General features: G+C 34.2%; 61 protein-coding genes and 1 other RNA gene. 29 read left to right on the top strand and 33 right to left on the bottom strand.

The genetic code is table 11. The features are described 5' to 3' along the window. Nucleotides 1–30 precede the first annotated feature (30 nt). Both ACFPH8_RS10940 and trhA read left to right on the top strand, forming a co-directional pair. On the top strand, nt 31–708 hold the full coding sequence (locus tag ACFPH8_RS10940) for a DUF4294 domain-containing protein (RefSeq protein WP_376860904.1): 678 nt from the start codon (nt 31–33) through the stop codon (nt 706–708). Next, a complete protein-coding gene (gene trhA / locus ACFPH8_RS10935) occupies nt 708–1334 on the top strand; it encodes a PAQR family membrane homeostasis protein TrhA (protein WP_376860902.1) in 627 nt (208 codons plus the stop codon). The genes ACFPH8_RS10940 and trhA overlap by 1 nt, the downstream gene beginning before the upstream one ends. A gap of 12 nt (nt 1335–1346) precedes the next feature. On the opposite strand, the gene ACFPH8_RS10930 is transcribed toward trhA, so the two are convergent. The 4 genes from ACFPH8_RS10930 to ACFPH8_RS10915 all read right to left on the bottom strand — a co-directional run bounded on the left by ACFPH8_RS10930 (nt 1347) and on the right by ACFPH8_RS10915 (nt 4014). Continuing rightward, nucleotides 1347–1961: a MarC family protein gene (locus ACFPH8_RS10930; RefSeq protein WP_376860901.1), complete on the bottom strand. Its 615-nt coding sequence runs from the start codon at nt 1959–1961 to the stop codon at nt 1347–1349. Between the two features lie 213 nt (nt 1962–2174). Next, nucleotides 2175–2603 (bottom strand): DUF4268 domain-containing protein, encoded by a 429-nt coding sequence (locus ACFPH8_RS10925; RefSeq protein ID WP_248399103.1) that lies wholly within the window; start codon nt 2601–2603, stop codon nt 2175–2177. An 8-nt stretch (nt 2604–2611) separates the two neighbouring features. Further along, nucleotides 2612–3286, bottom strand: a complete 675-nt coding sequence (locus tag ACFPH8_RS10920) for a ZIP family metal transporter (protein WP_376860898.1) — start codon at nt 3284–3286, stop codon at nt 2612–2614. Then, nucleotides 3286–4014 carry a class I SAM-dependent methyltransferase gene (locus ACFPH8_RS10915; protein WP_376860896.1) on the bottom strand — a complete coding sequence of 243 codons (729 nt, stop codon included), beginning with the start codon at nt 4012–4014 and terminating at the stop codon, nt 3286–3288. Before ACFPH8_RS10915 ends, ACFPH8_RS10920 begins: the two co-directional genes overlap by 1 nt. Nucleotides 4015–4145: 131 nt before the next feature. Here ACFPH8_RS10915 and ACFPH8_RS10910 point away from each other — a divergent pair, with 131 nt between their 5' ends. Beyond that, a complete protein-coding gene (locus ACFPH8_RS10910) occupies nt 4146–5309 on the top strand; it encodes a THUMP domain-containing class I SAM-dependent RNA methyltransferase (protein WP_376860894.1) in 1164 nt (387 codons plus the stop codon). Nucleotides 5310–5578: 269 nt separating this feature from the next. Here ACFPH8_RS10910 and ACFPH8_RS10905 read toward each other — a convergent pair whose 3' ends face one another. Genes ACFPH8_RS10905 through rlmD form a run of 3 tightly spaced genes read right to left on the bottom strand, consistent with a single transcriptional unit; the run spans nt 5579 to nt 8242 of the window. Further along, nucleotides 5579–6316, bottom strand: coding sequence for a DUF6048 family protein (locus ACFPH8_RS10905; RefSeq protein WP_376860892.1), 738 nt, complete (start codon nt 6314–6316; stop codon nt 5579–5581). After that, a complete protein-coding gene (locus ACFPH8_RS10900; protein ID WP_376860890.1) occupies nt 6282–6824 on the bottom strand; it encodes a DUF6452 family protein in 543 nt (180 codons plus the stop codon). The genes ACFPH8_RS10905 and ACFPH8_RS10900 overlap by 35 nt, the downstream gene beginning before the upstream one ends. 5 nt (nt 6825–6829) lie before the next feature. After that, nucleotides 6830–8242 (bottom strand): 23S rRNA (uracil(1939)-C(5))-methyltransferase RlmD, encoded by a 1413-nt coding sequence (gene rlmD / locus ACFPH8_RS10895; protein WP_376860888.1) that lies wholly within the window; start codon nt 8240–8242, stop codon nt 6830–6832. A gap of 199 nt (nt 8243–8441) precedes the next feature. Between rlmD and rocD the strand changes: the two genes are divergently transcribed. Beyond that, nucleotides 8442–9725, top strand: a complete 1284-nt coding sequence (rocD, locus tag ACFPH8_RS10890) for an ornithine--oxo-acid transaminase (protein WP_376860886.1) — start codon at nt 8442–8444, stop codon at nt 9723–9725. Between the two features lie 75 nt (nt 9726–9800). On the opposite strand, the gene ACFPH8_RS10885 is transcribed toward rocD, so the two are convergent. The 5 genes from ACFPH8_RS10885 to ACFPH8_RS10865 form a co-directional block, all read right to left on the bottom strand. Beyond that, complete coding sequence (locus ACFPH8_RS10885; protein ID WP_248399119.1) at nt 9801–10139, bottom strand: CCC motif membrane protein; 339 nt, start codon at nt 10137–10139, stop codon at nt 9801–9803. 9 nt (nt 10140–10148) lie between these two features. Continuing rightward, a complete protein-coding gene (locus tag ACFPH8_RS10880) occupies nt 10149–10433 on the bottom strand; it encodes a DUF2752 domain-containing protein (RefSeq protein ID WP_376860884.1) in 285 nt (94 codons plus the stop codon). 49 nt (nt 10434–10482) lie between these two features. After that, a complete protein-coding gene (locus ACFPH8_RS10875; protein WP_376860882.1) occupies nt 10483–12309 on the bottom strand; it encodes a T9SS type A sorting domain-containing protein in 1827 nt (608 codons plus the stop codon). 9 nt (nt 12310–12318) lie between these two features. Then, nucleotides 12319–12663 (bottom strand): hypothetical protein, encoded by a 345-nt coding sequence (locus tag ACFPH8_RS10870; RefSeq protein ID WP_376860880.1) that lies wholly within the window; start codon nt 12661–12663, stop codon nt 12319–12321. A gap of 90 nt (nt 12664–12753) precedes the next feature. Then, on the bottom strand, nt 12754–13488 hold the full coding sequence (locus ACFPH8_RS10865) for a hypothetical protein (RefSeq protein WP_248399126.1): 735 nt from the start codon (nt 13486–13488) through the stop codon (nt 12754–12756). A gap of 121 nt (nt 13489–13609) precedes the next feature. On the opposite strand from ACFPH8_RS10865, the gene ACFPH8_RS10860 reads away from it, so the two are divergent. After that, the gene (locus ACFPH8_RS10860) at nt 13610–13819 is read left to right on the top strand and encodes a hypothetical protein (protein WP_248399128.1); all 210 of its coding nucleotides are present in this window, start codon (nt 13610–13612) and stop codon (nt 13817–13819) included. Next, nucleotides 13806–14354: a Smr/MutS family protein gene (locus ACFPH8_RS10855; protein ID WP_376860879.1), complete on the top strand. Its 549-nt coding sequence runs from the start codon at nt 13806–13808 to the stop codon at nt 14352–14354. The genes ACFPH8_RS10860 and ACFPH8_RS10855 overlap by 14 nt, the downstream gene beginning before the upstream one ends. 4 nt (nt 14355–14358) lie before the next feature. Here the strand turns inward: ACFPH8_RS10855 and ACFPH8_RS10850 are convergent, their stop codons facing one another. Beyond that, nucleotides 14359–15297, bottom strand: a complete 939-nt coding sequence (locus tag ACFPH8_RS10850; protein WP_376860878.1) for a hypothetical protein — start codon at nt 15295–15297, stop codon at nt 14359–14361. Between the two features lie 115 nt (nt 15298–15412). Between ACFPH8_RS10850 and ACFPH8_RS10845 the strand changes: the two genes are divergently transcribed. After that, complete coding sequence (locus ACFPH8_RS10845) at nt 15413–16558, top strand: cysteine desulfurase family protein (RefSeq protein ID WP_376860877.1); 1146 nt, start codon at nt 15413–15415, stop codon at nt 16556–16558. 92 nt (nt 16559–16650) lie between these two features. Here ACFPH8_RS10845 and ACFPH8_RS10840 read toward each other — a convergent pair whose 3' ends face one another. From ACFPH8_RS10840 to ACFPH8_RS10825, 4 genes are all read right to left on the bottom strand, one after another. Continuing rightward, on the bottom strand, nt 16651–17148 hold the full coding sequence (locus ACFPH8_RS10840; RefSeq protein WP_376860876.1) for a hypothetical protein: 498 nt from the start codon (nt 17146–17148) through the stop codon (nt 16651–16653). A gap of 93 nt (nt 17149–17241) precedes the next feature. Further along, entirely contained in the window at nt 17242–17616 is a 375-nt protein-coding gene (locus ACFPH8_RS10835) for a hypothetical protein (protein ID WP_376860875.1), read from the bottom strand. A gap of 87 nt (nt 17617–17703) precedes the next feature. Then, nucleotides 17704–20169: a TonB-dependent receptor gene (locus ACFPH8_RS10830; RefSeq protein ID WP_376860874.1), complete on the bottom strand. Its 2466-nt coding sequence runs from the start codon at nt 20167–20169 to the stop codon at nt 17704–17706. 12 nt (nt 20170–20181) lie between these two features. Then, a complete protein-coding gene (locus tag ACFPH8_RS10825; protein WP_376860873.1) occupies nt 20182–21873 on the bottom strand; it encodes a M23 family metallopeptidase in 1692 nt (563 codons plus the stop codon). Between the two features lie 177 nt (nt 21874–22050). Between ACFPH8_RS10825 and ACFPH8_RS10820 the strand changes: the two genes are divergently transcribed. The 4 genes from ACFPH8_RS10820 (at nt 22051) to rny (ending at nt 24461) form a co-directional block, all read left to right on the top strand. Then, nucleotides 22051–22341 carry a hypothetical protein gene (locus ACFPH8_RS10820; RefSeq protein ID WP_248399144.1) on the top strand — a complete coding sequence of 97 codons (291 nt, stop codon included), beginning with the start codon at nt 22051–22053 and terminating at the stop codon, nt 22339–22341. A 16-nt stretch (nt 22342–22357) separates the two neighbouring features. Continuing rightward, nucleotides 22358–22651 carry a cell division protein ZapA gene (locus tag ACFPH8_RS10815; protein WP_248399145.1) on the top strand — a complete coding sequence of 98 codons (294 nt, stop codon included), beginning with the start codon at nt 22358–22360 and terminating at the stop codon, nt 22649–22651. 55 nt (nt 22652–22706) lie between these two features. Next, nucleotides 22707–22834, top strand: a non-coding RNA gene (gene ssrS, locus ACFPH8_RS10810) — 6S RNA. Nucleotides 22835–22889: 55 nt separating this feature from the next. Then, nucleotides 22890–24461, top strand: coding sequence for a ribonuclease Y (rny, locus tag ACFPH8_RS10805; RefSeq protein ID WP_248399147.1), 1572 nt, complete (start codon nt 22890–22892; stop codon nt 24459–24461). A 63-nt stretch (nt 24462–24524) separates the two neighbouring features. On the opposite strand, the gene xerD is transcribed toward rny, so the two are convergent. Then, entirely contained in the window at nt 24525–25436 is a 912-nt protein-coding gene (gene xerD, locus ACFPH8_RS10800; protein ID WP_248399149.1) for a site-specific tyrosine recombinase XerD, read from the bottom strand. Between the two features lie 215 nt (nt 25437–25651). Here xerD and ACFPH8_RS10795 point away from each other — a divergent pair, with 215 nt between their 5' ends. The 5 genes from ACFPH8_RS10795 (at nt 25652) to aroQ (ending at nt 29103) form a co-directional block, all read left to right on the top strand. Next, on the top strand, nt 25652–26323 hold the full coding sequence (locus tag ACFPH8_RS10795; protein ID WP_248399151.1) for a porin family protein: 672 nt from the start codon (nt 25652–25654) through the stop codon (nt 26321–26323). Nucleotides 26324–26433: 110 nt separating this feature from the next. Continuing rightward, nucleotides 26434–27024, top strand: coding sequence for a hypothetical protein (locus ACFPH8_RS10790; RefSeq protein ID WP_376860869.1), 591 nt, complete (start codon nt 26434–26436; stop codon nt 27022–27024). A 93-nt stretch (nt 27025–27117) separates the two neighbouring features. Then, nucleotides 27118–27711 carry an outer membrane beta-barrel protein gene (locus ACFPH8_RS10785; RefSeq protein ID WP_376860867.1) on the top strand — a complete coding sequence of 198 codons (594 nt, stop codon included), beginning with the start codon at nt 27118–27120 and terminating at the stop codon, nt 27709–27711. A gap of 267 nt (nt 27712–27978) precedes the next feature. Beyond that, nucleotides 27979–28617 carry a porin family protein gene (locus ACFPH8_RS10780; RefSeq protein ID WP_248399157.1) on the top strand — a complete coding sequence of 213 codons (639 nt, stop codon included), beginning with the start codon at nt 27979–27981 and terminating at the stop codon, nt 28615–28617. A 63-nt stretch (nt 28618–28680) separates the two neighbouring features. After that, nucleotides 28681–29103: a type II 3-dehydroquinate dehydratase gene (gene aroQ, locus ACFPH8_RS10775; RefSeq protein WP_248399159.1), complete on the top strand. Its 423-nt coding sequence runs from the start codon at nt 28681–28683 to the stop codon at nt 29101–29103. A 158-nt stretch (nt 29104–29261) separates the two neighbouring features. Here aroQ and lpdA read toward each other — a convergent pair whose 3' ends face one another. The 3 genes from lpdA to msrB form a co-directional block, all read right to left on the bottom strand. Beyond that, nucleotides 29262–30638, bottom strand: coding sequence for a dihydrolipoyl dehydrogenase (lpdA, locus tag ACFPH8_RS10770; protein WP_376860864.1), 1377 nt, complete (start codon nt 30636–30638; stop codon nt 29262–29264). Nucleotides 30639–30886: 248 nt separating this feature from the next. Then, the gene (locus ACFPH8_RS10765) at nt 30887–31423 is read right to left on the bottom strand and encodes a DUF1572 family protein (protein ID WP_376860862.1); all 537 of its coding nucleotides are present in this window, start codon (nt 31421–31423) and stop codon (nt 30887–30889) included. Between the two features lie 67 nt (nt 31424–31490). Continuing rightward, complete coding sequence (msrB, locus tag ACFPH8_RS10760; RefSeq protein ID WP_376860860.1) at nt 31491–31973, bottom strand: peptide-methionine (R)-S-oxide reductase MsrB; 483 nt, start codon at nt 31971–31973, stop codon at nt 31491–31493. 151 nt (nt 31974–32124) lie between these two features. Between msrB and ACFPH8_RS10755 the strand changes: the two genes are divergently transcribed. The 3 genes from ACFPH8_RS10755 to ACFPH8_RS10745 are packed head-to-tail and all read left to right on the top strand — an operon-like array spanning nt 32125 to nt 35126. Beyond that, nucleotides 32125–32955: a M48 family metallopeptidase gene (locus tag ACFPH8_RS10755; protein WP_248399166.1), complete on the top strand. Its 831-nt coding sequence runs from the start codon at nt 32125–32127 to the stop codon at nt 32953–32955. A 56-nt stretch (nt 32956–33011) separates the two neighbouring features. Then, on the top strand, nt 33012–34409 hold the full coding sequence (locus tag ACFPH8_RS10750) for an MFS transporter (RefSeq protein ID WP_376860857.1): 1398 nt from the start codon (nt 33012–33014) through the stop codon (nt 34407–34409). Nucleotides 34410–34424: 15 nt separating this feature from the next. Next, nucleotides 34425–35126, top strand: a complete 702-nt coding sequence (locus ACFPH8_RS10745; RefSeq protein ID WP_376860855.1) for a hypothetical protein — start codon at nt 34425–34427, stop codon at nt 35124–35126. An 85-nt stretch (nt 35127–35211) separates the two neighbouring features. On the opposite strand, the gene ACFPH8_RS10740 is transcribed toward ACFPH8_RS10745, so the two are convergent. The 7 genes from ACFPH8_RS10740 to ACFPH8_RS10710 form a co-directional block, all read right to left on the bottom strand. After that, a complete protein-coding gene (locus ACFPH8_RS10740) occupies nt 35212–35934 on the bottom strand; it encodes a head GIN domain-containing protein (protein WP_376860853.1) in 723 nt (240 codons plus the stop codon). A 37-nt stretch (nt 35935–35971) separates the two neighbouring features. Then, nucleotides 35972–37066 (bottom strand): DUF4097 family beta strand repeat-containing protein, encoded by a 1095-nt coding sequence (locus ACFPH8_RS10735; protein WP_376860851.1) that lies wholly within the window; start codon nt 37064–37066, stop codon nt 35972–35974. Nucleotides 37067–37076: 10 nt separating this feature from the next. Next, nucleotides 37077–37631: a hypothetical protein gene (locus ACFPH8_RS10730; protein ID WP_376860849.1), complete on the bottom strand. Its 555-nt coding sequence runs from the start codon at nt 37629–37631 to the stop codon at nt 37077–37079. 10 nt (nt 37632–37641) lie between these two features. After that, entirely contained in the window at nt 37642–38205 is a 564-nt protein-coding gene (locus tag ACFPH8_RS10725; RefSeq protein WP_376860847.1) for an RNA polymerase sigma factor, read from the bottom strand. 351 nt (nt 38206–38556) lie between these two features. Then, a complete protein-coding gene (locus ACFPH8_RS10720) occupies nt 38557–39288 on the bottom strand; it encodes a hypothetical protein (protein ID WP_376860845.1) in 732 nt (243 codons plus the stop codon). 9 nt (nt 39289–39297) lie between these two features. Further along, complete coding sequence (locus tag ACFPH8_RS10715) at nt 39298–39684, bottom strand: hypothetical protein (RefSeq protein WP_376860843.1); 387 nt, start codon at nt 39682–39684, stop codon at nt 39298–39300. Between the two features lie 591 nt (nt 39685–40275). Beyond that, entirely contained in the window at nt 40276–41127 is an 852-nt protein-coding gene (locus ACFPH8_RS10710; protein ID WP_376860841.1) for a hypothetical protein, read from the bottom strand. A 414-nt stretch (nt 41128–41541) separates the two neighbouring features. On the opposite strand from ACFPH8_RS10710, the gene lon reads away from it, so the two are divergent. The 8 genes from lon (at nt 41542) to ACFPH8_RS10670 (ending at nt 50988) form a co-directional block, all read left to right on the top strand. Then, complete coding sequence (lon, locus tag ACFPH8_RS10705; protein ID WP_248399182.1) at nt 41542–43992, top strand: endopeptidase La; 2451 nt, start codon at nt 41542–41544, stop codon at nt 43990–43992. A 116-nt stretch (nt 43993–44108) separates the two neighbouring features. Further along, nucleotides 44109–45128 (top strand): type IX secretion system protein PorQ, encoded by a 1020-nt coding sequence (gene porQ, locus ACFPH8_RS10700; protein ID WP_248399184.1) that lies wholly within the window; start codon nt 44109–44111, stop codon nt 45126–45128. Continuing rightward, entirely contained in the window at nt 45129–45824 is a 696-nt protein-coding gene (cmk, locus tag ACFPH8_RS10695) for a (d)CMP kinase (protein ID WP_248399186.1), read from the top strand. Between the two features lie 225 nt (nt 45825–46049). Continuing rightward, nucleotides 46050–47879: a 30S ribosomal protein S1 gene (rpsA, locus tag ACFPH8_RS10690; protein WP_248399188.1), complete on the top strand. Its 1830-nt coding sequence runs from the start codon at nt 46050–46052 to the stop codon at nt 47877–47879. Between the two features lie 299 nt (nt 47880–48178). After that, a complete protein-coding gene (gene pyrR, locus ACFPH8_RS10685) occupies nt 48179–48718 on the top strand; it encodes a bifunctional pyr operon transcriptional regulator/uracil phosphoribosyltransferase PyrR (protein ID WP_248399190.1) in 540 nt (179 codons plus the stop codon). A gap of 19 nt (nt 48719–48737) precedes the next feature. After that, nucleotides 48738–49667, top strand: coding sequence for an aspartate carbamoyltransferase catalytic subunit (locus tag ACFPH8_RS10680; protein ID WP_248399192.1), 930 nt, complete (start codon nt 48738–48740; stop codon nt 49665–49667). Nucleotides 49668–49671: 4 nt separating this feature from the next. Continuing rightward, nucleotides 49672–50004, top strand: a complete 333-nt coding sequence (locus ACFPH8_RS10675) for a ribonuclease Z (protein WP_376860837.1) — start codon at nt 49672–49674, stop codon at nt 50002–50004. Nucleotides 50005–50082: 78 nt separating this feature from the next. Further along, the gene (locus tag ACFPH8_RS10670; RefSeq protein ID WP_376860835.1) at nt 50083–50988 is read left to right on the top strand and encodes a ribonuclease Z; all 906 of its coding nucleotides are present in this window, start codon (nt 50083–50085) and stop codon (nt 50986–50988) included. Here the strand turns inward: ACFPH8_RS10670 and ACFPH8_RS10665 are convergent. Continuing rightward, entirely contained in the window at nt 50978–51394 is a 417-nt protein-coding gene (locus ACFPH8_RS10665; protein ID WP_376860833.1) for a hypothetical protein, read from the bottom strand. The two genes, ACFPH8_RS10670 and ACFPH8_RS10665, sit on opposite strands and share 11 nt — an antisense overlap. An 81-nt stretch (nt 51395–51475) precedes the next feature. Between ACFPH8_RS10665 and pdxH the strand changes: the two genes are divergently transcribed. Beyond that, a complete protein-coding gene (gene pdxH / locus ACFPH8_RS10660) occupies nt 51476–52123 on the top strand; it encodes a pyridoxamine 5'-phosphate oxidase (protein ID WP_376861218.1) in 648 nt (215 codons plus the stop codon). 164 nt (nt 52124–52287) lie between these two features. Further along, on the top strand, nt 52288–52785 hold the full coding sequence (locus ACFPH8_RS10655; protein ID WP_376860831.1) for a CAP domain-containing protein: 498 nt from the start codon (nt 52288–52290) through the stop codon (nt 52783–52785). 86 nt (nt 52786–52871) lie between these two features. Here ACFPH8_RS10655 and ACFPH8_RS10650 read toward each other — a convergent pair whose 3' ends face one another. The 4 genes from ACFPH8_RS10650 to ACFPH8_RS10635 all read right to left on the bottom strand — a co-directional run. Further along, nucleotides 52872–53450 (bottom strand): hypothetical protein, encoded by a 579-nt coding sequence (locus tag ACFPH8_RS10650; protein ID WP_376860829.1) that lies wholly within the window; start codon nt 53448–53450, stop codon nt 52872–52874. A gap of 215 nt (nt 53451–53665) precedes the next feature. After that, complete coding sequence (locus ACFPH8_RS10645) at nt 53666–55582, bottom strand: OmpA family protein (RefSeq protein ID WP_376860827.1); 1917 nt, start codon at nt 55580–55582, stop codon at nt 53666–53668. An 11-nt stretch (nt 55583–55593) separates the two neighbouring features. Beyond that, entirely contained in the window at nt 55594–56520 is a 927-nt protein-coding gene (locus tag ACFPH8_RS10640) for a PorP/SprF family type IX secretion system membrane protein (RefSeq protein ID WP_376860825.1), read from the bottom strand. Between the two features lie 11 nt (nt 56521–56531). After that, on the bottom strand, nt 56532–57671 hold a 1140-nt coding region (locus ACFPH8_RS10635; protein ID WP_376860823.1), incomplete at its 5' end, for a gliding motility-associated C-terminal domain-containing protein.

Below are 57671 nucleotides of genomic sequence, written 5' to 3'. Positions count from 1 at the left end.
TTTGGAACGATTTTGGATTCATTTTAAGCTATGAAAGTAATTGTCTACTTATTTTTAGTTTTTCCCATGATGCTTTTTGCTCAAATAGAGGAGGAGGTGCAGGACTCTACAGACGTTTTTTACATCTTGGTTGAAGGCGATTCTATTCCTAAAACCGCTATTAATTTAAATGAAGTCATGTTGCTTCATCGTTTAAAATTTAATAGTAATGAAGATCGGAAACGCTATTTAGTTATCAGACGAAAAACTGTTAAAGTCTATCCGTATGCTAAACTAGCAGCCGAACGTTTGGAGTCTTTAAACGAACGCTTAAATAGCTTGGAACGTGAAAGTGAAAAGCGACGCTATGCTAAATTAATTCAGAAATATATTGAAGATGAATTTTCAGCCGAATTGAAAAAACTTACCAAGACCGAAGGACAAATTCTTGTAAAATTAATTCATAGACAAACAGGGGTAACTACATTCGATTTAATAAAAGATTTACGCAGTGGTTGGCGCGCCTTTTGGTTTAATAATACGGCCTTACTTTTTAATATTTCTCTTAAAGAAGAATTTGATCCTTGGAATGTAAAAGAAGATTATTTAATTGAAGATGTTCTAGAGCGTAATTTCCAAAGTGGCCGTTTGGAACGTCAAGAATCTGCTTTAGATTTTGATTTTTTTGAATTAACCAACAAATGGCTCAAAACCAAAGAAATGCCCTAATGCGCGTACAAACTCCCTTTGAAGAACGTTTAAATAGTTTAACTCATGCGTTTGGCGCACTTACAGGTATTGCCGCTTTAGTGTTGTTAATACTGTTTAATTCCGGTAAAACGGACTACAGTTTATTTAGCGTTATAGTTTATGGGATAACCTTAATTTTATTGTTTAGTTCTTCTACTTTGTATCATTTTGTACAATCTGATAAGCCCAAACATTATTTCCGTATTCTAGACCATATAAGTATTTACTTTTTAATAGCCGGAACCTATACCCCTGTTGCCTTAATAACACTGGAAGCCAGCAAAGGTTGGCATTTATTTTGGACCGTATGGGGTATAACAGCACTTGGACTCGTTCTAAAAGTGTTTTTTACAGGACGATTTGAATTCTTTTCCGTTTTACTTTATTTGTTAATGGGATGGCTTGTTATTTTTGATTTCAGCTATTTATCCGAAAATTTAGGTACTACAGGACTTTTTTGGTTATTTGCAGGGGGCTTTGCTTATACAGCTGGTATTTTATTTTATGCTATTGATAAAATAAAATTCAACCACGTAATCTGGCATCTTTTTGTATTAGCTGGTGCCATTTGCCATTTTATAATGGTCTTTTTTTATGTGATTTAGGGCAAATTGTTACTACAAGTTAAAAGAAATTTTAATACCTTCAATAATCATGCTTGTACCAATTATGGCAATGATTAAACCCATGATTTTTCCGACAACAGAAATGACATTATGACCAATTTTCCGAACTATATAATCGCTTAAACGAAAAGTGATAAATGTTAATAAACACATTAATGCGAAAATTAATATTACCAAGCCTATTTTTAGATAGTTGGCATCAGATACAAAGTTCATAGCGGTAACAATAGTTCCAGGCCCAGCCAAAATAGGAATAGCTAAAGGTGAAATTGCTATGTTTTCATCAATATGGGTGTTTTTTAAATTCTTGATGCTTGATTTTTTCGATTGAAGCATATCAAATCCTACATAAAAAATTAAAATACCACCTGTAATTTTAAAGGCAGGAATAGTAATTCCAAATAACTCAAAAATGGTTTTACCAAGAATAACAAAAATAGCCACAATAATAAAAGCAATTAAAACGGCACGTTTACTAATACGTAACTTGGTTTCCTTATCGGCATTTCCAACCAGAGATAGAAAAATAGGTAAATTTGAAATTGGATTCATAATAGCAAAGAATCCTGTAAATACCGTTATTGAAAAAGTAACAAGGTGGTCCATTATCTGATAATAATTAAAAATTATTTCGTCTCTATAAATTTCATTTTGAGACTTGATTTTTTAAGGCTGCAAAGGTAGGAAATCAACGCGATATAATTGGCTGAATATCACGTTTTAAATTTTAATTTTCAGGATTCATTAAAAGGTGTCAATCCACCTTGTTTTATAATGGTTGGGGAAAGAGGCAGAATTTGAGTTTTGTAAAAAAAAAGATTAAGGCGTAATAACGTCTCTATAATCCTCAAAAAAGGATTCAAATTTACTCATGGTATCATTTAAAAAAACCATTACGTCTTGCCAGGTATTTTTGTTATGAATGGATACTTTTTGTTCTAAAGGCACATAAATTCGGGAGATTTCTTTGCCGTTTTCTAAATAGTATTCTTCTTCAAAAATAGCTAATGGTAAATAATCATCTTTTAATATGGTTTTTAACGCCTCTAATTTTTCCCAAATATTGATGCGGTTCTCTAAATCATCTTCCAAATCTATTGAAACCATGGCGTGTTTCGTATCAAAATGAAATTTAAAACTCATCCCTTTTATTTTTGTATCATACAAGATCCATTTTCTAGGAAAGGATTTCCCAAAACTGGTCCAGAATAATTGGCGGAGTTGTCTAGATTCTTCTTTTGAAAACATAAAAACTATTAAATCATGTAAGCTGCAGCAATACCTAAAACGATTGCTATTAACTTGGTGAGATTAAATTTATGACCTTCACCACTTTCAAATAAAATGGTTGTTGAAATGTGCAAAAAGATACCAATTACAATAGCATTAATAGCACTAATGTAATGCGTTGCAATATTGGCGTGATTCGAAATGTAAGTTCCCAAAGGTGTCATAGCAGCAAAAATTATTAAGAAGGCAATGACTTGGAATTTAGTAGCTTTTGAATGGATTAAAAAACCCGTAATAACCGTAGCAATTGGAATTTTATGAACAAGAACGCCATACACCATATCATTGTGTTCATGGATTGGAAAACCTTCTAAAAAGCTATGAATACATAAACTTATAAATAATGCCCAAGGAAACGAGTCATCATGCGTATGGACATGAACGTGACCATGTTCTGCACCTTTGGAAAAGAATTCTAAAATGATTTGAATCAGAATTCCAAACATTATATAGAGTCCAGTTTCCTTGGCATCTAGATGATGATATACTTCGGGTAATAATTCAAAAAGCGTTAGAGCTAATAAAAAGGCACCACTAAAAGCAAGTAGCAATTTAAAGTTAAAATAGGCTTTTTTGCGTGTTAAAATAACCAAGGCCGCTCCAATAATAACGGCTAATATGGGTAATAAATAGTGTAACATTACTTAAAAATCATAATTAAACGTTCAGACGTGTTTTTATTGAATTTATTTAATTTATAATCCCCAAAAATATCTAATAAATAAACACCTGCTTGATCAAATAATTCTTGAAAATCATCCAAAGTAAACGCCCGAACACGTTCTTGAAATTGATAATTTTCTCCCGCATCTTCAAACTGAATGTCTTTTATAATATAGCCATCTTGGACATAACGTTTTAAATGAAACTCAATTCCCTCAACTGTTTTTGTTTCTTCCGGAACTAAATTTTCAATAACAAAATCACAATTCATAAAATCTATAACTCCAAATCCGGTTTCATTTAAATCCGCTTGAATAGCTTTAATGGTTCTTAAGTTATCCGCTTCATTTTCAAAATATCCAAAACTAGTAAACAAATTAAAAACAGCATCAAACTGCTTTTTAAAAGGTTTACACATATCATGTACTTGAAAATTTAAGGTTTCATTTTCAAATTGTTTCGCGTGTTCTATGCTGTTTTCAGATAAATCGGCACCTGTAACACGATAACCTAATGAGTTTAAATATATAGCATGGCGGCCCTTTCCACATGCTAAATCTAAAATTTCACCATCTTCTGGCAGATTTAAATAATTGGTTAAGGTATCCATAAATAGCTGTGCTTCGCTATTATCTCTATCTTTATAGAGTATGTGATAATATGGTGTGTCAAACCATGAAGCAAACCATTGCGATGTGTTTTCCATAGAAGTTTTCCCAATGCTGGGATTTGATCTTTTAATCGTTATTTAGTCACCCAAAAATATGTCTTTGTTGAGTAAAGTCTGTTGTCTTGCCACAAAAATACTGTATTTTTGCAATCTATTTAATGTCTGCAATGGAGAATAATTATAAAATGGTTGCCAAAACCTTATTTGGCTTTGAAGATTTATTAGAAAAAGAACTACTGCAACTGGGAGCTACTGATATCCAGAAGGGGACTAGGATGGTTGGTTTTACTGGTGATAAAGGTTTTATGTACAAAGCTAATTTAGGTTTGCGTACGGCTATAAAAATATTAAAACCCATAAATAATTTTCGGATTAAAGATGAACAAGACCTGTATGACCAAGTTTATAAAATGGATTGGAGTCAGTATATGAAATCTAGTGGTACTTTAGCTATTAGTTCTACCGTTCATTCGGAACAATTTACCCATTCGCAATATATTTCTCTAAAAACTAAAGATGCCATTGTGGATAAATTTAGAGACACCACGAATGAACGACCAAATATTGATTTACGGTTTCCTGATTTAAAAGTGAATGTTCATATAGATAGAAATCAATGTACCATTTCGTTAGATTCTTCCGGCGAATCTTTACATAAACGTGGCTATAAAACGGCTACAAATATAGCGCCAATAAATGAGGTTTTGGCAGCAGGACTGGTTATGTTATCCGGTTGGGATGGTCAATCGGATTTTATGGACCCCATGTGTGGAAGTGGTACTATTTTGGCTGAAGCTGCTATGATAGCATGTAATATTCCACCAAATTTAATGCGAAAGGAATTTGCCTTTGAACGTTGGAACGATTGGGATGTGGAACTGTTTGAAAAAATTGAAGAATCACTTTTGAAAAAAACACGCGACTTTCATCATAAAATAATAGGTTATGATAAATCGCCTAGTGCCGTGGCAAAAGCCAAGGATAATTTGAAGAATGCCCATTTAGATGAATTTGTAAGTATCAAACATGAGGATTTCTTTAAAACTCAAAAAGCGGGTGATGCCAAACTCCATATGGTTTTCAACCCACCTTATGGAGAACGATTGGATATTGATATGGAAAATTTTTATGCTGCAATTGGAGACACCTTAAAACAAAACTATCCAGGAACTGATGCGTGGTTTATTACATCTAATTTAGATGCTTTAAAACATGTGGGATTACGACCATCCCGGAAAATACATTTAATGAATGCAAAATTAGAATCGCGTTTAGTTAAATATGTCATGTATGAAGGGAGTAAAAAAGCGAAGTATCAAGATCGGGATTAAGTTTGCCTTCTGTTGTTAGGACGTATGACTTTTAACTTAAGTTGAATAAACTCTCGTTTTTCTAACTTTTAATTTGGATTCATAAACTTTGACCTTATATTTCTGGCAAAGTCAAGGAGAGAAAGCTATTGGGGTAATTACAGGAAGTTAATTGTAGAAATTCTGTAATTACGTTTTGGAATTTAGTATTTATTTTCGGGAATTTTTAATCTTTGGAACACTGAACACTGAACACTGAACACTGAACACTGAACACTGAACACTGAACACTATTTTGCTTTCTTGAAAATCGGAATTAAATACGAAATATTATAGCCATAGCCAAAGCCAAAACTCCCGCTATCATAGGTTTTATTGTACCCAGGAATATAGATGTTTTCAAAATTATCGGGTTCGCTTTGCGTAATTATATATTTAAATTGGGCATTAACACCTAAAAACAAGTTGGTAAGAACTTCTACTTTTAAGCCCACAATAAATTCAGCCCATACTGCATTTAGTCCACTAAATTTTTTAGATTCTGACGATGAAAATTGTGGTGCCCAATATTGATTTTGCGAGTACACACCAAAACTATTTAAATCTTGACTAAAATTACTGAATGCCACACGAAAACCACCATACAGTAAATTATTCATACCATACCAGTTTTCGTAAGCGTTATAATCGGCTCCAAGTTTTATGTAAGTTCCGGTGGCTGTAACATCAATATAATCTGTGGTCGTTGTTTTTTCTTCAACACCAAACTCTCCAGCTAAATACCATTTTTTTGTAAATCGGAAATCACTATTTACTTCAAAACCCTTATAGTCATCATCTAAAAATGAACGCAGTAATTTACTGGCATCTCCACCAACACGCAGTCCGTATTTCTCTAGCTGCTTACTACTGTCTTTTAATTTTTTGTTTGAAGGAATGCTATCGTTTTGTGCAAATGAAACTGAACAAAACAGCAAACCAATCAAACATGTTTTAATGATAGATGTTATAGTTTGTGGTGTATTCATTTTCTATTGTTTGATTATCATTTACAGACTGAATAATTTTTATCCATTTGTCTCCATCATCTTCAACGGTTATGGAAATGTTCTTAAAAACCGTTTTAAAACCACATGCTCGGGAAACGTAAACTTCTTCCGTAACGTACGAAATCGTTATTATATCCTCATTACCGGTAATAAAATCATCATCTGGATTATCAGGCGTATTATTATTATTTAACTTGTAATTTTTATATATACTATATGACGTACTGTTCTCTGTTGTTTTTAGTGGAAGTAAAATTACTTGCTTGTCTCGGGTACCATCTAAATCTGGAAGTGTTTCATCGTTACCAATTCCTTGAACACGACATTTAGCAACATTTCTAGGGTTTTGCTGTTCCGGGTTTTCTATGTTATAAAACGAAATCGTTAAACGTGGGGTTGTAACAGTATCTAAGGTACAGATATCATCACGTTCGCAACTCAAAGTGATACAACAAATCAGAACTATTAAGCCAAGTATTTTTTTCATAAGTGTTATCTTCTTTCCAAAAGTACAACATTTTCAACGTGATGCGTTTGGGGAAACATATCCACAGCTTGTGTACGTGTTACTTTATATTGTGCATCCATAAGTTGTAAATCGCGCGCTTGTGTTGCGCTGTTGCAACTAACATAAACTATTTTTTCCGGTGCAATATTTAATATTTGATTAACGACATCTTTATGCATGCCATCGCGTGGTGGATCGGTTATAATAACATCTGGATGACCGTGTGTATTAATAAAATCCTGATTAAAGACGTTTTTCATATCGCCCACATAAAAGTCAACGTTAGCAATGCCATTTAATTGTGCATTAGCTTTGGCAGCTAAAATAGCATCAGGAACAGCCTCAACCCCAACCACTTTATTCGCTTTTTTGGCAACAAATTGCGCAATGGTTCCGGTTCCGGTATATAAATCGTAAACCAATTCGTTTCCTGTTAATCCAGCCAAATCTCTGGTAATTTTATATAATTCATACGCTTGTTCCGAATTGGTTTGATAAAATGATTTGGCGTTGATTTTAAATCGTAAACCTTCCATTTCTTCAAAAATATGATCGTTGCCTTTATAACAAATCACGTCTTGATCGTAAATGGTATCATTGGCTTTTTCGTTCACGACATATTGCAGTGAGGTGATTTCAGGAAAGGTTTCCGCTAAATAATCTAATAGTAATTCACGCTTGATTTTATCTTCTTTAAAAAACTGAATCATCACCATAATATCTCCCGTAGATGATGTTCTAATCATCATAGTTCGCAATAAACCATGTTGATTTCTGGTGTTGAAAAACGCCAACTCATTTGCAATGGCAAACTCCCTAACCGCATTTCTAATGGCGTTGGATGGATCTGCTTGCAGGTGACATTTTTTTATATCTAAAATTTTATCCCACATGCCTGGAATATGGAAGCCTAAAGCATTCCTATCGCCTAAATCTCTATCTGATTGAATTTCTTCCAAGGTTAACCAACGGCTATCGCTAAACGAAAATTCCATTTTATTACGATAAAAGTAGGGGTCTTTACAACCTAAAATAGGGGTAACTTCAGGTAATTCTATATGTCCAATACGTGTTAAGTTATTGGTAACTTCTTTTTGCTTGTAAAATAATTGGTGTTCATAGCCCATATTTTGCCACTTACAGCCACCACAAACGCCAAAATGTTGGCATTCAGGCTCGGTACGTTTTTCGGATAGTTTATGAAAAATAGTTGCTTTACCTTCAAAATAGGCTTTACGCTTTTTAAAGGTTTGCACGTCAACCACATCACCAGGAACCGCATTTGGCATAAAAATGACTTTACCATCTGGTGCTTTCCCTATTACTTTTCCTTTTGCACCAGCATCAACTACTTCGACATTGGTGAATATTTGCTTTCTATTATTTTTTCTTGCCATGCTGCAAAAGTACTTTCTTTTTTCGTAGCAAAAAACATGTGGTAAATATTTTAAGAAACAGGAGATATTTAGTAATTTGCGAGCCCTAGGGATGATTTCTCTCCCACGCTGAATTTTCGTCTCGATTACCATCGGGATTTCGGAAGAATAAAGGTACAGTAGGAATGGTTATTTTATTCAACAACTTAAATTTATTAAAATGGCTATTTTAGACCAAGTAACAACATCGCAACAAGCAATTGATTTAGAAAACAAGTATGGCGCACACAATTACCACCCACTTCCTGTGGTTTTGGCTAAAGGTGAAGGCGTTTATGTTTGGGACGTAGAAGGGAAGAAGTATTATGATTTTCTATCGGCTTATTCCGCAGTAAACCAAGGGCATTGTCACCCTAAAATTGTTAATGCTATGCATAAGCAGGCATCTACATTGGCATTAACGTCCAGAGCATTTCATAATGATATGTTAGGTAAGTATGAGAAATTTGCTTGCGAATTTTTCGGATTCGATAAATTATTACCCATGAACACAGGAGCAGAAGCGGTGGAAACTGCTTTAAAAATCTGTAGAAAATGGGCATACGAAGTAAAAGGAATCGATGAAAATAAAGCAGAGATTATTGTTTGTGAAAATAATTTTCACGGTAGAACAACCACTATTATTTCGTTTTCAAACGACCCAGTTGCGCGTAAAAATTTCGGACCATATACAGACGGATTTATCAAAATTGCCTATGATGATTTAGACGCTTTGGAAAGTGCTTTAAAAGCCAACCCTAATGTTGGTGGATTTTTAGTTGAACCAATTCAAGGTGAAGCTGGTGTTTACGTGCCTGCAGCCGATTATTTAGCAAAAGCAAAAGCACTTTGTGAAAAATACAATGTTTTATTTATTGCAGATGAAGTTCAAACAGGAATTGCTAGAACTGGTCGTTTATTAGCAACTTGTGGAAATTGTAGCTGTGAAGATAAAAACTGTTCTAAAGAGCCAGAAGTAAAACCAGATGTTTTAATTTTAGGTAAAGCCTTGTCTGGTGGTGCCTATCCAGTATCTGCTGTTTTAGCTGATGATGCTATTATGCGTGTTATTCGTCCAGGAAACCACGGAAGTACTTTTGGAGGTAATCCAGTTGCTGCCGCCGTTGCTATTGCTGCTTTAGAAGTAGTGAGAGATGAAAAACTAGCAGAAAATGCTTATAAGCTTGGTGAATTATTCCGCAGTGAATTAAATAAGTTTATTGAAACAAGCTCCATTGTAAGTTTGGTTCGTGGTAAAGGCTTATTAAACGCTATTGTAATTAACGATGATGAAGATAGTGATACTGCCTGGAACATTTGTTTAGCAATGCGTGATAACGGTTTATTAGCGAAGCCTACGCATGGCAATATAATTCGTTTTGCACCACCTTTAGTGATGACAGAAGCGCAATTATTAGACTGTGTCGCTATTATTACCAAAACCCTAAAACAATTTGAAAAGTAAAATTAGTAAACAAACCTATTATTATAAATAAAAAAAAGCGACGTGAGTCGCTTTTTTTTATAGATAAATTAAACATTATTCAACTTGGGCTTGCTGAAACTGTTTCATAGCGTCATCAAATTGTTCCATATAAGCATCCCATCCACCCATTGAAATAATTTGATAGATTGACCAAAGTAAATATAGAATATTGATTATCAATATCACTAATGCAACCGTTTTTGCGGTATTCATGGCATTAACACTTTTTAAATCATAATCATCCGGATTTAATTGTGCTTTTTGAATTTGGCTATGCGCTATAAAAAAGGCAATTCCTGCTAAAATAAAGCCGAAACCGGCAACGCAACAGCATAATAATCCTAAAATAGCCAGCACATAAACTAGTGTTGGATTGAGTCTTTGTTTTTCCATGTGTAAAATTTAAGTAATTAGTTTTAAAGTAAAACTCCCAATTATAACGATTACGGTTGTAATGGCGAGTGTATTAATAATTTTGTTTGAATGTTGAAATTTAAAAAAAATATTGAAAGCTATGAAGATAAATAAGGCAATTAATGGAAAAACGGCTGGATACATTTTGAATGCAGACACTAATTCCCCATGATATAAAAGCGATATGGAACGCTGTAAACCACAGCCCATACAATCAAACCCAAAGATTTGTTTGTTTAAACAGGGTAGCATAAAATCTTCTGGTGAAGACATAACTATTTTAATTTGAATTTAGTCAAAGTTAAAAAAAGCCATGAATATTTTACTTTTTATTTGCAATGATTACTTTTTTATTCAGATGTATTCCAGATTTAAAAGCAACAGAAACCACATACATGCCATCACTAAATTGATTAGTGGAAATAGTGTGCTTTTCGGAAAGCGGCATGTTTTTAATGTCCAAAACCTGTTTTCCAGACACATCATAAACTATAAAATGTTTAATATCACGAAGGTTTGGATTTATTAAATGTATTCGGGATGTTTCATTATTTTGAAAGATGGTAAAATCAGTAAATGCAACATCAGGTATTCCCAATGTTTGAGTAGTAAACGTTATTTCAAAACGCTCTGAATACGTTCCAAGAGGTAAATTAATGTCGTAATTAGATTCTCTTAAATTCACATAAATATCATTTTCTATATCATGAATATAGATAGGTTGACTATCATCAAAATTTTGAATGTCATAAATTCTAAAACGCAAAGGCTGATTAGTTCGTGCTTTAACAATCAATGGAATTCGTAAAGCTTGATCATAACTGAAAGCCTGAATAACATAGGGTTCATTGTTTAATGTCCAATACGCATCCGATGCCAACGGCGTATCACCTTTTCCTTCTAAACCATAATCGAAACCAGGTGTTGCCGAATTGTGAAAATTCATAAGCAGCTGTCGTGTGTATAATTCGTTTTCTGTAAAATCGACATTAATTCGGAACCGTTTAAAATCTGCTGGTACGATATTGAAACCGTCTTCATTATAAGTAGTTTCCGCTATTGAATCGTCGTTATCATCATGCTGATTTCGATAAAAATAGCTATCAATACCAGATTGCTTATAAAACTCACGTTGTGCATTATTGAAAACAATGGTGCCTCCTATTCCGTTACCTTCAATAATAAAACCTTGACTAATTGGAATATAACGACGCGCTACTTTAGAGCCCGTTCCAAACGGCGCGTTTGTTGGTGTGCCATCTAGTAAATAAGTAGTAAATGGCGCATTGGTAAATGAGTCAACACCTCCTGCCGAAATGGTATAAATACCATAACCACCAACATAATCCGATAAATTATGGGAGCTAGCGCCAGGTGCTTGCTCCCAATATTTAAGAGTTCCAGTCATCCGTGTAGCATTGGTAGCGTTGTGAATAAAATCCCGTGCATCTAAAGCGGAAGGGTATGGGTTGCCAACTAATGTTTCTCTGTTGGCATTCAAGGTAACGGTTATATTTCCATTATTTGGTCGTCCTCTAAAATCATATTGTTGGCCTCCACTTGGATTCCCCTTCATAGTAAAACCGTAGCCTGAAGCTAGGGTCCCATTAGGATCGCCTCCAACGGGCAATGAACCACCACCTAAACCAATCCAATCTTCATAGGCGTTAGTCGTAGATGGTAATCCAATAAATGTATATAACCAATAACTCGCAATTTGTGTTGTTGTACCATTATAGCCCGCTACGTACCCAAAAGGTGTGCTGGTAATTGGCGCCGCGGTTTCACGATACATATTATTGTTTGGTCTGAAAGCTGTATTTCCAGCTGCACCAGCGTTAATACCTACAGGAGAACTCCAATAGTTGTAAGCATAGGTATTTGCAGTACCTGTTTGAAAAGCACTTAATCTACCAGCTCCAGAATTACCAACATTGTTGCCTTGTAATAATTGGGCTTCGTTACGTAAGTATATATGGCTGTTGGTGTTTAAGTTAATAGAATTGGTTACATATAATGGTGCATTTGTTCCACTTGTAAAAGCAGTACCATCAACATATACATAGCTACCATTGCTAACAAATAAGTCAGATTGTGAAAATGATAAACCACTAACCGCAAATAGAATTAATGTATATAAATATTTCATGGTAATATTTTAATTATTAATAATTATAGATTTTGTTGTTTTCGGTCTCCCTAAATATTCTTCTCTTGTTAATACTTCTTGATTTTTTAAAATAATTATATTTTTTACTTGGGTCTTTTTTTGTTCCGATTTAGAATTTTTAACCGAAATGACACTTTTTTCAGATTTAGGTTTATTTAGATAATCCGCGACACTATATGTTTTTTGATTTTCTAAATAAACAATCTTTTTAATTTGTTCTTCGCCATTAGATATAGATTCAATCGTTTTAACAGCATTTTTTTCTACTTTAGGTAATAAAATATATTCTTCAAATGAATAACTTTTTTGATTTTCTAAAGTGACTTGGTTCATTTTAACACCACTGTTTGTTTTTTGAGAAAAGGTTAAAAAACAGGATAAAAAAATACAGATATATAGATATTTCATCATAATTTAATTGAATTAATTTCTAACACTAATTACAAAGTCCATCCCAATATAGGTAGTGCCTGGACTACTATTCACTAAAACAAACCTAACTTCACCAGTTCTTGCTTCTACATGATGTATAGTTATATCCTCCCATGGTTGGTTCAAAACGCTCCAATCACCAAGTAAATTTACACTAACCGCAGATGTAGAAGTACAAGCAGCAATAGGATAGGTTAAATTATAAATTGTAAATGGTGCATAATCTGCTGGAGCAGTTACATAAATAGTTTCATCTGAAAGCTTGTTTTGAACTATCCATCTGTTTTGATTATCACTATACATTAATGTTACAGATGAATATCTTCCAGTTAACACTAGGTTTTTTTCACTTGGAACAAGAATCCGATTGTTTACATTGCCACCAGCATCATGTCTAATTATCATTACAGCATTAGTTGTATTTTGTAATGTAATTATTTGGCCGTCTGAAGATGCTATGGGAATTATACTATTTACAAAAAAGCTAGTAGTTGGACCAATAATTCTGTAGTTGGAGTATGGAACAGCTCCTAAATTTATATTGTTGTTATTTCCATTTGTTAAAGTCAAGGTACCACCATCTCGTAAGGAAATAGCGCCATTAACATCTAATGTTGTTGTTGGAGTAGTGGTCCCAATCCCAACCTGTGCAAACAAGCCGACGTGAAGGAAAAATGTTAAAATAAAGACATGAAGTATTCGGGTTACTGAAGTATTGTTTTTCATAATACGCTATCATTTAATGGATTAACTTGTTTGAATCTACGAAAAAAAAGAATGCAAATTATATGTGGTTTCAACATTTAATATTAAATTCGACAAACAGTAAAATTTTATCGACCACCTCATGAAAAAGCAGCAATATGTTTCCTATTTATTAATTTTAATTGGCAGTATTACAGCAATTTATGGTCAGTCTGGAGATGAGAAAAACGTCGCCATTTTAATAATAGGAATTATTATTTTAATGTATGGTATTTATAGAATCTCGAGTAAGATTCCGAGCAAATTTGATAAAGAGTCCAATGATAAAGAAAATGAACATGAAGACATTTAAAGTAGGAGATACCGTAGCTGTTTTAGATGATGACTTGTCAGGAATAGTTACTAAAGTAAAAAACAACGTGGTAACCATTGAAACTCCTGATGGTTTTGAGCTTGATTTTGAACCAAATGAATTGGTTGTTACCAAACCAATGAAAATAGATTTAAGAGCTGCAGAAGCCATTATAAGAGAGAAAGAACAACCTAAAAGAAAGCAGACAACTACCAAAAAGGCTAAAGAACGCTATCAGCCAACTATGGAAGTGGATTTGCATATTCATCATTTGACTGAAAACTCCAACAGGATGAGCAATCATGATATGTTAACCTTACAACTAGACACGGCACGCGGGCAATTGGAATTCGCCATCCGAAAACGCATTCAAAAAATGGTGTTTATCCACGGTGTGGGTGAAGGTGTTTTAAAAACAGAATTAGAATATCTATTTAGCAGATACGATGCTGTTAAGTTCTATGACGCCGACTTCCAGAAATATGGTGTTGGTGCTACAGAAGTCTATATCTATCAAAATGCCAATAACTCTTAATTCCTTAAAATTCTGGTGTTACCAAACGTGTATTAGTTAATCTAGAATCGGTTAATGAGCCCATATCGAAAACATCTTGTGTTATAGTAGGAAATTGCACGTCTTCAACCCGCAAGGTTATAGTAAACACTTGATTGATTGGGTGCGCACGATACGCTGTTGCTGGAAGTGTAGCACTTTCATTTGGATTTAAATAATCCGCTATACTAGGATCTGTGTAATCATTGGCAGGGTTTTGATCGGCTGGTGCATTTTCTTCATCAATCGTCAATGTGCCATCATTATCATCATCGGTATCTAAATAGTTTGGAATGCCATCTTCATCGGTATCTCTTGGGTTTGTTAAAGGATCATTGTCTCCATCCGCATTATCATCTTCAATCTCAACAGACGTTAAAACATTATCGCCATCATCATCCACATCTAAATAGTCTGGAATACCATCACCATCAGTATCGGTTGGGTTTGTTGCCGGATCAAAATCGCCGTCTAGATTAGCATCTTCCATTTCGGCTGGAATACCATCATTATCATCTTCAACTAAAAATACATTAATAATACCAGTGCCTGAAACACTTGATAAATCTTCATTAATTTGAATATCAGAAGGAGGTACGTCATTACAAAATAAAGGTGCTGGATTGTTATTATAGGAGCGGTAATTAAATTGATTAGCTGTTCCTTCTATTGCAATTTCAATAGGTTCGTCATTTACAAGCAGTCCTGTAATGGTATCTACTTCTATTAATTTTTCTAAAGTCCATGCAGGTTCAACTATCTGGAGTGATAACGATTCAAATGGGTTTTCTTTAACTTGATAGAAAACCAATTCGCCACAGGCTACAAATGTATCGCCAAATTCAAAATCAACGTTAATGATGTCACCATCATCACAAGATGAAACCATTGAAAATGTTAGAAGTACTAGAAGTAATTTTCGCATGACGAGTATATTTTGTACAAAATTAAAAGAATTGCTAAATATACAACGTCATCGGGAACAAATAATTTTATTTCTTGTAATTTTGTATGATTAATTTATGGAGACGAATAAGCTTATGAAACCAGTATATTTTGATAGTGCAGCAACCACAAAAGTAAGGGATGAAGTTATTGATGCTATGACAGCCGTTATGCGCAATGATTATGGTAATGCCTCATCCACACATAGTTTTGGACGCGCTTCCAAAGTTTTAATAGAACAAGCCAGAAAAACAATTGCGAAACAATTAAATGTTAGTGCTGGTGAAATTGTTTTCACGTCCGGTGGTACGGAAGCTGATAATTTAGCGTTGCAATGCGCCATTCGCGATTTAGGGGTTGAACATATTATAACCTCCAAAATTGAACATCATGCGGTTTTGCATACAGTTGAGCAACTGGAAAAAACATGTGATATACAAGTGAGCTATGTAAAATTAGATGCTGATGGTCAGGTAGATTTTGAACATTTAGAACAACTTCTTAAAACACATGGAAAGACTTTGGTAAGCCTCATGTATGTTAATAATGAAATAGGAAATATTTTGGATGTGAAACGTGTGAGCAATTTATGCCAAGCTAATAACGCTTTGTTTCATTGTGATGCTGTACAATGTATTGGACACTATAAACTGGACCTACAAGATGTTCACATTGATTTTCTAGCGGCAAGTGCCCATAAATTCCATGGACCAAAAGGTGTAGGTTTTGCTTTTATTCGAAAAAATTCAGGTTTAAAACCGTTAATTTTTGGTGGTCAGCAGGAGCGCGGCATTCGGGCAGGTACGGAAGCTGTTCATGATATTGTAGGTTTAGAAAAAGCCTTCATTATGGCCTATGCCAATTTGGAAACGGAAAGCGCGTATGTATTAGATTTAAAACGACATTTTATTGCTGAATTAAAGCTAGCATTTCCAGATGTTCGTTTTAATGGCATGTCTGGTAATTTAGAAAAAAGCACTTACACCCTAATTAATGTATGTTTACCTATTCCACCTGAAAAAGCATTGATTTTATTATTTCAAATGGATTTGAAAGGGATAGCTTGTTCTAAAGGAAGTGCCTGTCAAAGTGGAAGTACAAAAGGATCACATGTTTTGAGTGAAATTTTAAGTGAAGATGATTTAAAGAAACCATCTATTCGCTTTTCATTTAGTATTTATAACACGAAAGATGAAATTGATTATGTCATTTCTGTTTTAAAGGAATTTGTTAAGGCTTAAGTAATTACTTATTTTAATTAATAAGGTCCAAAAGTCAAGCATGATGAAACTTGAATTTTGAACCTTAAAACTTAACACTAAATATAAAATTTTTAAGCAGCAATTTTAGTTGTTACCAATTGCTTTGAAATACGTGCTTGCCATTTTTCTAGCAACACTTTTTCATTTGTCATTTCAAAGTTAATATCCACATTAAAAAACTCCAAAACATAATCTTCCTGACCTTTGGTGCGTAACACGAGATCAATCCGGTCTGTTTCAATTTTATTGGTCGTTTTGTTTTTTATGGTTCTATCTGTTTTATGAATGTAGCAGTCGGTTACGAGGTTTAAATCGGCTGTAATCCAAACGGTTTCTTCTTCTGTTTTTTTAGAATAGACCAGTTTATTTTCCGAAACATCTAAAGCAATCGCATAATAGGTTCCCCAGAAATCCATTTCGGAAACATGAATGTTTTTTGATTTGGCGTTCGCAATAAATGTGTTTTTCGCTTTTTTCTTTTGAATATTTTGAGACATTTGAATGTACACTAGTGGTACAATAATTACTGTTGTAATAACCAAACCGATGATAATGGTATTTAAATCCATGATTTTTATTTTTTTAGAATGTTTAAAATGCGCTTATTTAAAAGCATGAAATAGTGGCTGAAAATTCAGCGAAACAAAAACTAAAAAAGGATTTTAAATAAAATTGTGGAATGGGAAGATGCAGGTTTGCGTATTATAACTCGGTATAATATACTGTCCTGCTTTAAAATATTGATTATCTCGAGCTGTTTGCGAAGCATCTAAATATAGAATCGTATTATATGATGCAAAGCGCTCTGTAAAAACATTAGGAACATCAGAATCAATAGGATTATGGCCTAATATTTCAAGATCTTGATAGGCGTAAAAACGAGACGAATCATCTTTAGATTGTTTATCAGTCGTCTGTGTTTTAAACGTGCTTTCCGAAAACGAATCTACAAAAACATCATGAATAGCCGTTCCGAAGTTTAATACATAAACTAGGAGTAAGGAAATGGCTATATGTAGTTGAAATTTTGTTTTCACAACACAAAAGTAGTATAAAGTCAGATTGCTTGAATCAAAACTTTGTTAAATTTTTGATTACAAAATAATATACTTTTGGCTTATAATTTAAAACCGCATACTCGTTCGCACATTAAACACACGCGGTGTTAAGTAATTAGGAATCGCATATTGACGCTTGCTATACACATCACGAACCCAGGTGTTGGTAATCGAGTTTTGTACATCAAACACATTGAAAATTTCAATACCAATTGATAAATATTTAAAGGGCTTTCGCCAGCCACTTTGGTAATCATCTTTATCATCAACAATAACATATTGAAAACCTACATCGGCACGCTTATAATCTGGCAATCTGTTTTGATACTCATACGGATCGGCATAACTTGGTGATCCTCCTGGAAGACCTGTATTGTATACCAAATTTAAATACATTTTCATTTTTGGTAAACTGGGTACATAATCTTGAAACAACGCGGCAAATTTTAAACGCTGATCTGTTGGTCTGGCAATATAACCACGATCATCAATGTTTTCTTCGGTTTTTAAATACCCAAAACTAAACCAAGATTCGGTTCCTGGCACAAACTCGCCATTCAAGCGCATATCCAATCCGTATGCATAAGCTTCGGCATTATTTTTGGCTCTGTAGCGAATACGTACGTTTTCTAAAGTGTACGGATTTACATCCGTTATTTTTTTATAATAAGCTTCCGTGGTTAACTTAAAGGGTCGGTCCCACATTTTAAAGCTGTAATCGTTACCAAGAACCACGTGAAATGATTTTTGCGCTTTTACATCTGGCCTTACGGTTCCTGAAGAATCGCGTAATTCTCTATAAAATGGTGGTTGGTAATATAAACCAGTTCCAATCCGGAATAGCATATCTTTATCCCAATTGGGTTTAATAGCGAATTGTGCACGCGGACTAAATACGGTTTGACTAGTACTTTCAATGCCTTCGCCACTTACGGTCCAATTGTGAGCACGTGCACCAACATTTAACCACGCTTCATTATTGCCAATATCCATACGTCTGCTCCATTGTAAATAGGCTTGCAGTCGGTCAATTTGTGTTTTGTTCTTGGCACGTACGTTTTGAAAAGGTTCCAATGGTCCTGAATATGGGGAATAGGGTTGGTCATTAAAGGCATCTGAACTCGGTGGATTTATAGAAAAACCAGCAGAATCAATCACTTCCCATTCTACTAAACGATCCCTAATATCCTCATTGGTATATTTTATAGACCATTCAAAATCATTATCGTCTTTCTTATAACTTCCTTGGTGTTCAATAGTGGTAATTAAAGCATCTAAATCATTTCTTCCGTGGTTTAATTGACCACCAATGCCCTCGCTAAATTCCACTTCACCCAAATCTTCATCGCCAATATTGGTGTTGACTTCACCTAAACGGTATTGCGCCAAAATATCAAAATGTTCTTCTTCAACGGTGTGATAGCTGGAAGCAATAAGATTCAATGTTAAATCGTCATTAACTAAATAGGTTCCTTTTAAAGCACCAAAATAGGTTTCGTATTTATCACGTTCTTGACCTTCATAAAACACCAATAGTGCAAGTGGATTCTGAAGCGTTCCAAAATTAGTTTGGCGTGTTTCAGGTTCGTAGTTGTATTTATTGATGGAGGCGTTTCCTAAAAAGCTCAATTGAAATTTATCGGTAAATTTATAGGTTAAAAAGGTTTGCACATCGGCAAATTTCGGATCGTAATTGGTTTCCGTTTCCTTGGCATTCACCAATAAACTGTTATCACGATAACGCATGCCAACAATACCTGTAAATTTAGAATCTTTGCTTCGTCCTTCCACAGAAACGCTGGCACCCAATAAGCTTAAATCGGCACTCACACCAAATTGATAAGGTTTTCTGTAGGTAATATCTAAAACAGATGATAATTTATCGCCATACTTGGCTTGGAATCCACCAGCTGAAAAATCGACATTCTGAACTAAATCCGTATTAACGAAGCTTAAACCTTCCTGCTGTCCAGAACGAATAAGAAACGGACGATAGACCTCAATGCCATTTACGTAAACTAAATTTTCATCAAAATTTCCACCACGAACCGAGTATTGTGTACTCAATTCATTGTTACTGCTAACACCTGGTAAGGTTTTTAATAAATTTTCAACACCGGAATTGGCGCCTGGAATATTCCTAATGGTTTCAGGTTGCAGGGTTATAATTCCTTGAACATCTTTTCGTGTTTTTCCCGAAATAACTACGGTTGACATTTGCTCAACCGCTTCATCCATAACGGGATGAAACTCGACATCTTCACCATTTTTAAGATTGAATGTTGCTGTTATCGATTTAAACGTGATGTGTGTAAAAACAACGGTTATTTCTTGATTAGCAGGTATTTTTATACTGTAATACCCATTTTCATCGGTTGTAGTTCCTGAATTTCCTGCGGTAATATTAACATCTGAAATGGGTGTGTTGGTGCTGTTTAAAATAACACCCTTTAGGGTTCCTGTTTGAGCAATGGCTGTAAACGACACCAGTAGCAAAAGAACAACGAAAACTGAAAGTGATTTATATGTCAAGGTTTTAATTTTTTATTTTCGGAAAAAGGTTGTTTCAAAAGTAGAATTATTTCCCACATTATCTGTTACAATTATCTTTAAATTATTTTTTGTTTCGGTTGAAACATTATCGTTAAAATCATAAACCAGTAAATTTGTTTTATAATCATACTCCATTAAAATCCATTTGCCATTTATAGTAGCACGATAATTAGAAATTCCTGAACCTTCATCTTCAATCTTCACTTTTAAAAAGCGGTATTTACTCAACCATTTGCCTTCTGTAAAATTGATGGGTTTTATTGTGGGATTTATGTTATCTACGGTTAAAGCGTAAGTTCCTAACGTTTTATTATATGTTGTTAGCGTGTTTTCTTTTCTATAGGTTTTAGAATAAATAGTGTATTGTTTCCGCCAACCTACTAAACGTGCAATATATAATTTATCAGAATCTTGGTCTTTATAACTGCTAATGTCGTAGGTTATTGTAAAGTTCTCACGAAGTGGAATGGTATCTTCATGTAAGGTGATGGTATCATTGTTAACTTCAAAATTGATATAAAAATCATCAAAAAAAGCATCCTGCGGAAAATATACCGAGACATTTTTATTTATAAGTTCATTGGCTTTTTTTGAATATATATGAAACGGTGTTTCTATAATTTCTTTTGGTTTTACATCGGTTCCTACTAAACCTTCAATATTAATGGTAAGCCAAACATCATTATTATGAAAATCCTTAACGCGGACTTTATAAACTGATGATGTACTATCTTCTACTTGAATATAACCATTATCATCAATATTTTTCAACATGCTTAAGGTGTTGCCACTTTCTACAAATAATTTTTGAAGCCGTTCTTTTTTGTCTGTATAATGACCGTAATCAATATAGCGATTTAGGAGTCTGGATTCATCAAATGTAAAGCGTTTAAAATCCATTTCAAATTTCTGATTCCCATTATAAAAGGTTTGAATGTTCTCTACACCATTCTTATTAGAGGCTAGATCTTGTCTGTCATTTGCTTCAATAGCAAAGCCAATTTTTCCAAATGCTTGAATATTTTCAACGGTATAATCGCCATTTGGCGTATTAATTAAACGCAATTTTTGGCGTTCTTTAGTCCCATTTATATGGGAATCTTCAGAAATAGGGTAGGCATAAACTTCCGTTATAATGGGTTTGGTAGTATCGGTTATGTCTATTCCAAAAAGTAACGGATTTATTGGTCTTTCGGCATTATCACGAATTTCATAATGCAAATGTGGACCGCCTGAACCTCCTGTGTTTCCACTAAAAGCAATCAAATCGCCTTTTAAAACTGGTAATTCATCTATTTTTGGAAATACCTCAATCTCAAATGTTTCCTGTTCATATTGGAGCTTTTTTATATAAGCCTCTAAAGTTGGGGACAATTGCTGCAAATGTGCGTACACCGTGGTGTAGCCATTTGGATGTGTTATGTAAAGCGCTTTTCCGTAACCATAATGGGCAATTTTTATACGACTAATATACCCATTAGCCGTTGCAAATACTTTTAAACCTTCGCGTTGTTGGGTTTTAATATCCATTCCTGAATGAAAATGGTTGGAACGCAATTCGCCAAATGTACCAGATGGAATGATGGTAACATCTAATGGATGCCTAAAATAATCAGTAGGATAGGGGGTTTGGGCGTGGCCTATAAACGCGAATAGTAAAAAAAATGTGAGGAATTTTTGCATAAAATGGATGTTGTTGCTAAAATATCAATTTGATTCAAATTGGACAAGCAAAAACCGCAAGCATTAGCATAGGAAGCGATTTTAGGGAGAAACGTAAATTATTTAATTTTTATTGAAAAACTATTGTTATTTAAATCGAGGTATGTTAACTTTGTGAGATAAGTATGGATATGATAGATGAGTAAAATTGAAGAAACTGTAAATGCTTTAGAAAACAAAATCAACAAGGTTTTACATAAGCAGCGACTTTTAAAAGAAGCAAATTTAAAATTACAGCAAGAACTCCAATCTTCTCAACATATGCTTCAGTCTCATAAAATGCAAATTGCTGATTGGGAAGAAAAATATGAAGCGCTGAAAATGGCCAATTCCATGCTTGGCAGTGACGAAAATAAAAGAGAAACAAAACTCAAAATAAACGCATTAATTCGGGAAATTGATCATTGTATTGCGCAACTTTCCGAGTAATGAATCATAGTTTTCAATGTCAGAAAAACTAAAAATTAAATTATCAATAGCCAATCGTGTGTATCCGTTAACGATTACGCCGAGTCAGGAAGAAGGGTTGCGAAAAGCCGCCAAAAATATTGAAGCTATGATAAAGCAATTTGAGCAAAGTTATTCTGTTCAAGATAAGCAAGATGTATTAGCCATGTGCGCTTTGCAATTTGCTTCTCAAGTGGAACAGAAATCATTAGATAAAGACTATGCGAATGAAACAGTGGAATTAAAGTTAGATGCTTTAAACGACCTATTAGATTCGCATTTAAACTCTTAACGTTCTTATAAATAAAATAAAGGTTACTGCCTGCATTAGTTATTTTTTTTGATAAACTCAACACGAATTCTTTAAAAAGGGTGAGTTTAAGTTGTAAAAGCATGCTGTTAGTGCTGAATTTATTCAGTATCTCGAACAGACCCTTGATCAGCTTGGTATCCCTAAACTTGTTTTAAGGAGTTTATACAAAACTTTATTCTGATGCAGGCTTTTTTTATATAAATTAATCAACTAGAAAATGGATAATACAATTGTTATTGTAGGTGGAATATTATTAGGTATTATAATAGGTTTTATTGTTGCTAAAGTGCTAGAGCGCAACAACGCTTCTAAAGTTATTAAAAGCGCAAAAAAATCGGCTTCAGCTATTTTAAAAGAAGCTAAAAGTGAAGGCGAATCAATTAAGAAGGATAAAATACTTCAAGCAAAGGAAAAATTTATTGAGTTAAAATCAGAACATGAAAAAGTGATTAACTCACGTGACAAAAAGATGGCAGATGCCGAAAAGCGTACACGTGATAAAGAATCGCAATTGTCTGGAGAGCTTTCAAAAAGTAAAAAATTAAACGATGGACTGGAAGAAAAAGTTAAGGATTACAACCATCGCTTAGAAGTTATTGAAAAGAAACAAGAAGAAGTAGATAGGTTACATAGAAGTCAAATTGAACAACTAGAAGTTATTTCTAGCCTGTCTGCTGAAGATGCCAAAGCACAATTAGTAGAGTCTTTAAAAGGTGAAGCTAAAAATGATGCTATGGCGTATATCCAGAGCACGATTGAAGAATCTAAACTAACGGCGCAGCAAGAAGCTAAAAAAATTATTATTAATACCATTCAGCGTATTGGAACGGAAGAGGCGGTGGATAACTGTGTCTCTGTTTTCAATATCGAATCAGATGATGTTAAAGGTCGTATTATTGGTCGTGAAGGTCGTAATATTCGGGCTATTGAAGCAGCAACAGGTGTAGAGATTATTGTTGATGACACACCAGAAGCCATTATCTTATCTTGTTTTGATTCTGTACGTCGTGAAATTGCTAGATTATCCTTACACAAATTGGTAACAGATGGTCGTATTCACCCAGCACGTATTGAAGAGGTGGTTCAAAAAACAACCAAGCAAATTGAACAAGAGATTATTGAAGTAGGAAAACGAACTATAATCGATTTAGGAATTCATAACCTTCATCCTGAACTAATAAAGATGGTTGGACGTATGAAATACCGTTCGTCTTACGGTCAAAACTTATTACAACACTCGCGTGAAGTTGCTAAACTTTGTGGTATAATGGCGGCCGAATTAGGCTTAAATCCAAAAATGGCTAAACGTGCCGGATTATTACATGATATTGGTAAAGTGCCAGATGCGGAAGCAGATATGGAAACACCACATGCTATTTTAGGTATGCAATGGGCTGAAAAGTTTGGTGAGAAAGATGATGTTTGTAATGCCATAGGTGCTCACCACGATGAAATTGAAATGAAATCCTTATTAGCGCCAATAGTTCAAGTTTGTGATGCTATTTCAGGCGCAAGACCTGGCGCAAGACGTCAAGTTCTTGATAGTTATATTCAACGTTTAAAAGATTTGGAAGATATTGCTTTCGGGTTTGGAGGTGTTAAAAAAGCCTATGCTATTCAAGCAGGTCGTGAATTACGTGTTATTGTAGAAAGCGAAAAAGTGGATGATCAAAAAGCAGCTGATTTATCCTTTAGTATTTCTCAAAAAATTCAAACAGATATGACCTATCCAGGTCAAGTTAAAGTCACGGTAATTCGTGAGACACGTGCAGTAAATATTGCGAAATAAAATATTATATTTTAGATATATAAAAAGTCCTTCTTTAAAAAGAGGGACTTTTTTTTTGGCAGTTTATTTCCTAGGATGAAATGTTTGGATGGCTTTCTTCAATTGCTTTTTATCCAAATGCACATAAATTTCGGTGGTGGTGATGCTTTCGTGACCTAACATCATTTGAATAGCTCTTAAATCGGCACCATTTTCTAATAAATGTGTTGCAAAGGAATGCCTGAAGGTGTGTGGGGAAATGGTTTTATTGAGATTTATTTCTGTCGCTAATTTTTTAATAATGGTAAAAATCATGGCACGCGTTAGTTGCTTGCCACGATTGTTTAAAAATAAGGTGTCGTTATATTCTTTTTGAACATCTATAGCAGAACGAACATCGCGAATATAAATAGTTATATATTTTTGAGTTGTAGGACTAATAGGAACAAAACGCTGTTTATCGCCCTTTCCAGTAACGTTGATAAATCCTTCTTCAAAAAACAAATCTGAAATTTTCAGACTCACCAATTCACTAACGCGTAAACCGCATCCATAGAGGGTTTCCAACATGGTTCTATCGCGTTCACCAATCCGTACTTGATTGTATTCTTTGGTTAAATCAATAGCATTAATAATCCGGTCAATATCTTTTAAGCTTAAAGTGTCTGGAAGTTTCCGGCCAATTCTAGGGGATTCAATTAAATCAATTGGATTATCGGTTCTATAATCCTCAAAAACTAAATAACCAAAAAAACTGCGCAACCCGGATATAATGCGGGATTGTGAGCGTGGATTGATATCTTTTGCTATGTCGTAAATAAATTGCTGAACCGTTTCAGACGTGATTTGATTAGGAGAACTGTTCATGTTATGTTCCTCTAGAAAAGCTATCAATTTCTCTATATCAAAAGTATAACTGGCAATGGTATTTGGCGATAATCCACGTTCAATTTTTAGGTATAAATTAAAATCCGTTAAGGCTTGGTTCCAGGTCATTGTAACAAAGATAGGATAAAGTTTTAAATGTATGTAAATCTCCTTAAAAGCGGATATAGGTTTTGTAATTGTTAACAACTAAAGATATAAACATCTGAAAATCAATAGTTTGTTTTTTATTGTTAATTAGAATGTTAATAAGTTAGCTTCAAAACTTTAATTATTGCGAAAAAAGTGGTTAGTTTGTGATAATCAATTAATTAAAACTTAAAATTATGAAAAAATTATTAGTATGTGCAGCTGTTGCTGTGTTCAGTATGGGTGCACTATCAGCACAAGACGTCAGGTTTGGTGTTAAAGGTGGTGTTAACTTTGCAAATTTAGCTGGAGATTTTGGCGTTTCTGGTTTTGACGAGGATTTTCAAGACGCTGAAATGAAAGTTGGCTTTCATATTGGTGGTTTAGCTGAATTAAAGCTCACTGAAAAGTTTGCATTACAGCCTGAATTATTATTTTCTAACCAGGGTTTCAAATCGACTTATTTCGATATTGATGATCGTAAACAAGATTATAATGTAAATTTAAGCTATGTTAACATTCCAATTATGGCTAAATTCTTTCCTATTGATGGTTTAAGCATAGAAGCGGGACCTCAAATAGGTTTTTTAGTTTCGGCTAAAGATGAGCGAAATGATTATTATAATGATTATCTAGAAGAAGGCGATGTTAAAATTGATACAAAGGATTTATACAAGTCACTTGACTTTGGATTAAATTTTGGAGCGAGTTATGAAATGGAAAGTGGACTTTTCTTTACGGCTCGTTATAATTTAGGATTATCTAAAGTGGATGATGAAGATTTTTACGGAGATTTTGCTGATTTTGGATTATTTTCTTTTTCACGTAAAAACCGTGTAATTCAATTATCCGCAGGTTTTATGTTTTAAACATTACAACCTAATGATATTAAAAAGCCAAAACACTGTTTTGGCTTTTTTTTGTTTATGTTATTTGTTTATCTTTAAGTATATCAATCTATTAACTAAAACTAACAATTATGAAAAAAACAATTTTATTGGCTGCTATAGCAGTGTTCGGGTTAACAAAAATGAATGCACAGGATGATTTTGTGGAAAAGGCTAAAACAGGAGGGTTTTATATAGGTGCCAATATAGGGTTGCCATTAAGTACTTCTAGCGATATTGCATCGTTTAACTTTGGATTTGATGGTGCCTACTTATTTGAAATCATTGACAACCTAGAAATAGGTGGTTTATTAGGGTACACACATTTTATAGCTGATGGAAGTTACAGTTATAACCGCTATTTTGATGATGAACTTTATATTATAGCTGATTATAAGGATGCCTCATTCGTTCCTATTGCGGCTTCAGCACGATATTATTTTGCAGACCGTAAGTTTTTTGGTGGAATTGATTTAGGTGTGGGACTTAACGTGTCTGGCGATGCTAAATCAGGATTTTATGCGCGACCAAAATTTGGTTTTGATTTGGGAACCATTGCCTTAATAGCATCTTTCCAAAGTATTTCTGGAGGTGTAGATTATGGAGATACTTACTATGGTGGAACCTATGTTTCTGGTAGTGGTTTCAATTCCTTTAATTTTGGCGTAGAATTTGGTTTTTAAAATATAAGATTATACTTACTTTTAATTTGGTTGATATGATGATTCGGCGTATTTTTGCCGATTCAAAAATTAAAAACTTAATTAAATTATTAAATGAAAAAATTATTATTTACTGCAGCTATTGCTGTAATTGGTTTCACAAATGTGAATGCACAGAATGACAATGATCAAACAACTGGTTTTGCAAAAGGAGATATTTTTATTTCTGGTTCAGTTGGTTTTGGTTCTGAAAAAATTGCAGACGATAAGGCTAACGTTTTTGAAATAGCACCTCAAGCAGGATTTTTCGTGACTGAAAATATTGCTGTTGGAGCAAAATTAGGATATATATCTAGAAAAGCAGAATCAGGTCCTGTTGATACAGTTGATATGGGAACATTATCTGCTGGTGTATTTGGTAGATATTATTTTACTCCGGATAGTCAGTTTTCAGTATTTGGAGAACTAGGTGTTGATTACAGAAGTACGGATGATAAATTAGCAGACGTTAAAACGGATGGTTTTGCAGTAGGTGTAGCGCCAGGTGTTAGTTATTTTATATCTAAGTCATTCGCGTTAGAGGCTTCTTTTGGTATTTTAGGATATACAACAGAAAAAGCTGATTTCGATGGAGCTGAATCTTATGATACATTATCATTTGGTTTGAACTTACGTGATATCAACTTTGGATTGGTTTACAAATTCTAATTCCAAATTATTGAAATGTTTAAAAACCGAAGCGAAAGCTTCGGTTTTTTTATACTTAAAAATCTCATTTGAACACAATTTTCAGGTTAGAGCAGCTAATTTATTAATTGTCAAAATGTTAGTTTATTAACAGTACTATTTAAATCTGCCTTCAAATTTATAAAATTATTTTTCGCGTTATTTTTCTTATGGAAAACGTCAATTTCTATTTTAAAAGATAGACATCTTTGTACCATAATAATTATAAACCCTAAAAAAGCAAAACAAATGAAAAAAGTATTTTTAGTTGCTGCAGCCGCAGTTTTTAGCTTAACAAGTATATATGCACAATCGGATTCAAAAGCCGTTCAATTTGGAGTAAAAGGTGGTGTAAACTTTTCCACAATTACGAGTGATGATTTTAATGATTTAAAATCGCGTACTAGTTTTAATGTGGGTGTTTTAGCCGAAATCCCAATTACAGAACGCTTATCCATTCAGCCAGAAGTTATGTACTCTGGACAAGGTTTTGATGTGCGTGAAATAGATCAAGACAATGTTTTTGATACGGACGATAATATAGAATACCAATTGGATTATATCCAAGTACCTGTATTAGTTAAAGTATATTTAGTTGAAGGATTAAGTGTAGAAGCCGGACCACAATTTGGTTTTAAAATTCATGAAGAGTTAGATTTTCAACCAAATTCGGATGGTGGTGATATTGAAATTAATCAAGATGATTCCTATATCAAAGATTTTGATACAAGTTTAGCTTTAGGAGCCGCATATAAATTTGATAACGGATTTTTTGTAAATGGTCGTTATACATTTGGTTTAACAGACATTTTTAAAGATGATACTGTTTTTGAAAACGTAGATGCTAAAAACGCACTATGGCAAGTAGGTGTTGGTTTCATGTTCTAAACCGCACATAATCATAAATTAAAACCGGAGTCCACACTTCGGTTTTTTTTATACCTTTACTTTATGAAAAAACTAATCATTATAAACGGTCCCAATTTAAACTTGTTAGGGAAACGTGAACCGCAAATTTACGGGAGCTTAACGTTCATTGAATTTTTTGATACCATCAAGTCAAAATATGAGTCATTTACAATAGAGCATTTTCAATCTAATATTGAAGGTGAAATTATTGACAAAATTCAAGAAGTCGGTTTTAGCTATCATGGGATTATTTTAAATGCAGCCGCTTATACGCATACGTCTGTAGGCATTGGTGATGCCGTTGCTGCCATAGAAACCCCTGTTGTAGAAGTTCATATTTCTAATACGTTTAAGCGCGAAGGATTTAGACATCATTCCTATGTTGCACCTCATGCCAAAGGCGTTGTTTTAGGATTTGGTCTTCAAAGTTATGAATTGGCTATTCAGAGTTTTATTCCATCCTAAATCCGTATTCAAGGTAAAAATTCCTTGACGTTAACATTAAAAACATAAAAGCAAAAAGCACGAATTTTATAAGAATCGTGCTTTTTTATATTTCTAAATGGGATTCCTCCGGTAATAAGCTCTTCCATTTGAGAACCGTAAACCGGATTCCTTATTTATTAAAGGTGTATTACTTCACCATAAGCATCAGCAACAGCTTCCATAACTGCCTCACTCATAGTTGGGTGTGGATGTACTGCTTTTAATACCTCATGTCCTGTAGTTTCTAGTTTTCTTCCTAAAACAGCTTCTGCAATCATATCGGTTACACCAGCACCAATCATGTGGCAACCTAACCATTCGCCATATTTAGCATCAAAAATTACTTTAACAAAGCCATCTTTAGCACCAGAAGCACTCGCTTTTCCAGAAGCCGAAAACGGAAATTTTCCAACTTTAATATCCAATCCTTTTTCTCTAGCTTGCTTTTCCGTTAAACCAACAGATGCAATTTCTGGAGATGCATATGTACAACCTGGAATATTACCATAGTCCAAAGCTTCCACATGCTGACCTGCAATTTTCTCAACACATAAAATACCTTCTGCAGACGCAACGTGTGCTAATGCTTGTCCAGGTGTAACATCGCCAATTGCGTAGTACCCAGGAATATTTGTTTGATAAAAATCGTTTACTAAAATCTTATCACGATCAACCGCAATACCAACATCTTCTAAACCAATATTTTCAATATTAGACTTGATTCCAACAGCTGATAAAATAATATCTGCTTCTAGAACTTCTTCACCTTTCTTGGTTTTAACCGTTGCTTTTACACCAGTTCCCGATGTGTCTACTTTTGTAACTTCAGAAGATGTCATGATTTTAATACCACTTTTCTTGAATGAACGCTCTAACTGTTTTGATACATCTTCATCTTCAACAGGTACCACGTTTGGTAAAAATTCAACGATAGTAACATCTGTACCCATAGAATTGTAAAAGTATGCAAACTCAACACCAATAGCACCAGAACCTACAACAATCATCTTTTTTGGTTGCTCTTTGAGCGTCATGGCTTCTCTGTAACCAATAACTTTTTTACCATCTTGTGGCAAACTTGGTAACTCACGAGAGCGTGCACCAGTAGCAACAATAATATGATCGGCAGAATATTCTTTGCCATCAACGTCTACTTTTTTTCCAGGTTTTAATTTGCCAAAACCTTCAATAACGTCAATTTTATTTTTCTTCATTAAAAACTTAACACCATTGCTCATGCCATCTGCAACACCTCTTGAGCGTTTTACAACCGCATCAAAATCTTTGTCAGCTTCTTTAACAGATAACCCATAATCTTCAGCGTGTTTCAAGTATTCAAAAACTTGAGCCGATTTTAAAAGGGCTTTGGTAGGAATACAACCCCAATTTAAACAAACACCACCAAGGTTTTCTTTTTCAATTACAGCAGTTTTAAAACCTAATTGTGATGCTCTAATAGCAGTTACGTAACCTCCAGGGCCACTTCCAAGAACAATAATATCGTATTTACTCATTGTGTTTTTTTTAATCGTTTTTTGATGCTACGAATTTACGAAACATAGCCGATATAATAAATTGTAGTTTCATTTTTATTTGGGCGTGACCTAAAGGTCGTGCTATTCACTATATCTTTTGCAGAAAAAGCAAAAGGATGCCGTTACTATCACTCACGCAGATGTGCTAATTTTTTAGCAAAAGGCATAAGCAATTAAGTTGTTTGCAATGACATAGAAATCTTTAATAGTTACGCATCATTTGTAAACTATTTATTTTCTTTTTCCTTTGAAAATTTCACTTGGTTATAGGCTACGGATTTCCCTTTTGGAATTGATAAGGATTGCCATTCATTATCTTTCAACATTTTGCCAATATGTGCTATTTGACCAATGTGGTAGGCGTAGTGTCCTAATTGTCTAAAAATGGCTTCAGAAACTAAATGCTCTTCATTCCGGATATAAACTATGGTATTTAGTTCGTTGTTTTTTAAAGGCTCAATGGCATCAAAAAGACATTTCCAACCACGTTCCCACGCAGATATTAATTCGTCTTTATTGGTATAGCTGGCTTCAAACTCTTGGTCTCGTTGGCGCCAAATTTTTTCACCATCTTCCGTTAAAAAATTGGTCCATCTGCTGAACATATTACCAACCATATGCTTAACAATTATGGAAATACTGTTGACCGAATCGTTATACTGCCAAGTCATTTCTTCAAAAGTTAATTGGTCGAACGTTTTATCTCCAACCGTTTTGTAGTAATTAAACTGCTTTCTTATACCCGTTATTAAATCGTTTTCCATAAAATAAAAATAGCATTACAAAAATAGAAATTTTTATAAAGCTATACTTTTTTAAAGAATGGGAAATTTAAGACTCCGGAATGAATTTTAAAGCCGTACCATTTATACAATGACGTTTTCCAGTAGTTTCCCGTGGGCCATCATTAAAAACATGACCTAAATGCCCACCACAATTTGCACAGTGTTCTTCATTTCTGGCGTAGCCTAAATCGTTATCGGTTCCAAACGCAACATTGCCCTCAATAACACGATCAAAACTTGGCCATCCGGTTCCGGAATCAAACTTATGTTCACTTTTATACAAGGGTGTTTCACAGGCAGCACATACGTAGGTTCCTTTTTTATAATTTTTATCTAAAGGGCTTGAAAACGCACGTTCTGTTCCAGCTTCGCGCATCACGTAAAACTGTTCAGGAGTTAATTCTTGTTTCCATTCAGCTTCGGTTTTGGAAATTGGAAATGATGTATTATCATTAGAATTCTTTTTTTGAGCAGAACTGTTACAGCTAAAAAAAACCGTTAATAGGACTACAGATAGGATATATTTCATAGTTGTTTTTCTTATTTGGTCGGAAAGACTATTAAAACATAACAGGTTATTTCAATTTATGTATTTATAACTTATATTTGTTAACTATTTAAAATTGAACTTTTAAAATGGTTCAATTTTTGTTAATTTAGAAAAAGAAAACCCAAAACACATGAAATTCAAACAAAAAATAAGTGGATTATTCGTATTACTTTTAGTCGCATCCTGCGCAACAAATCCATTTACAGGAAGTCAAACAATGGCTTTGGTTTCGAATGATCAATTATTCCCAACGGCATTTCAGCAGTATAATCAAGTTTTAGCAGAAAATAAAGTAATAACTGGTACGTCTCAATCTGAAATGATTAAGCGTGTTGGTCAGCGTATTTCAGTCTCGGCAGAACGTTGGTTAAATGCCAATGGCTATCAAGGTTATTTGGAAGGCTATAAGTGGGAATACAATTTAATAGAATCCGACCAAGTTAATGCTTGGTGTATGCCTGGAGGTAAAATTGCCTTTTATACAGGGATTTTACCAATTGCTGAAAACGAAACAGCTATTGCTGCAATTATGGGTCATGAGGTGGCGCACGCCTTGGCTAATCATGGTCAGCAACGCATGAGTGCTGCTTATATTCAGCAAGGTATTGCTTTAGCTGGAAACGTACTTATTGAAGATAACCAAACACGTGATATTTTTAACCAATCGTACGGAATTGGTACGCAGGTTGGTGTTATGTTGCCGTTTAGTAGAAGCCATGAAACGGAAGCTGATAAAATAGGCTTAATTTTAATGGCTGTTGCTGGTTATAATCCAGAAGAAGCGGCCAATTTATGGAGACGTATGGATGCCAATAGTGGTGGACAAGCACCACCTGAATTTTTAAGCACACACCCAGCCAATGCTTCACGAATTGAAAACTTAACTAATTTAGTACCACAAGCCAAGTCAGAAGCCAAAAAATTTGGCGTATCTGAATTTAGATCGTTAGGGAAATATTAACTGTTTAAAAATATTTGTTTACTTTAGGAGCTGCTCAAAAAAGAGCAGCTTTTTTTATGAAACAACCACTACCTAAAGGCAGTAAAAAACTTCTAAATGCTTGGGCTTTTTATGATTGGGCCAATTCGGTCTATACGTTAACCATAGCATCATCTATATTTCCAATTTTCTATTCGTCCTTATTTATTTCGGAAATTAAGGTCGTATCGGCTTTTGGCTACAATTTTAAGAGTACAGCACTCATTACATTTGTAACGGCGTTTACATTCCTAGTAGTTTCTATCCTGTCGCCTTTATTATCTGGAATTGCCGATTATATAGGAAATAAGAAAGCCTTTATGAAGTTTTTTTGTTACGTGGGTGGCATTGGTTGCATTGGGTTATATTGGTTTAGTTTAGATCACATTTACATTAGTTTACTCTGTTATTTTATGGGGCTTATTGGATATTGGGGGAGTTTGGTTTTTTACAATTCCTATTTACCAGATATTGCATTTCCTGAGCAACAAGACCGTATTAGTGCCAGAGGATTTTCATTAGGGTATGTAGGTAGTGTTATTCTCCTGTTATTTAATTTAGGGTTGGTTATGTTTCCTGGCGTATTTGGCTTTGATATTAGTATAGCCGATTCTATTAGAGAAACCGGTACTAATGCCGAAATTGCTTTGGCATTGGAGGATGCTAAAAATGCGGCGTCTGTTGAAGCCATGCGTGTGGCATTTGTAACTGTGGGGTTATGGTGGATTTTATTCAGTCAATACACCTTTTACATACTACCTAAAGGCGTTAAAAATGGCGGAAAAGTAACACGGAATGTGGTACTGAATGGTTTTAGGGAGTTACGCCAAGTATGGCGACAATTAAAAGAAAATTTACGTTTAAAACGCTATTTAGCGGCATTTTTTGTTTTCAGTATGTCCGTACAAACTATTATGCTGATTGCGGTTTATTTTGGCGAGGAGGAGATTTTATGGGCTGACGATGGTCAAAAAACCTTTGGATTAATTATCAGTATTTTAGTGATTCAAGTGGTGGCAATTTTAGGTGCTTTTCTAACATCTAGAGCTTCTGAAAAATTTGGAAATATTAAAACGCTAATTGCTGTAAATATTATTTGGATGCTGCTATGTTTAGCTGCCTATTTCGTTATTACGCCTATTCATTTTTATCTTACTGCAGGTTTTGTGGGATTAGTTATGGGAGGAATTCAAGCTTTGGCACGATCCACCTATTCTAAATTCTTGCCTGAAACTGCGGATACCACATCTTATTTTAGTTTTTATGATGTAGCCGAAAAAATAGGAATTGTTATTGGTATGATTATTTTTGCAACTATAGATCAGATTACGGGAAGCATGCGAAATGCCATTTTATTTTTATTCGTATTTTTCCTCTTTGGAATTTTGCTCTTATTTAGAGTGCCACGTGAATCGAACAGCATAATAAAAAATTAATATAAAACTAGGAACATGAAACAATACCTCAAATCTTTGACACTTTTATCTCTTTCAATCTTTTTCATTACGTTTACTGCTTGTGATAATGAGCCGCTTGATGCCGGCTTAAACGGAGCCGAAGGCAATGGAAATAATGAACCAAGTGGAAACACTACGGGAGATTATTGGCCAAGAGCGGTGGGAAATACATGGACGTATAATGCATTAGGCGGAACGGAAGAAACCTATACCATAATAGGAACCGAAATCATTGATGGTATCAATTACTTTGAGTTTGATAATTTATTAGGGATTCCAGCATGGATGCGTAAAGGAGGTGCCAATTATTATGTGCGCAATGAAGTTTATTATGAGCTTCCTGGTTTTGAGGTGCAGTCCACACCGTTTGTGGTAAATATGCTTAAGGATGATGCAGAAGTAGGTGATACATGGAGTTCTAATGTTAACTATACACTTTCGTTTACGCCAACAGATGGATCACCAGGAATTCCTGATACACCTGTAAATGCACTATATACGTTAGAGATGATTGAACGGGATATGACTAAAACCGTAGAGGGAACCGCGTATACCAATGTTTTACATGTGCATTTAGTTGTGTCGGCATCGGGACAAACTGAAGAAGCGGATTATTTTTACGCAAAGGATATTGGCTTAATTGAATATATCTCAGGCGGTGGTTCTGTTACATTATTAGAATACACATTAAATTAGGGTAACTTAATGTCACTTTACAAAAAAACCCGAAGCACGTGCTTCGGGTTTTTTTGTATCGCTCCTAATAAAATTCGTCCGTATTTTACTTCATGCTCACGCTCCCAGAACCCGAAATCTTCGTATCCTCTTTTGCTGGTCTTCCTTTATACGTTACATCTCCAGATCCTGAAACGCGCACTTTTAAATAAGCATTACTTACAACTTGAGCATCGCCAGAACCCGAAATGGTGAGCTCTGTATTATCAGCTTCTAATCCATAACAGCTATAATCTCCAGAACCGGAAATACTTAATTCCAAGTCTCTGGTTTTTCCTGTTAATGTAATATCGCCTGAACCTGCCAAATGACTTTCTATTTCGTTGGCTACTATTTCCAATCGAATGTCTCCAGATCCAGCCAAATTAACATCAAATTCATCAGCCGTTATTTGGTCTTTACTGTATAAATCTCCAGATCCTGCTAAACTTACTTCTTCAATATCCTTAAAAGGAATTGTTACTTTAATTGTTTTTCCGCGACTGGTATTCAAATTAATGCCATTTTCTGTTTTTACTGAAAGCGTTCCGTTTTTTACTTCGGTAATGACATGTTTCAGCAAATTTTCTTCACCTTCAATTGTAAGTTGTCCTTCGGTTCCTGAAACCAAAATATAATCGAATGGTCCTGCACAACTAATTTCGGAGTAATTGCTGGTGTTTCTATCTTGAGTTACAACGTTGCCGTTTCCTGAAACTTTTTCACCAAATTGTGCGCAACTAACAGCACTGGTTAATAAGATGGCGAGTAATAATATTTGATTTTTCATAGTGTTTGATTTTAGTGGTTATTATCTTGATTACTATTTAGTTTTTGTCAATGGTTACGCTTCCGTAATCTGAATTAATTTTAATGTGGTTATTCGTGTTGGAAGAACCGTAATACCCTTGATAATATTTACTGGTCGATTCATCGCGTTTCTTATTAAATTCAAAGCCGTCATGACTGCGAAGCGAGGCATAGTCTAAATCTATTTCAAAGTTGAAATGATAACCCGATTCAAAACCGATATGTATTCCAACATAATCGGAATCTATCGTAATGTTTTTAGCTGTAGCTTTGATGTTTTTTATTTTAATAGAACCATAATCTGAATCGATTGATACGTTTTTATAGATATCGCCTAAAACAATGGTTAAATAATCGCCAGAGCCACTAATATTATTAGCTCTATCCGCTGTAAGTGATCCATAGTCGCAATCGTATTTTAAATCTTCAATGGTTTCAAATTTGGAGTTGGTATAATCTGCTTCTAAATGTATGTTTTTAGCTTTTGCAACGGTAAACTCACTATAATCGGCATTTATCGTTCCGTTGTTTATATATTCAAAGTAGGAATTTTTAGTATAATCAAATTCAATCTCATTCGTATTTCCCATTAACTCTTTGGTGGTAATTTTACCGTAATCGCAATTAATTTTGGCGTTTCCTTCTAATTTATCTAAATTAATACTGCCATAATCATTATCCAAATCAACGGAATTGGTCATTGGCATTTTTATTACATAATTCACCTTCATATTAATACTACTGTTACTGCCCCAGTTCCACCAAGAATTAGATTTTCCTTTACTAAAAATAGTCTTTGCTGAAACGTAATTTGAGCTCGCTTCAAAATCGACGTTAATATTGTCAATTTTTTCACGCACTTTATCTTCATTATTACCGCTAACAGTAATATTAACCGTGATTTCAATGCGGTTTTCATTCCATGTAATAATATTTAAGTTACCATAGCTATTATCAATTTTTAAGGTTGCGTTTTTAGAGACATTATAAGATTTCTTAATTGTTTTTTCTTCAGAATGTTTATCACGCTTTTCAGGATTTGTAGTAGCTGAAACTACTACAGGTAAAAGTGCGAAAATCAAGACGAGTTTATATAAAATGTTTGTTTTCATGAGGTATATTTTAAAGAGTTTTTTCTGATAAGTTGTTGTTTAATGCTTTTACATGTTCAATTTGTTTTAAGGTGTTTTCTAGAACTTCAATACGATTTTGAAAATTGGAAATCATGGCATAAATAACACGTTGATCTTGTCCACTTTCAATTAAATCGGAAATAAGAATTTTATATTCAGCTTCCAATCTGTTTAGCTGCACCATAGCATCTTTAATAAGTAAGCGTGTTTTACTATTGGAGGATGCCTCTAATTTTTTTAATTCTGCAGAAATAGTAGCTGTAAAAAAACTTTCTGTTTTAGCCATTTCTGGCGAAACGCTTGCTAATCCCGTGATTTCTGAATTTGAATTGGATCCAATAGCTAGCGAGACCAATAATACAATGGAGGCCGCAATACTTATAATTGGTAACCACAGTTTTCGAACTTTAGGTTTGGGTTTATTGGTGATTGCCTGTTTATTTAGCTTTGCTAAAAAACGTTCTTCATGATTGTCTTTAGGCTGTTCTATATCAAAATCAGCTTGTAAATCAGTAAATAACGTATCTAAATCGTCTGGTTTCATAATAACTGTTTTAATAATTTAATATAGGCTCTAGGGCTTGTCTTAATTTTTCTTTTGCACGTGAAATGGTGGTTCTGCAATTTGCATAGGTTACATTGGTAATGATGCCAATTTCTTCATAATCATATCCTTCAATTAAATGGAGGGTTAATGCAATTCTGTAATTATCTTTTAAATTGTTTATGGCTTGAATAATTACCTTCACCTTATTGGTACTTTCTGTTTCTTCACGACTTATACTAGAGCTTTCATCCTCTAATTTGTATAAAACGGCGTCTACAGGAACATTTTGGTGCTTATCATTTTTATGATACAGGTAAATACTTTTATTTACCACAATTCGTTTTAACCAAGCTCCAAATGTTGCTGCTTCCTGCAAAGTGTCAAGCTTGGTAAAGGCTGATAAAAATGATTCTTGCATAATATCTTCAGCTTCATAAGCGTTTTTTACAATTCTAAAAGCGGTATTATACATGGCTTTGTAATATCTGTTGTAAATTTCCAACTGCGCTTGTTGGTTACCAGATTGGCACAAAGCAATGAGCTCTTCAATATTTTTTGTGGTTAGTGTCAAAAATAAATCGGTTTGTTATTATAAAGATGCTACAAAAAACGAATTGTTACAGTTGAAAAGAAAAAAGTTTATGTATTCTTTAAATTTATGAATTAAGACGTCAGTTGAAGAAGCTTCTGTAACAAATTCTCATTGAAATGAATGCGTGTTTTGAAGATGGTAGAATTATTTTAGATAAAAGATAAAATCACTAATGGAATTTTTAGAATTGGCGATAAAACAATATAGAATTTAACGGGTGTTTTATTTCCGGCCAATGAAAAAAGCGCCCTTTAGATTTAATTCTAAAAGGACGCTTTTTAATGGTCTAGCAGACTAATTATAGATTTGGGAACAAACCGTGTAAATCTATTATGGATTATAAGGATCAATTACTTCAGCTCCAAACCAATCAGAAAATAGTTTAGGCGTATTGACTAGATTTAAATTGCTGTATTCTAGATGAAAATTATAACCATAATAATAATTAATACTCATTGCATACTCTAGGCAATTAATAAAATTAACATCATGAATATTTAAATAATCGTTAAATCCTAATTTTATAGCGCCATTTGGATATCCTATGGTTTCTCCTGCATCTGAAATATCCAAATACCCAATCTCATTTAATGGACTATTAGATTGAATATTTATACCCTTCCAATATCCAGGAACACTTTCTTTACCTTTAACAGTAATTCTATTATCAGCGGTACCTGCCATTATTGCTGCATGCTGATGCGTTGAATTACTAATAAGAATTTCACTTCCTGCGTCCATTAATAATGTAACACCTGGAGCAAATGTAATTTTACGGCTAGCATCGTTTTTAGGTTTGAATCCATTTGAAAAAAAAGGTACATCAATATTGTGAAATGTAATATCCTGATTAACATCTGAACGTTCCAATCGGATGTAATCATTGACATTGCCAGAATAGGTACTGGTTTCATCAATAGAATTGATAAAATTTGGATTCGTTAAAATAGGAAGATCATTCCTTGTAAACGTTGAATTTGAAATGTTTAAGGTGGATGCGTATCCTACCCAATGCAGACCTATTTCTTTACAATCTTGAATGGTACAGCTATCCAACTCCATAACAGCTCCCTAAGAACCTATAACAGCACCTTTATAGTTCCAGCCTCCTGGACGAATTTGACCGGCATATTCAACCGTTACATGTCTCATAATATTAGAAGGATTATCGCTAGTCATTAATAATCCTCTCCAATGTCCTTTATTTTTTTCTGTACCTGTTAAAATTATAGGATTGTTAGAGGTTCCCCTCATTTCTATTTTATAATTTTCATCTTCTATAAATTGTAATCCTGCATTTTTTTCAAACACAATAACAACACCCGCATCAATTAATAGGTTGGCTTTAATTCTAGGGTCGCAACTTATAATATAGTCTACGGGCGCATCGGGTACATTTTCGAGATGAATATCACCTCCAGCACTAAAGAAATCGCAGTCCAAAAGTGTTGGTGGCACATTATTTTGCGGAATTGGATCTATACTATCGTCACTGCTATAGCTCGTAAAAGCTATGCCAATGGCGAGTAAAATGATTATTGATTTCCATGTAATTTATAATTTTTTCATAATTAAATTTAGTTATTATTTAGTTTAACAAAAATAGATTCTGTGTTTTCTTTTTAACAGTTAAGCACAAAAGACATTAATAAATCACGCTTTGGTTTTATAGTTTAAAACGCTGTTCATAATTTCTTGGTTACCGAAACCGTATTATATTCCTTTGGTGTTTAAAAAAAAAGATAGGTAAACACATTACTTAATAAATTTTTAAAAAGTTTAATTTTCAAAATAAAAGCCTAGTTAATTTTGAGTTATTTAGGGTGCTTTATGAAATCGATTTATCAGTTCGTCATAATAATTTGAGATTACGGTTAAAACTGTAAGCTATCTGTGATATAGTTTTCAATGGGTTTATTTTATATATCCTAGACGTTTACCAAAAAAAACATCCAGTAGTATGTTGTTAACCAAACCTATTGGATGTTAATGCATGTTGTCCTACTATATAAATAGACCTTATTTTTTTAATAAATTGGATATTTTAAATTATAGTTTACCTAAAACGTCAACTACCTCATAATTGCTTAAATCAAAATATTTAGGATCTGACTTTTCACTAAACTCTGTTATATCCATTTGCATACTCGGCGTGTCTCGATTTTTTTCAAAATAAACACTTCGTATCATCATACCTCTTGGTGCATTTTCGTCTGTTGAAGCTGAATTGGCCATGGCTGGCGAATTTATAAAATTCTTTATCTGTCCGCCAAAAAGATGGTTTTCGCTTAAATCGATTGTAATATCTTGAGTAACCCAAACATGGGTAATCGTTTTCTCTTCTGCGTTGGTATAAATATACCTACGAGAATTATAACCATTAATTTCCTTTTGCTCATTGGTACGTTCCCAAGTTCCAATATCGTCATCCAAATCCATTTGATGTTCCGCCATGCGTTGCGCCATTTTTTGAAAATTAATCATAGGCATTTTTGTAGCCGATTTTTGTTTAGGATTTACCATATACATGGCTGCACCTTTATAGTCAAAAAGCATTCGGGTTTCATTTTTATCATCTTCATTCATAATCATGCATTCACCCGTTTCACCAAAAACGAGTTTTGTGGTATTTGTATCATCTAATTTGCCATTTTTTTTAAAGGATTTAATTTCCATTGCTAGTGTGGCTTTTACGGGATTCTCTGGTATTGGGTAGCGCGTATCATTTTCGTAGGTTACATCGCGGACGGCATCGCGTCCTTTTTCCCGTTCCGGTTCCGCATATTTCTCCTTCATATCATTTTTAATTTTTCGCTTAATCATGCCGCGTTGGGCATGTAAAGGCGCGCTAAATGCAAAAATTAATAGGGTTGTAATGGCATATACATGTAATCTTCTCATAATTTGTGTGTTTAATATTTCTATATATTAATGTGTAACGAAATAAAAGGTTAACAAAATCATCCATAAATTATCTAGTAAATTAATTACCAAACTACTATTCCTAACCTGTTAAACCCTTGATACATTATCAATAGAGTTGTTATACGCGAAGTTTTGGGCTCTGAAAATTTAATAGAAATGTATATTTAAGCAGGCATGAATTAAATAAGCCTTAAGAATAATTGCAAAATGCACTAGTTTTATCGCACTTTTTATTCATGGCATATAAATTGAATACTATAGGCATATATACAGCTGTAATACGGTATGAATAGCTGATAACGAGTTGTATATTTCTAAAATGAATTATTAAAACATAAAGACGATTCTGTTTTTAACCCCAATTAATGACAGAATGACTTAAATATATCTATGAAGAAATCTAATTTTTTAAACCTTGACAGTTTGTCATTTCAAGATTTTGACGAAAATTCAGAATTAATTCCTTTAATGACACCTGAAGATGAAGAAGAAATAAATAACGAAGCTTTACCAGAAACGCTTCCTATTTTATCATTACGAAATACAGTTTTGTTTCCAGGTGTGGTAATTCCTATTACAGCCGGTCGTGATAAATCCATAAAACTAATTAACGACGCCAATAAAGGCAGTAAAGTAATTGGTGTGGTATCGCAAAAGGATGAAGCGGTTGAAAACCCAAAAGCTTCGGATATTCATGAAACAGGAACGGTAGCGCGTATTTTAAAAGTTTTAAAAATGCCTGATGGTAACACAACGGTTATTATTCAAGGTAAAAAACGTTTTAAAATAAAGGACGTATTAACAGAAGATCCCTATATAAGAGCAACCATTGAAGATGTTCCGGAAGCAAGACCAGCTGAACAAAATAAGGAGTTTGAAGCTATTATAGACTCTATAAAGGAACTGTCTCTTCAAATTATTGAGGAAAGCCCAAATATTCCAAGTGAAGCATCGTTTGCTATTAAAAACATTCAGAGTAATTCGTTTTTAATAAACTTCGTATCCTCTAATATGAACTTAAGTGTTACGGAAAAACAAAGTTTATTAGAAACAAACGATTTAAAAGATCGTGCTCTCGAAACGCTGAAATATATGAATATGGAGTTCCAGAAATTGGAACTTAAAAACGATATTCAATCCAAGGTTCAAAGTGATATGAATCAACAACAACGTGAATATTTCTTGCACCAGCAAATGAAGACCATTCAAGAAGAATTGGGTGGTGTAAGTCATGATGAGGAATTAGAAGACATGCGTAAGCGTTCTAAAAAAATGAAATGGGGAACAAAGGAAGCCAAGCATTTTGAAAAAGAATTAGCTAAAATGCAACGCATGAATCCTCAAGTTGCCGAATATTCTATACAACGAAATTATTTGGATTTATTTCTAGATTTACCATGGAATACATTCAGTAAAGATAAATTCGATTTAAAACGCGCCCAGCGTATTCTTGATCGTGATCATTACGGTTTAGATGATGTAAAACGTCGGATTATTGAACATTTAGCGGTCGTAAAATTACGAGGTGATATGAAATCGCCTATCCTATGTTTATATGGACCTCCAGGTGTTGGTAAAACTTCATTAGGAAAGTCTGTAGCCGAAGCATTGGGACGCGAATATGTGCGTATGTCGCTTGGTGGCTTACGAGATGAAGCGGAAATACGCGGACATCGTAAAACCTATATTGGTGCTATGCCAGGACGTATTATTCAAAGTTTAAAGAAGGCCGGAACATCCAATCCTGTTTTTGTATTAGATGAAATTGATAAATTGTCTAATTCGCATCAAGGTGATCCTTCGTCTGCTATGCTGGAAGTTTTAGATCCTGAACAAAACAGCGAATTTCATGATAACTTTTTAGAAATGGGCTTCGATTTATCTAAAGTCATGTTCATTGCTACATCCAATAGTTTATCTACCATTCAACCAGCATTATTGGATAGAATGGAAATTATAAATGTAACGGGTTATACTATAGAGGAAAAAGTGGAAATAGCTAAACGCCATTTATTGCCAAAACAACTCAAGGAACACGGATTAACGGATAAACATCTTAAAATTGCCAAGCCGCAATTAGAGAAAATAGTAGAAGGGTATACACGGGAATCTGGTGTACGTGGTTTGGAAAAACAATTGGCCAAAATGGTGCGCTATGCAGCCAAAAGTATTGCTATGGAAGAAACGTATAACGTTAAAATTTCCAATGAAGACATTATTGAAGTGCTTGGCGGCCCAAAAATGGAACGCGACAAGTATGAAAATAATAACGTTGCAGGTGTGGTTACCGGATTAGCGTGGACACGTGTTGGTGGCGATATTTTATTTATTGAATCTATTCTATCTAAAGGAAAAGGTACCTTAACGGTTACCGGTAATTTAGGGAAAGTAATGAAGGAGTCGGCAACGATTGCCATGGAATATATTAAATCCAATGCAGAAGATTTAGGATTAGACCCTGATGTTTTTGATAAATACAATGTTCACATTCACGTGCCTGAAGGCGCAACCCCTAAAGATGGACCAAGTGCAGGTGTTACTATGTTAACATCATTAGTTTCCTTATTTACACAGAAAAAAGTAAAAAATAGTTTAGCCATGACTGGCGAAATTACACTGCGTGGTAAGGTGTTACCAGTAGGAGGTATTAAGGAGAAAATTCTTGCTGCGAAACGTGCACGTATAAAAGAAATTTTATTAAGTGAAGAAAACAGACGTGATATTGAAGAAATAAAACCAGAATATTTAAAAGGTTTAACCTTCCATTATGTGTCTGAAATGAGCGATGTTATTAAGTTGGCACTCACCAATCAGAAGGTGAAGAATGCCAAAAAACTGTAAAAAGTGACATTACATAGATTAAAACCTCGAAATTATTTTCGAGGTTTTTTTATGATGTAAAAATAAATTATACTTGCAGCCGTTTATAGATAGACTTACTTTCGTCGTAACCTTATATGTTAAAGAAAATTACCACTGGAATTTGCTTGCTTTTATGCCTTTCTGCGATTGCGCAAGTTGGTGGTGAATCTACATATCAATTTTTAAATCTAATTTCTTCCCCACGCCAAGCCGCTTTAGGTGGTAAAGTGTTTACCAATTTGGATTATGATGTTAGTCAAGCTTTAACCAATCCTGCAGCTATAAATGACGAAATGGATAATCAGTTAGCGCTTAATTACTCTAGTTATTTAGGAGGCATAAGTTATGGAACGGCAGCTTATGGTTACACTTGGGATAGACGCACACTCACATTCTTTGGAGGTGTTACCTATATAAATTACGGAAGTTTTGATGGTTATGACGAACAAGGAAACGCCACAGGCTCGTTTAGTGGAAATGAAGCGGCTATATCCTTTGGACATTCCAGACAAATTGGGTATTCCGATTTTTATTTAGGAGGAACTGTTAAATTAATTACATCCAAATTAGAACAATACAACTCTTTCGGAGCTGCTTTAGATGCTGGTTTAATGTATGTAAATGAAGATATTGAATTTCAAGCTACATTAGTAGTTCGCAATTTAGGATTACAAATTACAACCTATGCAGGACAAAATGAGCCGTTGCCGTTTGAAGTCGCTTTTGGAATGTCACAAACATTAGAAAACGTACCATTACGTTGGCACGTTACTTTTGAAAATTTACAAAAATGGCCAATTGGCGTTTCTAATCCGGCTCGTGCTGAAACGGATTTAGAAGGAAATCAAACACAAGAAAAAGTTGGTTTCTTCGGCAATGTTATAAGACATACGATATTGGGTGCTGAAATTTTTCCAGCAGGTGCTTTTAATATCCGATTGGGTTATAATTTCAGAAAGGGTGAGGAGCTGCGTATTGTAGATCAACGAAATTTTTCAGGTATTTCTGCGGGAATTGGACTGAAATTGAATAAATTTAGATTTAGTTTTACGCATGTAAGATATACAAGCGCATCCAATGCCAATTTTTTCGGCATGCAATTAGATTTAAGATAAATGCAAAAAATAACCATTGCCATAGACGGCTTTTCTTCAACAGGTAAAAGTACCGTTGCCAAACAACTAGCCAAACATTTAGGATATATTTATGTGGATTCTGGCGCTATGTATCGTGCTGTGACGTATTACGCCATGAAATATGGTTTTATTAATTCGACTCAATTTGATGTGGTCGGTTTGGTATCCAAACTTCACGATGTGGTTGTTTATTTCAAACTAAACGAAACCACAAATGTTGCTGATGTGTATTTAAATGGTGAAAATATAGAAAAAGCCATTCGTACTTTAGAAGTCAGTAATTTTGTGAGTCAGGTTGCTGCTATTCCAGAAGTGCGTTACCAATTAGTAAAACAGCAACAAAAAATGGGTGCTGAAAAAGGAGTGGTTATGGATGGTCGCGACATAGGAACCGTTGTTTTCCCACAAGCAGAACTCAAAATATTTATGACTGCTTCGTCAGAAACACGTGCTACGCGTCGTTTTGATGAACTTATTAGCCGTGGCGATGTAGTAACCTATAATGATGTACTCCATAATATTCAAGAACGGGATTATATTGATTCTAACCGAGAAGATTCACCTTTGAGAAAAGCAGATGATGCTATTGAAATAGACAATTCTCATTTGTCTCTGGACCAACAATTCCAAAAAATTGTTAAGTTGGCAGAAGCAGCGATTCAAGAAAATAACTAAATCTTTAATTTTTAGAAAATTAGTTATTGTTTAATTGCAGAAAATATAGTATTTTTGCACTCCTTTTAGCGACGCGTTAGAAAATAAAAGGAATAAACTAAAAAAACAATAATCCTTCTGTGTGTTAGTCGCCCATTTTCTAAAACAACACAGAATACAAAACACAATGCGCTTGCGGTTTCGCGAAGTTGAAAACTTTTAACGCATTGTATTAACTTATATTAAATGGCTGAAAAAGCAAAACAAGCAGAAGTTGAAGCAACTGAAGCAACAGAAGTAAAAACAGCAGAAGCTCCAGTTGTATCTGAAGCTCAAGCAAACCCTGAAAAATTCTTAAAAGATTTTAACTGGCACAATTACCAAGAAGGTATTGATGAGGTTGAAGATTCTCAATTAAAAGAATTTGAAAAATTAGTAGCAGAAAATTTCGTAGACACTTTAGATGATGAAGTTGTTGAAGGTGAAGTGATTCACATTTCAGATCGTGATGCCATTATTGACATTAACGCAAAATCTGAAGGTGTTATTTCATTAAACGAATTCCGTTACAATCCTAATTTAAAAGTTGGTGATAAAGTAGAAGTATTAATTGATGTTCGTGAAGACGCAACAGGTCAGTTAGTATTATCTCACAGAAAAGCACGTGTTATCAAAGCATGGGATCGCGTTAATGCAGCTCATGAAACAGGTGAAATCGTTAATGGTTTTGTTAAGTGCAGAACTAAAGGTGGTATGATTGTAGATGTTTTTGGAATTGAAGCATTCTTACCAGGTTCTCAAATTGATGTGAAGCCAATTCGCGATTACGATCAGTATGTTAATAAAACAATGGAATTCAAAGTTGTTAAAATCAATCACGAATTTAAAAACGTTGTTGTTTCTCATAAAGCCCTTATTGAGGCTGATATTGAAGAGCAGAAGAAAGAAATTATTGGTCAATTAGAAAAAGGACAAGTATTAGAAGGTATTGTTAAGAACATTACGTCTTATGGTGTCTTTATTGATCTTGGTGGTGTTGACGGTTTAGTTCACATTACAGATCTTTCTTGGTCTCGTATCAACCATCCAAATGAGATTGTTGAGTTAGATCAGAAATTAAATGTTGTAATTCTTGATTTTGATGAAAACAAATCTAGAATCCAATTAGGTCTTAAACAATTATCTAAACATCCTTGGGATGCATTAGGTGAAGAGGTTAAAGTTGGAGACAAAGTTAAAGGTAAAGTGGTTGTAATTGCAGATTACGGTGCATTTATTGAAGTTACTGATGGCGTTGAAGGATTAATTCACGTATCAGAAATGTCTTGGTCTACACACTTACGTTCAGCACAAGATTTCGTTTCAGTAGGAGATGAGGTTGATGCCGTTATCTTAACATTAGATAGAGAAGAGCGTAAAATGTCTCTTGGTATTAAGCAATTAACGCCAGACCCATGGACTGATATTACTAAAAAATATCCTGTAGGTTCTAAGCATTCAGGTATTGTACGTAACTTTACAAACTTTGGTGTGTTTGTTGAATTAGAAGAAGGTATTGATGGATTAATTTACATCTCTGATTTATCTTGGACTAAAAAAATCAAGCATCCTAGTGAGTTCTGTAATGTAGGTGATACATTAGATGTTGTTGTTCTTGAATTAGATGTTGAAGGTCGTAAATTAAGTTTAGGGCACAAACAAACTACAGACAACCCTTGGGATAAATATGAAACTGAATTCGCAGTAGGAACGCTTCATACAGCTGAATTAACTGAAATCGTTGACAAAGGTGCAACTATTGATTTTAATGAAGATATCGTAGCTTTCGTACCATCTCGTCACCTTGAAAAAGAAGATGGCAAGAAATTGAAAAAAGGCGAAGAAGCTGAATTCAAAATCATTGAATTTAATAAAGAGTTCAAACGTGTAGTAGCATCGCATACAGCAATCTTCAGAGAAGAAGAAGCTGCAAATGTAAAAGCTGCTGCTAGTAACGCAGCTGCAGAAGCTAAACCAACTTTAGGTGATGCCAATGATGCTTTACAAGCTCTTAAAAATAAAATGGAAGGAAAATAATTTCCTCATTCTATAATATTAAAAAGCCTTTCCATTCGGAGAGGCTTTTTTTATGCTTAAATTTTCTTGAAACATACACCTTTTATAAGCTAGACTTAACAGATTTCCAAAACCTGTTAAGTGCTATGTTTGATTAGTATCTGCCTAATGCTTATTTGGACGTTGTGGCTTATAAGCAGTTTTATAAGCGGGAATAAAGCCAATTAGTAATGAGCACGCAAGATGCTTTGTATTATAAAAGCATTGTGAACTCAATTTTTTTACCGTAACTTTGTTTAGCAAATATGTTTGGATAGTTTATGAGTCAAAAAGTGTTACTTAACGCCAAGGAAATCAACATCATTCTTCATCGATTGGCTTGCCAACTTATTGAAAATCACAACGACTTTACCAATACTGTTTTAATAGGCATTCAACCGCGCGGTAAGTTTCTTGCCAACCGTTTAGCTACCATGTTAAAAGAAGAATATAAAATCAAAAATGTCCAATTAGGACTTTTAGATATTACGTTTTTTAGAGATGATTTTAGACGCGGCGAAAAACCTCTTGAAGCCAATACCACCGAAATTAATTTTTTAGTTGAAGACAAGAAAATTGTCTTTATAGATGATGTATTATATACTGGACGAAGCATTCGTGCAGCCTTAACAGCCATTCAATCTTTTGGCAGGCCTCACGAAATTGAACTCTTAACCCTAATTGATAGACGCTTTAGCAGGCATTTACCAATTCAGCCTAATTATAAAGGCCGACAAGTAGATGCTATAAATGATGAACGCGTAAAAGTAAATTGGGTTGAAAATGAAGGAGAAGATGCCGTTTATTTAATTAATAGTTAACAAAGAATAATTAATAATCATGAGCGAATTAAGTGTCAACCACTTATTAGGAATAAAATACCTTAATAAAGACGATATCAAGCTTATTTTTGAAACTGCTGATCACTTCAAAGAAGTGATAAACAGACCCATTAAAAAAGTACCTTCGCTTCGGGATATTACGATTGCTAACTTATTTTTTGAAAATTCTACCCGAACTAAATTATCGTTTGAATTAGCCGAAAAACGACTTTCAGCTGATGTTATAAATTTTTCGGCCTCACAATCCTCCGTAAAAAAAGGAGAAACCTTAATAGATACGGTTAGTAACATATTATCCATGAAAGTGGATATGGTTGTTATGCGTCATCCCAATCCAGGCGCAAGCGTATTTTTATCGCAACACGTCAATGCCAGTATTATAAACGCTGGAGATGGTGCTCATGAGCATCCTACACAAGCTTTATTGGACTCCTATTCCATTAGAGAACGATTAGGAGAGGTCAAAGGAAAAAAGGTGGTTATTGTTGGCGATATCTTACACAGTCGTGTAGCCTTATCAAATATCTTTGCATTGCAGTTGCAAGGCGCAGAGGTGATGGTGTGCGGACCAAAAACGCTCTTGCCAAAATACATTGATAAATTAGGCGTTAAGGTAGAAACCAATTTGCAGAAAGCTCTAAATTGGTGTGATGTTGCTAATATGCTTCGAGTTCAAAACGAACGTATGGAAGTTAATTATTTTCCATCCACCAGAGAATATACCCAACAATACGGTGTAACTATGGATGTTTTAAATAGTTTAAATAAGGAAATAACTATAATGCATCCAGGCCCTATAAATCGCGGTGTAGAAATTACCAGCGAAGTTGCAGATTCCAACCAAGCTATTATTTTAAACCAAGTAGAAAATGGTGTAGCGGTAAGAATGGCCATTATTTATTTACTAGCATCCAAAATAAAACAATAACGCTATGATTTTTGATAAAACTGACAATACAACAATTATTACCCAAGAGAAAGCTTCGGTAATTGAATTAATTAAAAAAATAGACGTGCTATACGAACGCTTTAAAAACGACAATATTATTGTTAATTTAAATACCTTAAAACCTGTGGTGTTACAAGATATTGTAGAGTTCCTCCAATTATCAAATAAGCATAGAAAAGCAAAACAATCGTTTGTTATAGTTACTAATCAAACAAGTTTAGACGATATGCCAGATGAACTGGTAGTGGTTCCAACCGTAAAAGAAGCGCACGATATTATTGAAATGGAAGAAATGGAACGCGATTTAGGTTTATAAAAAAGTTTGTTGGTAAGTCGCAGGGTATTAAGCTATCTGAACGCAATCGACTTAACAACTTAACGACAAACAACACGAATGAAACTTACCATTTTAGGCTGTTATAGCGCTACACCACGTACCGATACGAATCCAACGGCACAAGTTCTGGACATAAATAATCATTTATTTTTAATAGATTGTGGTGAAGGTACTCAAGTGGAATTACGCCGAAATAAAATTAAATTTGCACGAATTAAGCATATTTTTATTTCACACCTACATGGCGATCATTTTTTTGGTCTCGTTGGGTTAATTTCTACATTTCGTTTATTAACACGTGAAACGGAACTTCATATTTACGGCCCTAAAGGTTTAAAAGATATCATTACCCTTCAAATGAAATTGGCCGAATCCTGGACAAATTATCCACTTATTTTTCATGAGCTCACGTCCAAAGAGTCAGCGTTGATTTTTGAAGATGACAAGGTGGAAGTTCATACCATTCCTTTAGATCATAGGATTTACACCAACGGTTTTCTTTTTAAAGAAAAATCAGGTGAGCGCAAACTGGATATGAATGCAGTTTTAAATGCAGATATTGATGTGGCCTATTATAGAAAACTCAAACAAGGTTTTGATGTAGAAAACAAGGAGGGAATAATCATTTCAAATCAGGAGGTTACTAAAGCCCCAAATAAACCAAAAAGCTACGCGTTTTGTAGCGACACTGCTTATTCAGAAGCCATTATTCCAATTATAAAAGACGTTGATTTGCTGTATCATGAATCTACTTTTTTAGAGAAGCATGAAAAATTAGCAGCACCAACTAAACATAGTACCGCCAAGCAAGCTGCTAGTATTGCCAAACAGGCTGGAGTAGGCACCTTACTTTTAGGGCATTATTCCACACGTTACGATAATTTAAAAGATTTTAAATTAGAGGCTGAAACTATTTTTGAATCTGTAGAGTTGGCAAGAGATGGTAAGGTTATTACGTTTTAAACTCTTTTAAATTTTGCATAAAATAAATAGCTTCTTCCAAACTGGTGCAGCGCTTAATGCTATTAGTAGAAAATTGTTTTTCTAAAGTAGCATTTCGGTAGCCAAAGTCATCATAGATTACAATAGCAGATGCAATAACAAACCCATATTCTTTATTGAACTTAATCCATAGATTGGGGTCAATAGAGTAGTGGTTTATACGATTTGTTATATGACCAATTTTTAAATTTGGTCCATAAAATTCAATCAAATAATCGGATATTTGTTTAATTTCTGGCCAATCGAAGTGGATTTCTTCTGTATGTTCGGCAATGATATAATTATCAAAGAGATAATAGGTGCCAAATGGAAATACTACTTTTTGATGTTTTAATTGGTTGAAATAAATGCTATTTTCAAATTTCATTCTATTAAATAATGCTTAAATTTAGGGCGTAAAATGCATATATATTGGTGCAAATGTACAAAAAATTAAATGACATTATCAATGGATGGAGACTTAAGTAATTATAGAAAAATCTATGCTAAAGGCGCGCTTTTATTAAAGGAAACACCTGAAAATCCCATGGAGCTCTTTAAGAAATGGTTTCATGAAGTGGATACTCATTTTGAGCAGGATGAAACCAATGCCATGACGATATCAACTATTGGATTAGATGGCTTTCCTAAAAACCGTGTCGTGTTACTTAAACGCTTTACCTATGAAGGATTTATCTTTTTTACAAACTACGAAAGTGAAAAAGGTCAAGCTATTGCTAAAAACCCGCATGTATGCTTATCATTTTTCTGGCATGGAGCAGAACGCCAAATAATAATAAAAGGCGTTGCCGAAAAGTTAGCAGCGAATTTAAGTGATGGTTATTTTGAATCGCGCCCAAGAGGAAGTCAGTTAGGGGCTATAGCATCAAATCAAAGCGCTGTGGTTAAAGATCGGGCAGAATTAGAAGCCGATTTAAAAAAATTAGAACAGGCATACGAGGGAAAAGAAATTCCAAGACCTGATTTTTGGGGTGGCTATATGGTAAAGCCCGTTTCAATTGAGTTTTGGCAGGGACGGCCTAATAGATTGCATGACCGGATTCATTATCAATTGGATACAGCGTTTAATTGGGTTAAAAACCGATTATCGCCATGATTATGACGACGAAATGCATATAAATTAAATATTAAAGTGTATTTCATCGATTAAATACATTAAAAAACGATTAAATGCATGTCGTTTGTCGATTTTAACATTTTGTTAACAGTTGTTTAGAGAAAGGATTCTATTTTTATAATCCCAAATCTAAATAACCTACAATGAAAAAGTTTACTTTACTACCAGTTATGGTATTATTAGCCATGTTTATGACTTCGTGTTCTTCTGATTCCATAGAAGATAAGGCTGCTGAAATAAATACATCTAATTTAGTAGTTCCAGAAACTAAGACCATAGAAATAGAAATTATGGAATTGATTAATGACTATAGATTAAGTAAAGGGTTAAACCCGTTGAATAATGTTGGCATTATTAAAGCGCAGGCATTTAATCATACAGATTATATGATTACCAATAATATTGTTTCTCATGATAATTTTTACCAACGTAAATTATTTTTAGAAAGTAGTTTAGGGGCTCGCGATGTATCGGAAAATGTAGCTTATGGCTTTACATCTGCTCAAACGGTTGTAACCGCTTGGTTAAATAGTACAAATCATAAAGCGAATATAGAAGGAGACTTTACCGATTTTGACTTATCAGCGGATCAAAATGCGGAAGGCGATTGGTATTATACAAACATCTTTGTTAAGAAATAAATAAGAGTTTATTCAGATTATTTTAAAAAAAAACTACCACTTTGGATACCAAGTTGGTAGTTTTTTTTTGTTATTAATACCTGAAATTAAAAACGATAACCAAGTCTTAAGTGTAAGTTAAGAGCTAGATCGGCTTCATTATCAAAAGAGACGTTGTTCGGATTGAAAAAATGAATATAACCAATACCAATTCCGGTTTCGTAATTGAAATGTTCTCCAATTTGTCGTCTAACTCCCCAGGTTGGGACAATAGAAAAATCACTAATAAAATTGACATTGTCATAATTAGTAACCACAATAACGTCGGGGTGGTAGGTTGTTTTTAAGGCAATAAAATTTCCGCTGTTACCTGAAATATTTCGGGATTTTTTAACACGTTTATTTAAATTATAATACCAACGCGGTTCTAAAGTGATGGCAGGAACTAAAAAGTATCCCGTTTTAGGGTATTTAGCACCATCAAAAATGCCAGCTTCCAAACCTAGTTCCGTTCTTAATGCTATACTATTGCTTAATTTGGCCTCATGATGAACCCAAATTCCCAAGAAGCCAGTTTGTATACCAAAAACAGATTTTTCAACACTAGACGAAGATGTTTGTGTTTGTGCTTGAGACGAATAGTAAATACAAAATACAAGACATGCGCGTAGTAGATTATGTTTCATTTAGAATTATAGTAGATTGAGATTTAATTTTTTTTTAGGTCGTAAATCTACTATAATTAATTCATTAAATCTTATCTATTTAAAATTTAAAAGCCACTCCATTTGGAGTGGCTTTATAGTTATTAAGACTATTGTTAGGAAGGTTTTAATGATGTGTAAGCATATTAAATCAGTTCGCCAATCTTATTAACTGTATGTTTAAAAACAACTGTTAGTTAATCATTATCTTTTAAGATAATAAATTTAGAACGTCTATTTTCTTGATGTTTTTTCGCGGAACATTTCACACCGTTTGAGCACTCATTTATTAAACGTGTTTCTCCATATCCAATGGCACTTTCAATACGATCTGTTGTAATACCTCTAGAGTATAAATACTCTTGGGTAGACTTCGCTCTTCTATCAGAAAGTTTTAAATTGTAGTTATCACCACCACGACTATCAGTATGCGATTCAATTTTAATTACCATATTTGGATGTGCGCGCATGACTGAAACAATGTTTTCCAGCTCATAAGCCGCATCAGCTCTAATTCCCCATTTATCAAAGTCGAAGAATATCGGATTAATTACGATTTCATTATCATTAATTAACGGAATTAAATTCAAGTCTACTACGTGTTCTTCACCCGTAACATCCGTTGTTTCAACATCTTTCAGGTCGTCTTTGTAATCGGCTTTCATACCGAGAACTTTATATTTTTGACTACAGTCGGCTTCAATTTGATATAAACCATTTTCATCACTTGTTACTTCACTTACAATTTTTCCGGTTTCATCAATTAATTGAACGGTTGCCATTGCAATTGGTGTTAGTAACTTACTGTCTCTTACTGTTCCCGTAATTATTTGCTTGCAAGGTTGTGCTACAAAACCGTAAATATCATCACCACCTTTTCCATCGGCTCTATTGGATGAGAAATATCCTTTTTGTGTATCACTATCTACAAAGTATGCAAAATCATCAAAGCCACTATTGTATGGAGCACCCATATTTTCTACTTCAGCTTCGGCATCTTTAAGGATGTTTGTTTTAAAAATATCTAATAAACCAAGGTTTAAATAGCCATCAGAGGAAAAATATAGTGTACTGTCTTTTGCAACAAATGGGAACATTTCACGACCTTCTGTATTTACTTTTTTGCCTAAATTTACGGGTGCATCATATGAATCGCCGCGAATAGCAACTTGATAAATATCGGTTTGTCCCAAACCGCCCTCACGGTCAGACACAAAATACAATGTTTTGTTATCTGGACTTAAAGTAGGATGGCCCGTAGAGTAGATGTCGTCATTAAACGGTAATTCTATTACATTATCCCAGCTACCATCTTCCGCTTTAGTGGCTTTATAAATTTTAAGGTGTGATGTTCCTTTTTTATCATAAATTGGCTTATTTTTCTTGTTAACGTTATCACGAGTAAAATACATGGTATTTCCATCGTTAGTTATGGCAACACTAGCTTCATGAACATCATTTCGGTCTTTTCCTTTTATAATGACACTAGTTGGGTTTGAAATGCTGTCAATATTATTTTCACCTTGACTAACTTCCGCAGAATAAATATCTAGGTAGGGTTCATTATTCCATTTGTAGATATCATTTTCCGTATTTCTTGCAGAAGCGAAGTACATATTGTTGTTATAAACAAATGCACCAAAATCAGAATATTTCGAATTAATATCTAGATTTTTAACTTTTACTTCCACACCTTTTAAAGATTCTAAAGATTCATAAAGCGCAATATTACTTCCGTCTAAATCATCGGCACGTCTATCATCATTTTGAATATCTTTAAATTTGGCTAACCAGGTGTCAGCTTCTTCATAGTTACTTAAACTACGTTGCGTTTGGATGTACTTATAAATATATTCAGGATTTACCTTTTTATATTTATTTAAGGCCAGTTTATACCATATTGCGGCAGATTCAGTATCCGAGTTGTTGTAATAACAATCGCCTAAACGCGTTAATACGTGCTCACTACTATCACCTTTTCTAACGGTTTCTTCATATAACTCTGCAGCTTTAACATACGAGTAATTCTCGAAGAATATATCTGCTACTCTTTTTTGCGAAAATAGAAACGTACTACTTAAGGCAATAAATGTGAATATAATTTTAGTTTTCATACGATTATATTTTAGAAGTATCTTGGTGATTTGATTCGTTTTGTTTTAAATAATTCAAACATGACCAATATTTCGTGGGTTCCTCCAGTATAGTCAATTAAGTCTGATAACGGATATTCATAGGCATAACCTATGCGAAACTGCTTGGACACTTGAAAATCAACTATACCCGCTAAAGCCGAGGTTTGATTATCAATTCGGTAACCAGCTCCTGCCCAGAACTTCTCGTAGAATAGGAAGTTGGCCGTTAGGTCAAAAGATAGTGGTGCTCCATTGGTTGCTTTTAAAAGAAACGCGGGTTTTAATTTTGTGTTTTCACTTAATGTGAAAACATATCCACCTGTAAAGTAATAACTCACGCGTTCCAATGCCGCATAGTCTTGACCGACTCCTGTTTCATCGTTATAATCATTCGTTAAAATACGCGGTGTGGATAAACCTAAATACCATCTGTCTGAATGCCAATAAACACCCGCACCAATATTTGGATCCCAACGATCATCAACACCATAAATACTTGGATCACCTGAACTATCTGCAGAATATCTGTCCAAAGTATAACTTGTGAAACCAGCTTTAATACCAAATGCTAACTCTGTTTTCTGACCAGTTTGTATGGTATATGAAAAATCACCATACAGATATGAAAAACGTTCGTCACCTAATTTGTCATTAATAAAAGACAATCCTAAACCTATTTTGTCATTCCTTAACGGAGAGTGAACAGATAAGGTTTGGGTTATTGGTCCGCCATCAAAGCCAACCCATTGACTTCTGTGTAAACCAACAACGCTTAACGTTTCTCTACTTCCTGCATAGGCAGGGTTTATAGAGATGGTATTATACATATATTGGGTAAACTGTGGTAATTGTTGTGCAATTCCAACCGTACAACTCAATAATGCTAATGCAATTATATAATGTTTTATAAGTTTCATAGGTTAAAGTTTTATTTGGTTCCTACGTAGAAGTAACCTGTTAATGGTTTAAATCCACTATTTCTTACGTTAATGATATAATAATATGTTCCATTAGGTACTTTGTCAGCACCACCAACAGATGATTTGTGCGCTGTACCATTCCAGTTATTCTGGTAGTTATTTGCTTTATATATGATTGCTCCCCATCTATTAAAGACTTGAACATCATAAGTATATCCACAGGTGTCAACACCAGAGATTTCAAAATTCTCATTCCATTGATCACCATTAGGTGTAATAGCAGTTGAAACGATTATGTTTTCTCTATCACATGGTTCAGGAGCTAATACAATACAATCATCATTTACATTTAAGGTAACTCGAGTTGTGCTTGTACAGCCATTTTCCATAATCGTATAACTAAATGTGTAGTCACCTAAATCAACACTTAATGGATCAAATAAATTACCATTTAGTGTTACAACATTGGATAATGCTACCCATTCTCCGGACATGTCCGATCCATTATAGTAATCAAATAAGTCAATTATACCATCATCATTACAACGATCATCATTTAACGTCATGATACTGTTTTCATTTGTTACATACACAGCCTGACTTAATTGAGCCTCATTTCCACAGGTATCAACAACTGTCCAGCTCCAAATTATTTCATAATCTGTTTCAGAACCATCCGACGTGTTTACTTCTTCAAAGTTAACTATGGTTACATCACTTGAACAATCGTCAAAGATTAGAGTAGGAGCATCTGGTATATCTGCACAATTAACAAATATGTCAGATAAATCATTTGTAGCAACAGGAGCTGTTGTATCGGCTACTGTTATGGTTTGCGACACCGACGATGAATTATTACAGTTATCTGTAAATGTCCAAGTACGCGTCACAATAACGTTACAAGGATCCGAATCATCTGTTGTATCTACCGGCGAAGCCACAATATCACCAGCACAGTTATCTGTAGCTGTTAAGTCCATAGCCTCTGGTAATTCTGTAATACATTGTGCAGTTATATCGGCAGGAGCAGCAGGAGCAACAGGAGCTGTTGTATCGGCTACTGTTATGGTTTGCGACACCGACGATGTATTATTACAAGCATCTGTAAAAGTCCAAGTACGCGTCACAATAACGTTACAAGGATCCGA

The organism is Bizionia hallyeonensis (genome assembly GCF_042657385.1).
Lineage (GTDB): Bacteria > Bacteroidota > Bacteroidia > Flavobacteriales > Flavobacteriaceae > Algorimicrobium > Algorimicrobium hallyeonense.
This window is presented reverse-complemented; position numbering and strand designations above follow the sequence as displayed.

Coding starts and splice junctions, on each gene's coding strand:
- ACFPH8_RS10940 (WP_376860904.1), top strand. CDS start 31: ATGAAAGTAATTGTCTACTTATTTTTAGTTTTTCCCATGATGCTTTTT.
- trhA (WP_376860902.1), top strand. CDS start 708: ATGCGCGTACAAACTCCCTTTGAAGAACGTTTAAATAGTTTAACTCAT.
- ACFPH8_RS10930 (WP_376860901.1), bottom strand. CDS start 1,961: ATGGACCACCTTGTTACTTTTTCAATAACGGTATTTACAGGATTCTTT.
- ACFPH8_RS10925 (WP_248399103.1), bottom strand. CDS start 2,603: ATGTTTTCAAAAGAAGAATCTAGACAACTCCGCCAATTATTCTGGACC.
- ACFPH8_RS10920 (WP_376860898.1), bottom strand. CDS start 3,286: ATGTTACACTATTTATTACCCATATTAGCCGTTATTATTGGAGCGGCC.
- ACFPH8_RS10915 (WP_376860896.1), bottom strand. CDS start 4,014: ATGGAAAACACATCGCAATGGTTTGCTTCATGGTTTGACACACCATAT.
- ACFPH8_RS10910 (WP_376860894.1), top strand. CDS start 4,146: ATGGAGAATAATTATAAAATGGTTGCCAAAACCTTATTTGGCTTTGAA.
- ACFPH8_RS10905 (WP_376860892.1), bottom strand. CDS start 6,316: ATGAATACACCACAAACTATAACATCTATCATTAAAACATGTTTGATT.
- ACFPH8_RS10900 (WP_376860890.1), bottom strand. CDS start 6,824: ATGAAAAAAATACTTGGCTTAATAGTTCTGATTTGTTGTATCACTTTG.
- rlmD (WP_376860888.1), bottom strand. CDS start 8,242: ATGGCAAGAAAAAATAATAGAAAGCAAATATTCACCAATGTCGAAGTA.
- rocD (WP_376860886.1), top strand. CDS start 8,442: ATGGCTATTTTAGACCAAGTAACAACATCGCAACAAGCAATTGATTTA.
- ACFPH8_RS10885 (WP_248399119.1), bottom strand. CDS start 10,139: ATGGAAAAACAAAGACTCAATCCAACACTAGTTTATGTGCTGGCTATT.
- ACFPH8_RS10880 (WP_376860884.1), bottom strand. CDS start 10,433: ATGTCTTCACCAGAAGATTTTATGCTACCCTGTTTAAACAAACAAATC.
- ACFPH8_RS10875 (WP_376860882.1), bottom strand. CDS start 12,309: ATGAAATATTTATATACATTAATTCTATTTGCGGTTAGTGGTTTATCA.
- ACFPH8_RS10870 (WP_376860880.1), bottom strand. CDS start 12,663: ATGAACCAAGTCACTTTAGAAAATCAAAAAAGTTATTCATTTGAAGAA.
- ACFPH8_RS10865 (WP_248399126.1), bottom strand. CDS start 13,488: ATGAAAAACAATACTTCAGTAACCCGAATACTTCATGTCTTTATTTTA.
- ACFPH8_RS10860 (WP_248399128.1), top strand. CDS start 13,610: ATGAAAAAGCAGCAATATGTTTCCTATTTATTAATTTTAATTGGCAGT.
- ACFPH8_RS10855 (WP_376860879.1), top strand. CDS start 13,806: ATGAAGACATTTAAAGTAGGAGATACCGTAGCTGTTTTAGATGATGAC.
- ACFPH8_RS10850 (WP_376860878.1), bottom strand. CDS start 15,297: ATGCGAAAATTACTTCTAGTACTTCTAACATTTTCAATGGTTTCATCT.
- ACFPH8_RS10845 (WP_376860877.1), top strand. CDS start 15,413: ATGAAACCAGTATATTTTGATAGTGCAGCAACCACAAAAGTAAGGGAT.
- ACFPH8_RS10840 (WP_376860876.1), bottom strand. CDS start 17,148: ATGGATTTAAATACCATTATCATCGGTTTGGTTATTACAACAGTAATT.
- ACFPH8_RS10825 (WP_376860873.1), bottom strand. CDS start 21,873: ATGCAAAAATTCCTCACATTTTTTTTACTATTCGCGTTTATAGGCCAC.
- ACFPH8_RS10820 (WP_248399144.1), top strand. CDS start 22,051: ATGAGTAAAATTGAAGAAACTGTAAATGCTTTAGAAAACAAAATCAAC.
- ACFPH8_RS10815 (WP_248399145.1), top strand. CDS start 22,358: ATGTCAGAAAAACTAAAAATTAAATTATCAATAGCCAATCGTGTGTAT.
- rny (WP_248399147.1), top strand. CDS start 22,890: ATGGATAATACAATTGTTATTGTAGGTGGAATATTATTAGGTATTATA.
- xerD (WP_248399149.1), bottom strand. CDS start 25,436: ATGACCTGGAACCAAGCCTTAACGGATTTTAATTTATACCTAAAAATT.
- ACFPH8_RS10795 (WP_248399151.1), top strand. CDS start 25,652: ATGAAAAAATTATTAGTATGTGCAGCTGTTGCTGTGTTCAGTATGGGT.
- ACFPH8_RS10790 (WP_376860869.1), top strand. CDS start 26,434: ATGAAAAAAACAATTTTATTGGCTGCTATAGCAGTGTTCGGGTTAACA.
- ACFPH8_RS10785 (WP_376860867.1), top strand. CDS start 27,118: ATGAAAAAATTATTATTTACTGCAGCTATTGCTGTAATTGGTTTCACA.
- ACFPH8_RS10780 (WP_248399157.1), top strand. CDS start 27,979: ATGAAAAAAGTATTTTTAGTTGCTGCAGCCGCAGTTTTTAGCTTAACA.
- aroQ (WP_248399159.1), top strand. CDS start 28,681: ATGAAAAAACTAATCATTATAAACGGTCCCAATTTAAACTTGTTAGGG.
- lpdA (WP_376860864.1), bottom strand. CDS start 30,638: ATGAGTAAATACGATATTATTGTTCTTGGAAGTGGCCCTGGAGGTTAC.
- ACFPH8_RS10765 (WP_376860862.1), bottom strand. CDS start 31,423: ATGGAAAACGATTTAATAACGGGTATAAGAAAGCAGTTTAATTACTAC.
- msrB (WP_376860860.1), bottom strand. CDS start 31,973: ATGAAATATATCCTATCTGTAGTCCTATTAACGGTTTTTTTTAGCTGT.
- ACFPH8_RS10755 (WP_248399166.1), top strand. CDS start 32,125: ATGAAATTCAAACAAAAAATAAGTGGATTATTCGTATTACTTTTAGTC.
- ACFPH8_RS10750 (WP_376860857.1), top strand. CDS start 33,012: ATGAAACAACCACTACCTAAAGGCAGTAAAAAACTTCTAAATGCTTGG.
- ACFPH8_RS10745 (WP_376860855.1), top strand. CDS start 34,425: ATGAAACAATACCTCAAATCTTTGACACTTTTATCTCTTTCAATCTTT.
- ACFPH8_RS10740 (WP_376860853.1), bottom strand. CDS start 35,934: ATGAAAAATCAAATATTATTACTCGCCATCTTATTAACCAGTGCTGTT.
- ACFPH8_RS10735 (WP_376860851.1), bottom strand. CDS start 37,066: ATGAAAACAAACATTTTATATAAACTCGTCTTGATTTTCGCACTTTTA.
- ACFPH8_RS10730 (WP_376860849.1), bottom strand. CDS start 37,631: ATGAAACCAGACGATTTAGATACGTTATTTACTGATTTACAAGCTGAT.
- ACFPH8_RS10720 (WP_376860845.1), bottom strand. CDS start 39,288: ATGGAGTTGGATAGCTGTACCATTCAAGATTGTAAAGAAATAGGTCTG.
- ACFPH8_RS10710 (WP_376860841.1), bottom strand. CDS start 41,127: ATGAGAAGATTACATGTATATGCCATTACAACCCTATTAATTTTTGCA.
- lon (WP_248399182.1), top strand. CDS start 41,542: ATGAAGAAATCTAATTTTTTAAACCTTGACAGTTTGTCATTTCAAGAT.
- porQ (WP_248399184.1), top strand. CDS start 44,109: ATGTTAAAGAAAATTACCACTGGAATTTGCTTGCTTTTATGCCTTTCT.
- cmk (WP_248399186.1), top strand. CDS start 45,129: ATGCAAAAAATAACCATTGCCATAGACGGCTTTTCTTCAACAGGTAAA.
- rpsA (WP_248399188.1), top strand. CDS start 46,050: ATGGCTGAAAAAGCAAAACAAGCAGAAGTTGAAGCAACTGAAGCAACA.
- pyrR (WP_248399190.1), top strand. CDS start 48,179: ATGAGTCAAAAAGTGTTACTTAACGCCAAGGAAATCAACATCATTCTT.
- ACFPH8_RS10680 (WP_248399192.1), top strand. CDS start 48,738: ATGAGCGAATTAAGTGTCAACCACTTATTAGGAATAAAATACCTTAAT.
- ACFPH8_RS10675 (WP_376860837.1), top strand. CDS start 49,672: ATGATTTTTGATAAAACTGACAATACAACAATTATTACCCAAGAGAAA.
- ACFPH8_RS10670 (WP_376860835.1), top strand. CDS start 50,083: ATGAAACTTACCATTTTAGGCTGTTATAGCGCTACACCACGTACCGAT.
- ACFPH8_RS10665 (WP_376860833.1), bottom strand. CDS start 51,394: ATGAAATTTGAAAATAGCATTTATTTCAACCAATTAAAACATCAAAAA.
- pdxH (WP_376861218.1), top strand. CDS start 51,476: ATGGATGGAGACTTAAGTAATTATAGAAAAATCTATGCTAAAGGCGCG.
- ACFPH8_RS10655 (WP_376860831.1), top strand. CDS start 52,288: ATGAAAAAGTTTACTTTACTACCAGTTATGGTATTATTAGCCATGTTT.
- ACFPH8_RS10650 (WP_376860829.1), bottom strand. CDS start 53,450: ATGAAACATAATCTACTACGCGCATGTCTTGTATTTTGTATTTACTAT.
- ACFPH8_RS10645 (WP_376860827.1), bottom strand. CDS start 55,582: ATGAAAACTAAAATTATATTCACATTTATTGCCTTAAGTAGTACGTTT.
- ACFPH8_RS10640 (WP_376860825.1), bottom strand. CDS start 56,520: ATGAAACTTATAAAACATTATATAATTGCATTAGCATTATTGAGTTGT.